The sequence below is a fragment of the Methylovirgula ligni genome, from assembly GCF_004135935.1.
In the GTDB taxonomy this organism is placed as follows: domain Bacteria; phylum Pseudomonadota; class Alphaproteobacteria; order Rhizobiales; family Beijerinckiaceae; genus Methylovirgula; species Methylovirgula ligni.
In genome coordinates this window covers 1,318,874-1,375,379 of record NZ_CP025086.1, presented here as the reverse complement: position 1 = coordinate 1,375,379, position 56,506 = coordinate 1,318,874, and the positions used below count along the sequence as shown (strand labels likewise).

General features: G+C 62.9%; 53 protein-coding genes, 1 other RNA gene and 1 riboswitch (2 of these 55 cut by a window edge). Of the genes, 21 read left to right on the top strand and 33 right to left on the bottom strand.

The annotated features are described in order from the left end of the window. The 6 genes from hflK to CWB41_RS06665 all read right to left on the bottom strand — a co-directional run. Positions 1-431, bottom strand: partial view of an FtsH protease activity modulator HflK gene (hflK, locus tag CWB41_RS06690; RefSeq protein ID WP_115835009.1) — the 5' end (the start) only. 682 nt of this gene lie to the left of the window's left edge; only the first 431 of its 1,113 coding nucleotides appear in the window; it begins with the start codon at positions 429-431; its stop codon lies beyond the left edge, outside the window. A gap of 29 nt (positions 432-460) precedes the next feature. Next, positions 461-976 (bottom strand): dihydrofolate reductase, encoded by a 516-nt coding sequence (locus tag CWB41_RS06685; RefSeq protein ID WP_115835010.1) that lies wholly within the window; start codon positions 974-976, stop codon positions 461-463. Continuing rightward, positions 973-1,479: a GNAT family N-acetyltransferase gene (locus CWB41_RS06680; RefSeq protein WP_115835011.1), complete on the bottom strand. Its 507-nt coding sequence runs from the start codon at positions 1,477-1,479 to the stop codon at positions 973-975. Before CWB41_RS06680 ends, CWB41_RS06685 begins: the two co-directional genes overlap by 4 nt. 36 nt (positions 1,480-1,515) lie before the next feature. Continuing rightward, positions 1,516-2,490, bottom strand: a complete 975-nt coding sequence (locus tag CWB41_RS06675) for a catalase family peroxidase (protein WP_115835012.1) — start codon at positions 2,488-2,490, stop codon at positions 1,516-1,518. Between the two features lie 200 nt (positions 2,491-2,690). After that, complete coding sequence (locus CWB41_RS06670; RefSeq protein ID WP_115835013.1) at positions 2,691-3,464, bottom strand: CbtA family protein; 774 nt, start codon at positions 3,462-3,464, stop codon at positions 2,691-2,693. Between the two features lie 12 nt (positions 3,465-3,476). Next, entirely contained in the window at positions 3,477-3,680 is a 204-nt protein-coding gene (locus CWB41_RS06665) for a CbtB domain-containing protein (RefSeq protein WP_115835014.1), read from the bottom strand. A 190-nt stretch (positions 3,681-3,870) separates the two neighbouring features. On the opposite strand from CWB41_RS06665, the gene CWB41_RS06660 reads away from it, so the two are divergent. Together CWB41_RS06660 and cbiB are read left to right on the top strand one after the other, a co-directional pair. Further along, on the top strand, positions 3,871-4,440 hold the full coding sequence (locus CWB41_RS06660) for a histidine phosphatase family protein (RefSeq protein WP_115835015.1): 570 nt from the start codon (positions 3,871-3,873) through the stop codon (positions 4,438-4,440). A gap of 169 nt (positions 4,441-4,609) precedes the next feature. Continuing rightward, complete coding sequence (cbiB, locus tag CWB41_RS06655; RefSeq protein ID WP_115835016.1) at positions 4,610-5,590, top strand: adenosylcobinamide-phosphate synthase CbiB; 981 nt, start codon at positions 4,610-4,612, stop codon at positions 5,588-5,590. Here cbiB and CWB41_RS06650 read toward each other — a convergent pair. Continuing rightward, positions 5,574-7,037, bottom strand: a complete 1,464-nt coding sequence (locus tag CWB41_RS06650) for a cobyric acid synthase (RefSeq protein ID WP_245411121.1) — start codon at positions 7,035-7,037, stop codon at positions 5,574-5,576. The two genes, cbiB and CWB41_RS06650, sit on opposite strands and share 17 nt — an antisense overlap. Next, complete coding sequence (gene cobO / locus CWB41_RS06645) at positions 7,037-7,672, bottom strand: cob(I)yrinic acid a,c-diamide adenosyltransferase (RefSeq protein WP_115835018.1); 636 nt, start codon at positions 7,670-7,672, stop codon at positions 7,037-7,039. Before cobO ends, CWB41_RS06650 begins: the two co-directional genes overlap by 1 nt. Before the next feature lie 56 nt (positions 7,673-7,728). Further along, positions 7,729-7,933: riboswitch (cobalamin riboswitch) on the top strand. Positions 7,934-8,030: 97 nt separating this feature from the next. Between cobO and cobW the strand changes: the two genes are divergently transcribed. From cobW to cobJ, 6 genes are read left to right on the top strand one after another with little or no spacing between them, the layout of a single operon-like run. Next, entirely contained in the window at positions 8,031-9,068 is a 1,038-nt protein-coding gene (cobW, locus tag CWB41_RS06640) for a cobalamin biosynthesis protein CobW (protein WP_115835019.1), read from the top strand. Positions 9,069-9,074: 6 nt separating this feature from the next. Next, complete coding sequence (gene cobN, locus CWB41_RS06635) at positions 9,075-12,404, top strand: cobaltochelatase subunit CobN (protein ID WP_115835020.1); 3,330 nt, start codon at positions 9,075-9,077, stop codon at positions 12,402-12,404. Further along, entirely contained in the window at positions 12,401-13,651 is a 1,251-nt protein-coding gene (gene cobG / locus CWB41_RS06630; RefSeq protein ID WP_129396426.1) for a precorrin-3B synthase, read from the top strand. Before cobN ends, cobG begins: the two co-directional genes overlap by 4 nt. Next, positions 13,648-14,274, top strand: coding sequence for a precorrin-8X methylmutase (locus CWB41_RS06625; RefSeq protein ID WP_115835022.1), 627 nt, complete (start codon positions 13,648-13,650; stop codon positions 14,272-14,274). Before cobG ends, CWB41_RS06625 begins: the two co-directional genes overlap by 4 nt. Continuing rightward, positions 14,271-14,999, top strand: coding sequence for a precorrin-2 C(20)-methyltransferase (locus CWB41_RS06620; protein ID WP_115835023.1), 729 nt, complete (start codon positions 14,271-14,273; stop codon positions 14,997-14,999). The genes CWB41_RS06625 and CWB41_RS06620 overlap by 4 nt, the downstream gene beginning before the upstream one ends. After that, positions 14,996-15,760, top strand: a complete 765-nt coding sequence (cobJ, locus tag CWB41_RS06615) for a precorrin-3B C(17)-methyltransferase (protein ID WP_115835024.1) — start codon at positions 14,996-14,998, stop codon at positions 15,758-15,760. Before CWB41_RS06620 ends, cobJ begins: the two co-directional genes overlap by 4 nt. On the opposite strand, the gene CWB41_RS06610 is transcribed toward cobJ, so the two are convergent. Continuing rightward, complete coding sequence (locus CWB41_RS06610; protein ID WP_245441074.1) at positions 15,742-16,518, bottom strand: cobalt-precorrin-6A reductase; 777 nt, start codon at positions 16,516-16,518, stop codon at positions 15,742-15,744. The genes cobJ and CWB41_RS06610 overlap by 19 nt on opposite strands. Between CWB41_RS06610 and cbiE the strand changes: the two genes are divergently transcribed. The 4 genes from cbiE to CWB41_RS06590 are packed head-to-tail and all read left to right on the top strand — an operon-like array spanning position 16,517 to position 20,200. After that, on the top strand, positions 16,517-17,731 hold the full coding sequence (cbiE, locus tag CWB41_RS06605) for a precorrin-6y C5,15-methyltransferase (decarboxylating) subunit CbiE (RefSeq protein ID WP_115835025.1): 1,215 nt from the start codon (positions 16,517-16,519) through the stop codon (positions 17,729-17,731). The two genes, CWB41_RS06610 and cbiE, sit on opposite strands and share 2 nt — an antisense overlap. Continuing rightward, the gene (locus tag CWB41_RS06600; protein ID WP_115835477.1) at positions 17,710-18,108 is read left to right on the top strand and encodes a cobalamin biosynthesis protein; all 399 of its coding nucleotides are present in this window, start codon (positions 17,710-17,712) and stop codon (positions 18,106-18,108) included. Before cbiE ends, CWB41_RS06600 begins: the two co-directional genes overlap by 22 nt. Next, positions 18,105-18,863 (top strand): precorrin-4 C(11)-methyltransferase, encoded by a 759-nt coding sequence (cobM, locus tag CWB41_RS06595; protein ID WP_115835026.1) that lies wholly within the window; start codon positions 18,105-18,107, stop codon positions 18,861-18,863. Before CWB41_RS06600 ends, cobM begins: the two co-directional genes overlap by 4 nt. Before the next feature lie 20 nt (positions 18,864-18,883). Next, positions 18,884-20,200: a cobyrinic acid a,c-diamide synthase CobB gene (locus CWB41_RS06590; RefSeq protein WP_115835027.1), complete on the top strand. Its 1,317-nt coding sequence runs from the start codon at positions 18,884-18,886 to the stop codon at positions 20,198-20,200. Here the strand turns inward: CWB41_RS06590 and cobD are convergent, their stop codons facing one another. From cobD to CWB41_RS06570, 4 genes are read right to left on the bottom strand one after another with little or no spacing between them, the layout of a single operon-like run. After that, the gene (gene cobD / locus CWB41_RS06585) at positions 20,201-21,226 is read right to left on the bottom strand and encodes a threonine-phosphate decarboxylase CobD (RefSeq protein WP_115835478.1); all 1,026 of its coding nucleotides are present in this window, start codon (positions 21,224-21,226) and stop codon (positions 20,201-20,203) included. A 40-nt stretch (positions 21,227-21,266) separates the two neighbouring features. Beyond that, a complete protein-coding gene (cobF, locus tag CWB41_RS06580) occupies positions 21,267-22,025 on the bottom strand; it encodes a precorrin-6A synthase (deacetylating) (RefSeq protein ID WP_115835028.1) in 759 nt (252 codons plus the stop codon). A gap of 30 nt (positions 22,026-22,055) precedes the next feature. Beyond that, on the bottom strand, positions 22,056-22,961 hold the full coding sequence (thyA, locus tag CWB41_RS06575; protein ID WP_115835029.1) for a thymidylate synthase: 906 nt from the start codon (positions 22,959-22,961) through the stop codon (positions 22,056-22,058). A 2-nt stretch (positions 22,962-22,963) separates the two neighbouring features. Continuing rightward, positions 22,964-23,737, bottom strand: coding sequence for a CPBP family intramembrane glutamic endopeptidase (locus CWB41_RS06570; RefSeq protein WP_165204080.1), 774 nt, complete (start codon positions 23,735-23,737; stop codon positions 22,964-22,966). Positions 23,738-23,868: 131 nt separating this feature from the next. Between CWB41_RS06570 and ssrA the strand changes: the two genes are divergently transcribed. From ssrA to CWB41_RS06550, 4 genes are all read left to right on the top strand, one after another. Next, positions 23,869-24,223, top strand: a transfer-messenger RNA (tmRNA) gene (gene ssrA, locus CWB41_RS06565). A gap of 22 nt (positions 24,224-24,245) precedes the next feature. Further along, positions 24,246-24,842 carry an SspB family protein gene (locus CWB41_RS06560; protein WP_115835031.1) on the top strand — a complete coding sequence of 199 codons (597 nt, stop codon included), beginning with the start codon at positions 24,246-24,248 and terminating at the stop codon, positions 24,840-24,842. After that, on the top strand, positions 24,839-25,030 hold the full coding sequence (locus CWB41_RS06555; protein WP_115835032.1) for a DUF4169 family protein: 192 nt from the start codon (positions 24,839-24,841) through the stop codon (positions 25,028-25,030). The genes CWB41_RS06560 and CWB41_RS06555 overlap by 4 nt, the downstream gene beginning before the upstream one ends. Further along, positions 25,023-25,256, top strand: coding sequence for a ribbon-helix-helix domain-containing protein (locus CWB41_RS06550; RefSeq protein ID WP_115835033.1), 234 nt, complete (start codon positions 25,023-25,025; stop codon positions 25,254-25,256). The genes CWB41_RS06555 and CWB41_RS06550 overlap by 8 nt, the downstream gene beginning before the upstream one ends. Here the strand turns inward: CWB41_RS06550 and CWB41_RS06545 are convergent. The 6 genes from CWB41_RS06545 to CWB41_RS06520 form a co-directional block, all read right to left on the bottom strand. Further along, the gene (locus CWB41_RS06545) at positions 25,250-28,885 is read right to left on the bottom strand and encodes an AsmA family protein (protein ID WP_165204077.1); all 3,636 of its coding nucleotides are present in this window, start codon (positions 28,883-28,885) and stop codon (positions 25,250-25,252) included. The genes CWB41_RS06550 and CWB41_RS06545 overlap by 7 nt on opposite strands. Before the next feature lie 103 nt (positions 28,886-28,988). Continuing rightward, positions 28,989-29,681 (bottom strand): SDR family oxidoreductase, encoded by a 693-nt coding sequence (locus CWB41_RS06540; protein WP_115835035.1) that lies wholly within the window; start codon positions 29,679-29,681, stop codon positions 28,989-28,991. 126 nt (positions 29,682-29,807) lie between these two features. Further along, on the bottom strand, positions 29,808-30,827 hold the full coding sequence (gene ilvC, locus CWB41_RS06535; RefSeq protein ID WP_115835036.1) for a ketol-acid reductoisomerase: 1,020 nt from the start codon (positions 30,825-30,827) through the stop codon (positions 29,808-29,810). A gap of 295 nt (positions 30,828-31,122) precedes the next feature. Further along, positions 31,123-31,674, bottom strand: coding sequence for an acetolactate synthase small subunit (gene ilvN / locus CWB41_RS06530; protein ID WP_115835479.1), 552 nt, complete (start codon positions 31,672-31,674; stop codon positions 31,123-31,125). 17 nt (positions 31,675-31,691) lie between these two features. Further along, on the bottom strand, positions 31,692-33,452 hold the full coding sequence (locus tag CWB41_RS06525; RefSeq protein WP_115835037.1) for an acetolactate synthase 3 large subunit: 1,761 nt from the start codon (positions 33,450-33,452) through the stop codon (positions 31,692-31,694). Between the two features lie 299 nt (positions 33,453-33,751). Beyond that, positions 33,752-34,465: a hypothetical protein gene (locus tag CWB41_RS06520; protein WP_115835038.1), complete on the bottom strand. Its 714-nt coding sequence runs from the start codon at positions 34,463-34,465 to the stop codon at positions 33,752-33,754. Positions 34,466-34,622: 157 nt separating this feature from the next. Here CWB41_RS06520 and CWB41_RS06515 point away from each other — a divergent pair, with 157 nt between their 5' ends. Further along, positions 34,623-35,333 carry a haloacid dehalogenase type II gene (locus CWB41_RS06515; RefSeq protein WP_245411123.1) on the top strand — a complete coding sequence of 237 codons (711 nt, stop codon included), beginning with the start codon at positions 34,623-34,625 and terminating at the stop codon, positions 35,331-35,333. A 5-nt stretch (positions 35,334-35,338) separates the two neighbouring features. Here the strand turns inward: CWB41_RS06515 and CWB41_RS06510 are convergent, their stop codons facing one another. From CWB41_RS06510 to rfbB, 7 genes are all read right to left on the bottom strand, one after another. Then, positions 35,339-36,553: an HAD-IIIA family hydrolase gene (locus tag CWB41_RS06510; protein WP_115835039.1), complete on the bottom strand. Its 1,215-nt coding sequence runs from the start codon at positions 36,551-36,553 to the stop codon at positions 35,339-35,341. 2 nt (positions 36,554-36,555) lie between these two features. Then, entirely contained in the window at positions 36,556-37,149 is a 594-nt protein-coding gene (locus CWB41_RS06505; RefSeq protein WP_115835040.1) for a D-sedoheptulose 7-phosphate isomerase, read from the bottom strand. Next, a complete protein-coding gene (locus CWB41_RS06500) occupies positions 37,131-38,210 on the bottom strand; it encodes a GHMP family kinase ATP-binding protein (protein WP_207206634.1) in 1,080 nt (359 codons plus the stop codon). The genes CWB41_RS06505 and CWB41_RS06500 overlap by 19 nt, the downstream gene beginning before the upstream one ends. A 22-nt stretch (positions 38,211-38,232) precedes the next feature. Further along, complete coding sequence (locus CWB41_RS06495; protein WP_115835041.1) at positions 38,233-43,635, bottom strand: FkbM family methyltransferase; 5,403 nt, start codon at positions 43,633-43,635, stop codon at positions 38,233-38,235. A gap of 265 nt (positions 43,636-43,900) precedes the next feature. Then, positions 43,901-44,770 (bottom strand): glucose-1-phosphate thymidylyltransferase RfbA, encoded by an 870-nt coding sequence (gene rfbA / locus CWB41_RS06490; protein ID WP_115835042.1) that lies wholly within the window; start codon positions 44,768-44,770, stop codon positions 43,901-43,903. Next, positions 44,767-45,666: a dTDP-4-dehydrorhamnose reductase gene (gene rfbD / locus CWB41_RS06485; protein ID WP_115835043.1), complete on the bottom strand. Its 900-nt coding sequence runs from the start codon at positions 45,664-45,666 to the stop codon at positions 44,767-44,769. The genes rfbA and rfbD overlap by 4 nt, the downstream gene beginning before the upstream one ends. Further along, complete coding sequence (rfbB, locus tag CWB41_RS06480; protein WP_115835044.1) at positions 45,663-46,724, bottom strand: dTDP-glucose 4,6-dehydratase; 1,062 nt, start codon at positions 46,722-46,724, stop codon at positions 45,663-45,665. The genes rfbD and rfbB overlap by 4 nt, the downstream gene beginning before the upstream one ends. Before the next feature lie 559 nt (positions 46,725-47,283). On the opposite strand from rfbB, the gene CWB41_RS06475 reads away from it, so the two are divergent. Both CWB41_RS06475 and rfbC read left to right on the top strand, forming a co-directional pair. Further along, positions 47,284-48,408 (top strand): DUF707 domain-containing protein, encoded by a 1,125-nt coding sequence (locus CWB41_RS06475; protein ID WP_129396425.1) that lies wholly within the window; start codon positions 47,284-47,286, stop codon positions 48,406-48,408. 20 nt (positions 48,409-48,428) lie between these two features. Then, positions 48,429-48,983, top strand: a complete 555-nt coding sequence (gene rfbC, locus CWB41_RS06470; RefSeq protein ID WP_115835046.1) for a dTDP-4-dehydrorhamnose 3,5-epimerase — start codon at positions 48,429-48,431, stop codon at positions 48,981-48,983. On the opposite strand, the gene miaA is transcribed toward rfbC, so the two are convergent. Further along, on the bottom strand, positions 48,980-49,891 hold the full coding sequence (gene miaA / locus CWB41_RS06465; protein WP_115835047.1) for a tRNA (adenosine(37)-N6)-dimethylallyltransferase MiaA: 912 nt from the start codon (positions 49,889-49,891) through the stop codon (positions 48,980-48,982). The two genes, rfbC and miaA, sit on opposite strands and share 4 nt — an antisense overlap. Before the next feature lie 45 nt (positions 49,892-49,936). Between miaA and CWB41_RS06460 the strand changes: the two genes are divergently transcribed. After that, positions 49,937-50,521: a glutathione S-transferase family protein gene (locus tag CWB41_RS06460; RefSeq protein ID WP_115835048.1), complete on the top strand. Its 585-nt coding sequence runs from the start codon at positions 49,937-49,939 to the stop codon at positions 50,519-50,521. Positions 50,522-50,525: 4 nt separating this feature from the next. Here the strand turns inward: CWB41_RS06460 and CWB41_RS06455 are convergent, their stop codons facing one another. The 3 genes from CWB41_RS06455 to CWB41_RS06445 are packed head-to-tail and all read right to left on the bottom strand — an operon-like array spanning position 50,526 to position 53,658. Beyond that, on the bottom strand, positions 50,526-51,503 hold the full coding sequence (locus CWB41_RS06455) for an Hsp33 family molecular chaperone (RefSeq protein ID WP_115835049.1): 978 nt from the start codon (positions 51,501-51,503) through the stop codon (positions 50,526-50,528). After that, on the bottom strand, positions 51,500-52,456 hold the full coding sequence (gene argF, locus CWB41_RS06450; protein WP_115835482.1) for an ornithine carbamoyltransferase: 957 nt from the start codon (positions 52,454-52,456) through the stop codon (positions 51,500-51,502). The genes CWB41_RS06455 and argF overlap by 4 nt, the downstream gene beginning before the upstream one ends. Continuing rightward, complete coding sequence (locus CWB41_RS06445) at positions 52,456-53,658, bottom strand: aspartate aminotransferase family protein (RefSeq protein ID WP_115835050.1); 1,203 nt, start codon at positions 53,656-53,658, stop codon at positions 52,456-52,458. The genes argF and CWB41_RS06445 overlap by 1 nt, the downstream gene beginning before the upstream one ends. Positions 53,659-54,143: 485 nt before the next feature. Here CWB41_RS06445 and CWB41_RS06440 point away from each other — a divergent pair, with 485 nt between their 5' ends. After that, complete coding sequence (locus CWB41_RS06440) at positions 54,144-54,653, top strand: GcrA family cell cycle regulator (RefSeq protein WP_115835051.1); 510 nt, start codon at positions 54,144-54,146, stop codon at positions 54,651-54,653. A gap of 89 nt (positions 54,654-54,742) precedes the next feature. Here the strand turns inward: CWB41_RS06440 and phoB are convergent, their stop codons facing one another. The 3 genes in view from phoB to pstB are tightly spaced (at most 26 nt apart) and all read right to left on the bottom strand, a layout consistent with a single transcriptional unit that may run on beyond the window. Next, positions 54,743-55,537, bottom strand: coding sequence for a phosphate regulon transcriptional regulator PhoB (phoB, locus tag CWB41_RS06435; protein ID WP_115835052.1), 795 nt, complete (start codon positions 55,535-55,537; stop codon positions 54,743-54,745). 7 nt (positions 55,538-55,544) lie between these two features. After that, positions 55,545-56,258: a phosphate signaling complex protein PhoU gene (gene phoU / locus CWB41_RS06430; RefSeq protein ID WP_115835053.1), complete on the bottom strand. Its 714-nt coding sequence runs from the start codon at positions 56,256-56,258 to the stop codon at positions 55,545-55,547. Between the two features lie 26 nt (positions 56,259-56,284). Next, positions 56,285-56,506 carry the 3' end of a phosphate ABC transporter ATP-binding protein PstB gene (gene pstB / locus CWB41_RS06425; RefSeq protein WP_115835054.1) on the bottom strand. It continues 576 nt past the right edge of the window, so 222 of the gene's 798 nt are visible here — the last part of the coding sequence; the start codon falls outside the window, past its right edge; its stop codon occupies positions 56,285-56,287.

Genomic DNA, 56,506 nt, shown 5'->3' with positions numbered 1-56,506 from the left:
CTCTCTTCCGGCAGATCGAAGGTCGCCTCCTCGCCGGTGCGGTCATCCTGACGGGTGATGAAACCAATGTTGATCGTGTTGCGATCCGTCACCGCGAGCTTTTGGACCGCGCCGATCGGATAGGGCAGATTGTAATTGAGGCCCGAGCTTGTCTTGCCCGTATAGCGGCCAAAGATCATGTTGAGGCCGACTTCGTTGGGTCCGACCGTATAAAAACCCGAAAGCAGCCACAGCAGCACGCCGAGAAGGCCAAGCGCCACGAGCGCCTGGCCGCCAATGCCGCCGCCCGGCAGCCAGCCGCGCAGCCGAGTCTGCGCCCGACGCAACCATTCCTCCAGATCCGCCTGGTTGGGCCGCGGCGGCTGACCCCACGGCCCGGGATTGTTCGGCTTCCACGAGCCGCCGTCCTTGCCGTCATTGCTCCAGGGCATAGAAATCCTTCCTCGACACGCCGTCTCTCTCAATCAGCATGGATATAGTCGACGAACGCATAGGCTGCATCGGCGCCTTCGCCCTTGGGATGATCCTGGCGGAAAATCTCCCGCCAATGTGACCAGTCGATGGCCGGAAAATAAGCATCTCCGGGCGGTGCGAGATGCACGTAAGTCACATGTAGCCGATCCAGACGGTCGATCAGCGCCGCATAGATTTCGCCGCCGCCAGCGATGACGATTTCCGGCGCGCCAAGCGCCTTGGCGCGCGATTCGCCAAGCGCCAGAGCCGCATCCACATCCCCCGCCGTGAAAACACCGGCCGGAGGCACGAAGCTTTTATCACGTGTCACGACGATCGTCTCGCGTCCCGGCAGCGCCCGGCCCAGCGAGGCGAAAGTCTTGCGCCCCATGATCAGCGGCTTGCCGAGCGTCAGCGCGCGAAAGCGCTTGAGATCGGCGGAAATATGCCACGGCAGGGCATTGCCCTGGCCGATCACGCCGTTATCGGCGATGGCGACGACTCCGACCAAAGGCAGGCTCATGTGCGTTCAACTTCAGCGGAGAACTTCGCCAGCGCGGCGCCTTCCATCCGGCAGATGGTCCATTCGGACTTAAGCTGCGCGCCTGCGCTCTGATAAAAGCGGATGGCAGTCTCGTTCCAGTTCAGCACCGACCATTCGAGCCGGCCGAGCTTTTCCGCGACACAGCGGCGCGCGATCCCGTGCAGCAAGGTGGCACCAAGGCCCTTGCCGCGAAATTCCTGCCGAACGTAGAGATCCTCGATCCAGATCCCGTGGCGGCCGGCGAAACTGGAGAATGTGTAGAACCAGAGGATGAAGCCGGCCGGTGCGCCGTCATATTCGGCGATCTCGGCAAAGACGCGGGGGTTGGCGCCGAACAAGGCCGCCTTGAGCCCTGCTGCGTCCGCCTGCACTTCATGCGACAAGTGCTCGAAAGCGGCGAGTTCGCTCACGAAGGCAAAGATCAGCCCCGCGTCGGCTGGCGTCGCGGGGCGAATGGCGATTTTTGCGTCTGGCGCCGGCATGGCGCCGTTTTGCGCATAACCGTCCGCCTAAAGCAACTATTGGCTGCGGCGGCCGAAGGAGACGGCATAGGCGCCGTCACGCACATCGACGAGCGGATCGTCCGATTCCTCGATGCCGGAGATCAGCGCGCCGGGCAGGAACAGAAGCTTCTTCTGTTCTTCGAGGCTGTTCGCATCGATCTTGTCGATGGTCAGCACGCCGAGATCGACCACCTTGCGATCCGCCGGCCAGGGCACCGTCGGGTCCTTGGTCACATCGCCGGGCGCGGCGAGCTGCGCCTCCAGATGGAAGACCACGGGATGTTTCGCGACGCGCACGGCAATCTCGTCGAAGAGATAATTCGGCTGTTTCTTCGCCGCTTCCTCATTGCTGATATGCACGAGCTTTTCCGGCGCGGCGATGTAGCGGAAGGCTTGCTTCTTGCCACTCTTGTCGACGAAGACGAAAGCATCGACGCCATTATATTGCTCGTCGGCGAGGCTGTCGGGCTGCTGGAGCGCAGCGAAAGCCGCAGGCGCGCGCGGATGCGCCTTGAAGAAGAGATCGAGCTTCGTCGGCTTCGGCGCATCGGGCGGGCTCGCCGCAACGGCGAGCAGAAGATCACGGAAGTCTTCGCCCGTTGCGACGGGAAAGAACTTCAGCGAGTTGATGACGATATCCGTTTCGCTGCCATCCTTGAGATGGAACTTGATGGAAAGCCCGTGCGGCACCGCCTTGGGCGAACCGTCGGGGACATTGGGCAACCCGCCGCTGTCGGAGAAGCGAATCGTCACCGGGATCGTATCGCCCGAGAAGATCGCGGCTTTACTCAGCTCCGCGGCTGCGGGGGTCGCCTTGAAGGTACCCTGCCCGACGATGCCCTTGGCATGATTGGCGCGGAAACCGGGATGCACGCCCCAGACTTTATTCAGGGCGTTGACGATCTCTTCGGGCAGCGACTGCGCCTCAGCGGGCGCGAGAAGACTGAAAGACGAGAGAAGACCGGCGGCAAGGAGAAGACTGCGGAACATGGGGAACGCTCTTGCTCATTGATACTGAATGCATGTCAAATGTCATGCAACAACGGCAAGGCTAATCGACGAATATGAAATCTCCTAGAAGGAAATATTTCCTTCAAAATAGACCGACATCGCTAGCATTACACTGTGATATCGGTCTTGATCGCGTCATCTCGTGCGATGCTGAAGGCAAGAACTAAAAGCTTGCCGCTTCACCACGCCGTTCTCGCATTACCGCTGATTTTATAGAGACGGCCGACCGAGGCCTTCTCCGTCAGAGCGCCGAAGAGAAGGCCGAATGTCGCCCACATGATCGCCTGCATTCCAAGCGAGTCGATCCGGAAATGCCAAAGTACGACGGCGGGGAAATCGGCCGGAACTTCGTTGATCGGCGGCAGCAGCGCACCGGCGATGATGACCGCTAACAGGTAGACGCCCGCCGCGACGAGCGCCGCTGTCCACGCGCCATATTTGGGAGCCAGACGTTTGCGCAACACGGCCGCGCCGATCATGGCGGCGACCGACAGGACCATCATCGCGAAATAGAGTCCCGTCCGAATTCCGATCGTATCCGGATTACCCACGGAGGGCGGATTCGCCGGATATTTCAGATTCGGCACAACATAAAGGCTTATGAACCCCGTGAGCGCCAACAGAGCGGAGACCGCGCGCGGGCTCAGCGAGCTGGCGCGACCGTAGGCGAAGGCAAACGCCAGGGCAAACAGACCGCCAAAAGCTGTAGCGTAAGTCATGACCCCGGTCAGCAATCCCCAGCTTGCCTGCAGGGGCCGGCTTACGAGTTCCGGCTCTTCCGGATCATGAATTCCTTTTGCCAGATCGGCCTTCATCTTCGCCTCATCCATTGCGGATTCGAAGGCGATGGCACGATCGACCTGTGGCTCGCCAAAAACTTTGGCGAAGGTGAATACGAGGAGTCCCGCGAGGAAACCGACGATCATCCCGCGGACAAGAAGAGTGCTGACCATTTTGGACCCCCGTCAGTGGCAGGGGAAGCCGAGCAGATGACGGCTGTCATGCACCCATTCATGCACGTACATGCCCTTGACGATCGACGTCGCGCCTTCCTCGGCCCCGACGAAATAGATCGCGAGAATCAAGAGAGCGCCAAAAATGAGCCAAGGCAGAATTTCGCCCATCGGGATGGGCGTAGCTGTAACGGAACCGATTGTGGTATCTGACATTGATCACTCCCTGAGGATTCTGCGTCCTCGCCGGATGGATAAAAAGCTACGGCTGGGTCTGACTTTCGAGCCCGGAGACTTCCGCTCTCGATTACAGTGGCGCGACCGCGCTGGACTTTCACCAGCTTCCACGTCCGTATCGCCATGACGATATGTTGTTCGCCGCCCGTCTGTCAAATGGATCATCGGAATGAGCCTCCGCCTTACCCTGATTGCGCATGCCGCGACCGCGGCGACTCGGGCGGCGGCTTTCCCCTTGGACGAACCGTTGACGCCGGGGGACTATGCCAAGGCGAGCGCGGCGGCGCATGTCGGGCCTGTCGATGCGGCATGGACAAGCCCTGCGCTTCGGGCCGTGCAAACAGCGCAGGCCCTGCATCTCGATGCCGCGATCGATCCGCGCCTCGCGGACATCGATCTTCGAGACTGGGCCGGCAAATCCCTCGCGGGATTGGAAGCCACGGACGCCGAAGCTCTCGCTCTGTGGATGGCGGACCCCGGCGCCGCACCGCATGGCGGGGAATCAGTCACGCGCCTGCTGGCGCGGGTCGCCGGCTGGCTTGACACTCTCCGCAGCAGCGATGGCCGCATTGTTGCCGTGACTCATGCCGCCGTGATCCGCGCCGCCGCCGTTCTCGCGCTTGATGCCAATCCAAAATCGTTTTGGCGGATCGATATTGCGCCGCTCTCATTTTCGAGATTTCACGCACAGGGCGGGCGCTGGACGCTGCGCTGCCTGAACGCAACTGCCGGATGCTAGAGTCCGCGAAGACCCGTTCAGCTTTTTGCAACCCGGAATTGGCGTCTTCGGCGGGATGAGGTTGACCGCCTTTTGAACGCGCGGCGGTATATGGTCTTTGCTAAAGGAGGATCATGTATCGCCCCCTTCTGATTGTCGCGGCGCCCGGCGCCCGTGAGCTGGAAAATCGATGAGTCTCGCGAGTGCGTTCAGCGTGACGGCAGTAGCGCTCGCACTGGAGGCGATCTTTGGCTATCCGGCTTTTTTGCTGCGTGCGGTGGGCCACCCCGTCACATGGATCGGCTGGCTGATCCACGTGACAGAAACGCGCCTCAATCGCCCTGGCTCCCCTGCGAGACTCCAGAAGCTTCTGGGCGCCGTCAGCCTCATTTTCTGGCTCACGTGCGCGGGCGCCTGCGGCGGTCTCTTCTCCTGGCTTTGCGGCGGCTCCTACGCCGGCGAGTTGATTCTCGCCGCATTGGCGTCAAGCCTGCTGGCACAACGTTCTCTCTATGAACACGTGCGCGCGGTTGCCGATGCTCTGGAGCGCGACAGTCTTGAGGCCGCGCGCGGCGCCGTCAGCCAGATCGTCGGCCGTATCACGGACGATCTCGACAAGGCGGGCGTCGCGCGGGCCGCGATCGAAAGCCTCGCCGAGAACTTTTCCGATGGCGTTGTCGCGCCAGCCTTTTGGCTGGCCGCCGGCGGTCTCACCGGTGCGATGCTCTATAAAACAATCAACACGGCCGACAGCATGATCGGCCATCGCACGCCGCGTTTCATAAATTTCGGCTGGGCATCGGCGCGGCTCGATGATCTCGTCAATCTGCCCGCCGCGCGGCTCAGCGCGCTGCTTCTGGTGCTCGCGGCGTCCTTCGATGGCGTGGCTTCGGTCCGCGAAGCCTGGAAAGCCGCCTGGCGCGACGCGCCAAAACATGTCTCACCAAACGCGGGATGGCCGGAGGCGGCCATAGCCGGTGCGCTCGGCCTCAAACTCGGGGGACCGCGAGTCTATGGTCAAGATGTCATCGACGGCGCCCTCATGGGAGACGGCCGACGCGCCGCAACCTGCAAAGACATTCGCCGCGCGCTCACACTTTTCCGCCGCGCGGCGGCCCTACAGATCTTAGCTTATGCGGCTCTGGCGCTCGTCTTTATCGGGCGAGGCTAAGCAGCCGGTCGAGATCCAGACAGCTTTCAAGATGCGCGGCAAAATTATCGAGTATCCGTTCGACCTGATCTTCATAAGCAAGGCCCGAGGCGACACCGCCTAGAGAATTGAGCCAGGCGTGGCGCTGGGCGTCATCGGCAAAGAGGCCATGCACATAAGTACCGGCGACAAGACCGTTTGCCGAGCGTGCGCCGTCTTCCCGGCCATCATCGAGTCTGTGCAGCGGCCGCGCGCAGTCCGGTCCCCACGTCCGTCCGACATGCATTTCATAGCCTTTGAACGGGACGTTATTCGGCACGGAACGACCCGCCACAGCCAGCAGCGTCTTGTCGCCGCCAAGGATCGTCTCGACATCGAGCAGACCGAGCCCCGCCGTTTCGCCCGGTTCGCCTTCGATTCCCTCGGGATCAGCGATGCGCCGGCCCAGCAATTGAAAGCCGCCGCAGAGCCCGAGCACCCTCTTCCCGCGCCGGACATGGGCTTTGATGTCGATGTCCCAGCCCTCCGTGATGAGCGCATCCATATCGCTGCGCGTCGCTTTCGAGCCCGGCAGGACGATCAGATCGGCATCGCCCGGCAACGGCGCGCCGTGCGGGATCATGATCAGGTTGACGTCAGGCTCGGCAGCAAGCGGGTCAAGATCGTCGAAATTGGCGATATGCGGCAGGACGGGCGCCACGATCTTGAGTGATCGGCTTTCGCCGCGCGAGGCAAACCGCTGGCGCGGCACCGCGTCCTCGGCGGGCAGCAAGACCGCGTCCGGGAAATAGGGAACGAGCCCCAGCGCCGGCCAGCCGGAATATTTTTCGATGGCTTCCATTCCAGCCGCGAAGAGCGCTGGGTCGCCGCGGAATTTGTTGACGATGAAGCCGCGAATCAAAGCCGCATCATCCGGATCGAGCACGAGTTTCGTGCCGGCGATCTGCGCGATCACACCGCCGCGATCAATGTCACCGATCAGCACGACCGGACAATCTGCCGCCCGCGCGAAGCCCATGTTCGCGATATCGTTGGCGCGCAAGTTGATTTCGGCGGGGCTGCCGGCACCCTCGACGAGAATCAAATCCGCTTGCGCGGCGAGAATCGCAAAACTTTCCAGCACCGCCGCGCGCAGCTTGGGTTTCCAGCTTTGAAATTCCTGCGCCTTGGCCGCGCCGAGCACGCGGCCCTGGACAATCACCTGCGCGCCGATCTCGCTTTGCGGCTTCAGCAGAACGGGATTCATGTGCACGCTCGGCGCGACGCCCGCGGCACGCGCCTGCAGGGCCTGGGCGCGGCCAATCTCGCCGCCGTCCGCCGTCACCGCGGCGTTATTGGACATGTTCTGCGGCTTGAACGGCAACACGTGAAGTCCGCGCTTGCGATAGGCGCGGGCAAGTCCGGCAACGATCAGGGATTTGCCGACATCGGAGCCGGTGCCCTGAAACATTATACGCCGGGCGCTCATCAGAACTCGATTCCGGCCTGAGCTTTGACCCCAGCTTCAAAGTGGTGCTTCACCGGAGTCATCTCGGTGACGAGATCCGCCGCTTCGATCAAGGCCGGGGGCGCGTTTCGCCCGGTGACGACGACATGCAGGCCGGGGCGCCGCTGCATCAGCGTCGCAACGACGTCGTCAATCGGCACATAATCGTAGCGCAGGGCGACGTTCAGTTCGTCGAGGATGACGAGCTTGATGCCGGGATCATCCAGCAGCGCTTTGGCCTTTGCCCAGGCGGCCTCGGCAGCGGCGACGTCGCGGGCGCGATCCTGGGTCTCCCAGGTGAAGCCCTCGCCCATCGTGTGCCACGAGACCAGATCGGCAAAGCGCGCCTCCAGCACGTCGCGCTCGCCCGTCGACCATGCGCCCTTGATGAACTGCACCACGCCAACGCGCCAGTTGTGCCCCAGCGCCCGCAAGAGAAGCCCGAAAGCCGCCGTCGATTTGCCCTTGCCGCGGCCGGTATGAACGATCAGCAAGCCTTTCTCGATCGTTTTGGACGCGACCTCCAGATCCTGCGCAGCCTTTCGCTTGCGCATCTTTTCCCTGTACCGTTCGTCCTGCCCGGGCGTCGTTTGGCCAGGTGCGTCTTGCGCAATCATACGAAATCTCCGGCGGCCGCGTTGAGAGGCGTTGTTTTGACAACGGTGGCCACCAATGGCAAGATATTGCTGACGGTCCTTCCTAGGAAGGGAAACAGGGAATGCGGTCGAAGCAATATGCTCGAAGCCGCAGCTGCCCCCGCAACTGTGAACGGCGAGCAGTCACCTAAAGCCACTGAATTGCCTGAGGCGATTTGGGAAGGCAGGTGACATATGTGTTGAGCCGTGAGCCAGGAGACCTACCGTCTTCTTTGACCGTTTGCCTCGGGCGGGGTGTCCCGGAGCAAATGCCGCGGCCCTTGCTGCGTCGCGCACGCTGCGCCGGTCCTTTCACCCCGCATAATGACCGGAGCATGGGATGGCGGCGCCTGACACGCATAAGATTCCAACAACGATCATCACCGGCTTCCTCGGCTCCGGCAAGACGACACTCATCCGCCATCTGCTCGAGCACGCGCAGGGCCGTCGTCTGGCCTTGATCATCAACGAATTCGGCGATGTCGGCGTCGACGGCGAGATTCTGCGAAGCTGCGGCGTCGCCTCGTGCCCGGAAGACAATATCATCGAGCTCGCCAATGGCTGTATCTGCTGCACGGTCGCCGACGATTTCGTGCCGGCCATCGAGGCCTTGCTGAGTCGCGGCGAAAAGCCCGACCACATCATCATCGAGACGTCGGGCCTCGCCTTGCCGAAGCCGCTGGTGAAAGCCTTCGATTGGCCGACGATCCGTTCGCGTCTCACCGTCGACGGCGTGGTCGCGGTGGTCGATGGCGCCGCGGTTCTTGCGGGGACATTTGCCGATGATCCCGATCTCGTCGCTGCGCAACGCGCCGCTGATCCGTCTCTCGATCACGACAATCCGCTGGAAGAAGTCTTCGAGGATCAGCTCCTTTGCGCCGATATGGTCGTCCTCAACAAGAGCGATCTGCTGTCGGCCGACGAGAAGATACAGGCGCGGGACCAGATTGCCGCGATCCTGCCGCCCGCCGTCAAGATTGTCGTGACGAGCGAGGGACGCATTGATCCCGAACTTCTGCTTGGTCTGGAAGCGGCCGCCGAAGACGCGATCGAAACGCGCAAGTCGCATCACGACGACGAGCCCGAGCACGATCACGACGAATTCGAAAGCTTCGTTCTCGATGTCGGGCCGCTGAGTGATCCGGACCAATTCATCCTCAGGCTGAGCTCGATTGCCGAGCAGCATGATGTGTTGCGGATGAAAGGATTTTTCGAGGTTGCCGGCAAGCCCATGCGGCTGCTGGTGCAGGGCGTCGGGCGCCGATTTCGCCAGAATTTCGACAGGCCCTGGCACAAGGACGAGCTGCGGCGCGGGCGGCTCGTGGTCATCGGCGAGGCGGGGCTCGATCGCGCGGCGATCGCCGCCGCCGTCGGCTGAGCGCCGATGCACCTTCTGCGTACGACGACGCGAACGATCGACGAGGCGCAGAGTGCTATCGATCTCGGCCAGACACCGGGCGCGGTCGTCTTTCTGTCCTTCTCCGACAGCGATCTCGGGCTGGCGGCCGCGGCGCTCGATCTGTGCGAAAGCACTGATGCGCGGCTCGCCTCGCTGGCGATGCTGCGGCATCCTTATTCGATCGATCTTTATATCGAGAAGGTCGCGGCCAATGCGCGCTTCGTGCTCGTCCGGCTACTCGGCGGCCTCGAATACTGGCGCTATGGCGCGCAGGAACTCGCAAGCGCGGCGCGGCGGCATAAGTTCGATCTCGCGCTTATTTCCGGCGACGGACAGCCCGATCCGCGGCTTGACGAATTATCGACCTTGCCTGTCGAAACGTTGCGCGCCGTCGCCCATACATTCGAGGCCGGCGGGATTGGCAATCTCGCCAATCTTTTTGCCTGGATCGACCGGAGACTCGAAGGCGAACAAAGCCCGTTGCCGGAGCCGCAAGCGACGCCGGTTTGCGGGCTCTTCGCCGCCGCGTGCCGCACCGGCGCAACCGAAGCGCCGCTTGCCTTCATCGTCTTCTATCGCGCCTATCTTCTTGCCGGGGATGTCGCGCCGATTCTGGCTGTTGCCGACGCCCTGGCGGCGCGCAGCCTGCGCGTGCTCGCAGCTTATGTGCCGAGCCTCAAGGATGAGGATGCGGCGGCCTGGCTCGCTGCGGTTCTCGCCGAGGAGAAGCCCGACATCATCCTGAATTCGACCGCCTTCGCCGCGCGGATGGACCGCACGCAAAGCCCGCTGGAGGCCGCCGACGCGCCAATCCTGCAAATGATCCATGCCAGCGCCTCGCGCGCGTCGTGGATGGAAGATATGCGCGGGCTCGGCGCGGCCGATCTGGCGATGAATGTCGTCCTGCCGGAACTCGACGGCCGCATCATCGCCCGCACGATTTCCTTCAAGGAAGAGACCCAACGCAGCGAAAAGCTGCAATTCACGCGCGTCACGCACCAGCCCGACATAGAACGGATCGATTTCGTCGCCGACCTGGCTCTGGCCTGGGCACGGCTGCGGCGGATGCCGCGCGGAGAGAGGCGGCTTGCCTGTATCCTCTCCGATTACCCGGTCAAAGCCGGTCGCGCCGCCTATGCCGTCGGCCTCGATACGCCGGCGAGCCTTGCGGAAATCGCGATGCGTCTCAAGGCGGCGGGATACGATATCGAGACGATCGAAGACAGCGATGCCTTCATCCGCGCTCTCGCCGAAGCACCGCCGCAGGAAGCCTTATCGCTCGAAGATTATCAGGACGCATTCGCGGTTTTGCCCGAGACCTTGCGCGCCACGATCATCGCGGCCTGGGGCCCGCCGGAAATGGATTCGCATGTCAGTCAGGGGGCCTTTCGATTTCGCGCCCTGCGTCGCGGCAAGATGATCGTCGCAATCCAGCCGGATCGTGGCGGCGTAGCGCATCGGAAGGCGGATTATCATGACGCGCGTTTGCCACCGTCGCATTTCTATGTCGCTTTTTACCTGTGGCTCCGCCACGCGGAACATATCGACGCGATGATCCAGCTCGGTACGCATGGCACGCTTGAATGGCTGCCGGGCAAGGCGACGGCGCTCTCCGAAGCCTGTGCGCCGGAGGCATTGCTTGGGCCGACGCCGCTGATCTATCCGTTTATCGTCAATAATCCCGGTGAGGCTGCGCAGGCCAAGCGGCGCGCCGGGGCGGTGATCGTCGGCCATCTGACGCCGCCCCTCGGCCGGGCCGGGCGCGTCGGCGATCTTGCCGAGTTCGAGGCTTTGTTCGACGAATACGCTTCGGCGCAACAGATGGACCCGAAACGCGCCGCGCTGCTTGCCGAGACGATCCTCGCACGTGCGACGGAGACCGGGCTGGCGGCCGAAGGCGGCGTTGCTCTGGATGCACCGCAGGAGGAAGTCCTCGCCAGGCTCGATGCCTGGCTCTGTGACATCAAGGATATGCGGATCGCCGAAGGCCTGCACACATTCGGCCGTCCGCCAACGTCAGGCGAGCGCGTGCTGGCGGAGACGCAGGCCGACGCGGCGGCACTGAAACGGCTCGACGCCTGCGCCGAACGAGAAATCGCCGGCCTCATCGCCGCGCTCGACGGACGCTTTGTCGAACCGGGACCGTCCGGCGCGCCCGCACGGGGCCGGCTCGATGTCCTGCCGACGGGGCGCAATCTCGTCACCATTGATCCGCGCATGGTGCCGACGCGGACGGCCTTCGAGATCGGCAAGCGGGCGGCGTCGGCCGTCATCGCGCGCCACATCCAGGATCACGGCGATTGGCCGCGCCAGCTGGTAATCGATTTATGGGGTTCGGCCTCCATGCGCACAGGCGGCGAAGAGCTTGCGCAGGTTTTTGCCTATCTTGGCGCCGTGCCCGTCTGGAACGAGGCCTCCGGGCGGGTCACGGGCTTCACCATCTTGCCGCCGGCGGCGCTCGACCGGCCACGCGTCGACGTGACCTTGCGCCTTTCCGGGCTTTTCCGCGACGTATTCCCGGCGCAGATTGCCTTGATGGAGCAATTGATCGCGGCGGTCGCTGCCGAAGACGAAGCCATAGAAGACAATCCGCTCGCCGCCGCCCGCGCCGCAGGCCAAGACACGCTGCGCATCTTCGGGCCCGCTTCCGGCACCTATGGCGTCTCGCTTGGGCGGATGCTGGCGGAAGATGCCACGGTATCTGAAAACGATCTTGCTGCCGCCTATCTCGCGGAGAGCGGCCATGCCCTGGGGCGCGATGAATACGCGGCCACGGACCTGTTCCGCATACGCGTCGCCGGCGCAGACGCTTTCGTTCACGTCCAGGATTTGCCGGGCCAGGACGCGCTCGATTCGAGTACGTTCTTCGAGCACGAGGGCGGCTTCGCCGCGGCGACAAAATATCTCGGCGGCAAAGCAAGTCTCTATCATCTCGATACCACGCGGCCGGATGTACCCATCGCACGCGCACTCAGCGAAGAAATCGCGCGGGCAATCCGTGGCCGCGTCGCCAACCCGAAATGGCTCGCGGGCCAGATGCGGCATGGCTATAGAGGCGCAGCCGAAATCGCCGAGGCGGTCGATAATCTCTACGGTTTCGCGGTGACGAGCGGCACCGTGACGCCGCGCCAATTCGAACTCGTTTTCGATGCCACGCTCGGCGATGACGACGTCTTCGCGTTCTTGATGCGTGCCAATCCGGAAGCCGGGCGGGCCGTTGCGCAGCGATTCGACCAAGCGATGCGGCGCGGGCTTTGGGCCTGCCGGCGCAATTCGGTCGCCATGCGCCTCGCGAGCATATTGGAGAGCGCATGAGGGCGGCGCTGCGTAAGGGCTGGTGCCCCAGCGTGCTGCGGCCGATGGCCAGCGGCGACGGGCTTATCGTGCGCGTGAACCTGAACAATGGCCGCCTTTCGCCGGTGCTGGCGCGCGCGCTGGCCCGATGCGCGCACCGCTTTGGCAACGGTCTATTCGATCTGTCCGCGCGCGCGAATTTGCAGTTGCGCGGCATCGGCGATGCGACGCTGTCGCCTCTCCAGAGCGAGCTGTGCGACCTGGGGCTTTCCGAGACGGAGGAAGCGCCATCCACCGCCCGCAATATATCAGCCAGCCCGCTCGCTGGAATCGATCCGCAAGCGATCCTCGATATCGGCCCTTGCGTCGAGTTGCTGCGGGATCGGCTGACGCGCGAAACGATATTGCATGCGCTGCCCGCAAAGTTCGGCTTCATCGTCGATGACGGCGGCGCGCTCTCGCTTGCGAGCGAGAAGACTGACGTCAGTTTCCTTGCCCGGCGGCGCGGCGGCGTTCCCCACTTTTTGATCTCCCTCGCGGGCCGCGCAGCAGGCGAATGCGCGATTGATGACCTCGCAGACGCCGGTCTTCGCATCGCCCTCGCCTTCTTGGAATTGCGAGATGCCCCCACGGAACGAATGGCCGGGCTCGTACGCCGCATCGGCGTCGCCGCGATTGCAGGAGAAGCTGGTCTGGCCCCGACGACAGAAACGCCTGTCCATGATCGCCCGCCGACCGCGATCGGCGCTTATCGTGTCGGGGGGCACCATGTTCTCGGACTTGGCGTTCCCTTCGGGCGTCTCGATGCGGCGATGCTTGAAAGGCTCGCCGATATTGCGGAAGCGAGTAGCGGCGAATTGCGTCTGACACCCTGGCGCGCAATTCTTGTCGTCGCCGTCACGCCGCCCGACGCCGCCAGCCTTGCGGACATCGCGCTGATCTTCTCCGAAGACGATCCTTTGCGCGCCGTCGCTGCGTGTCCGGGCGCGCCGGATTGCGCCAATGCTACCACATCGACACATGAGGACGCGCGCCGGCTTGCGCCGTTTGCCCGTCGCTTGCGCGCGCGAGGCATTTTCGTGCATGTCTCCGGCTGCGCCAAGGGCTGCGCCCATCCGCGGAAGGCGCCCGTCACTTTCATCGGACGTGACGGGTGCTACGATCTGGTGCTGGACGGGACAACTGCCGATAAGCCCATTGCCGCGGGCCTTAGCGGCGCGCAATTGAATCTTGCTTTGCAGCAGCTTGTCGCGAAGATTGACGCATGACTTATTCCTATATTCGCGACGGCGCCGAAATCTATCGGCGCTCCTTCGCCATTATCCGGGCCGAAGCCAACCTCGGCCGTTTCAGCCCCGAGCAAGAACCCGTCGCGGTGCGCGTCATCCATGCCAGCGGACAGGTAGATGCGGCGGCCGACCTCCTGTTCTCGCCGGATTTCGTCGGCGCCGCGCGCCGCGCGCTCGAATCCGGCGCTCCAATTCTCTGTGATGCGAAAATGATCGCCGGCGGTATCACCCGCGCCCGGCTCCCGGCTAATAACGAAGTGATCTGCACCCTCGCCGATCCTGCTGTGCCCGGTCTGGCCGCCGAGATCGGCAATACGCGCTCCGCCGCGGCGCTCGGTCTTTGGAAAGAGCACATCGCCGGCGCTGTCGTCGCCATCGGCAACGCGCCGACGGCCTTGTTCCACCTGCTCGAACTTTTTGACGCGGGCTGGCCTTTGCCGGCGGCGATCATCGGCATGCCGGTCGGTTTTGTTGGCGCCGCCGAGTCGAAGGAGGCTTTGATTGCTTTCGGCCGCATACCGTTTCTTGTTGCGCGCGGGCGCCGTGGCGGCAGCGCCATGACCGTCGCCGCGATCAATGCGCTCGCGAGCACCAAAGAATGAGCGCCGGCAGGCTCATCGGCGTCGGACTGGGACCGGGCGACCCGGAGCTTTTGACCGTGAAGGCGGTGAAGGCGATCAAATCGGCGCCGGTCGTCGCCTTCTTCGCGAAAGCAGGCCATCGCGGCAATGCGCGCGAAATCGCCGATTGCTGGCTCACACGTGAACAGAAGGAAGTGCCGCTCTATTACCCGATGACAACCGAGACGCGCTTCGACACTCCCGTCTATGTCGAAACGCTACGTGTCTTCTACGAGGAATCCTGTGCGGTGCTTGCAGCGCATCTCGAAGCCGGGCGCGATATCGCTTTGCTTGCGGAGGGCGATCCGCTTTTTTACGGCTCCTTCATGCACATCTACGTCCGGCTGCGCGAAAAATTCGAGAGCACTATCATCCCTGGCGTGCCGGGCATGGCCGGCTGCTGGGGCGCCGCGGAGACGCCGATGACCTGGGGCGACGACGTTCTCGTCGTTTTGCCGGCGACGCTTTCGGAGGATGACATCGTTGCGCGCCTCGCCCATTGCGACGCCGCGGTCATCATGAAGCTCGGCGCCAATCTGCCGAAGGCGCGCAAGGCAGTCACCCGTGCGGGCCGAGTGGCGCAGGCTCTGTACGTCGAGCGCGGGACCATGAGCGGCGAGAAAATCCTGAAGCTCGCCGAGAAAACCGACGATGCCGCGCCATATTTCTCAATGATCCTGATTCCGGGTCACGGCAGGCGGCCATGAGCGCGGGTAGCCTCGCCATCGTCGGTCTTGGTCCAGGTCCGCATGAGTTGATGACCTTCGAGGCCGACGCCGCCATCCGCAGCGCGAGCGATCTTGTCGGCTATGGTCCTTACCTTGACCGGTTGCCGGCGTTGCCCGAGCAAAAGCGACACGCAAGCGACAACCGCGTCGAGATCGATCGCGCGCGCCAGGCGCTCGATCTTGCGCTCGGCGGCGCGCGCGTCGCGGTCGTATCGGGCGGCGACCCCGGCGTCTTCGCCATGGCCGCTGCGGTCTTCGAAGCGGTCGAAAGGGGCGACCCGCGCTGGCGCGATCTCGATATCGAGATTCATCCCGGCGTATCGGCGATGCTGGCCGTCGCCGCGCGTCTCGGCGCGCCGTTGGGGCATGATTTCGCGGTTATTTCCCTGTCCGATAATCTGAAGCCCTGGGACGCGATTGCGCGGCGGCTGACCGCCGCGGCGCAGGCTGATTTCGTCATGGCGCTCTATAATCCCGCCTCCAAGGCGCGGCCGCATCTGATCCACGATGTCTTCAAATTGCTGCGTGGCCTGAAAGCGCCCGAGACGATCGTGGCTTTCGCCCGCGCCGTGAATCGGCCGGACGAGAGGATCGAATTGACGACGCTTGGAGCGGCCGACCCATCCGTCGCCGATATGAGCACGCTGGTCCTCATCGGCTCCAGCGCGACACGCAGGGTGACGCGCGGCAATGGCGGTTTCTGGGTCTATTCGCCGCGCAGCTACGGCGATATGCGATGAGAATGGCGTTCCAGAAATTGCAGAACGGCGTCGAGCGTTTCGAATGTCAGAGTATCGACGCCGTACGGGCGGCCGATCATGAACACTTCGATGCCGAGCGCCCGCGCGGCGTCGAGCTTGGCGCGCGTCGCCTCGCCGCCGCTGTTCTTGGTAACGAGAATTTCGATTCCCGCCTCGCGCATGAGCTTGACTTCGTCTTCCAGGCCGAAGGGTCCGCGCGCGAGCAGAAGCTTGTAATGCGGCAACGCGGGCGGCGGTTCCGGCGGGTCGATGGTGCGGATGAGATAATCGTGCTGCGGCGCGGCCACGAAGGCGCCGAGTTGCAAACGGCCGATCGTCAGGAACACCCGGCGCGGCGTCGCGCCAATGGACCGCGCGGCGCTTGCGGCGTCCGGAAATTCGCGCCAGCGATCGCCGGCACCGGGCGTCCAGGCGCGGCGGGTGAAAACCGCCAGCGGCGTCCCCGTTTCGCGCGCTGCAGCGGCGGCGTGAGCCGAGATCTGTTCGGCAAAGGGATGCGTGGCGTCGATCAGAACATCGATTTTTTCAGTACGCAAATAATTGGTAAGGCCGGCAACTCCGCCGAAGCCGCCAATCCGGTGGGAAATCTCCGGCAACAGCGGATTTTGCGTACGGCCCGCAAGCGACAGAATCGCGTCGTACCGTGCATCGCCGGCAAGGCGCGCCGCCAAAGCGCTCGCTTGCGTCGTGCCGCCCAAAATCAGAACACGCAGCATGGCTTTGACGGATGGCTCCATGAATAGTCCGTCGCCAAGGCGCTGGCTGACGATTATCGGCATCGGCGAAGATGGACTCGATGGTCTTTCTCCTGCCGCGAGACAGCTTCTATCGCAAGCGAATTTCATCGTCGGCGGCGCGCGTCATCTTGCGTTGCTCGGCCCAACGCAGGTCGAAACACTCGCATGGCCGTCCCCATTCGAGCGCGGCATCGCGGAAATTGTCGCGCGGCGCGGCAGGCCGGTCTGTGTGCTCGCATCGGGCGATCCATTTTATTATGGGGCTGGAGCGGTATTGGCCGAAAGCGTCAGCCCGGATGAGATGATTTGCCTGCCGGCGCCATCGTCCCTCAGCCTCGCCGCGGCGCGATTGGGCTGGCCCTTGCAAGACTGCGACGTTGTTTCTCTGCATGGGCGCACGTTCGAGAGGATCATTCCCCATTTGCGGCCGAAGGCGCGTCTTCTCGTTCTGTCCTGGGATTCGACCACGCCGGAGAAGCTCGCGCGTCTCCTCGTCGCCCGCGGGCTGGGCGCCTCGCGGCTCGTCGTGCTGGAGGCATTGGGCGGCCCGAATGAACGCGTTGGCGAGAGCACGGCCGAGACTTTCAAGCCGCGCGATATAGCGGACCTCAATCTCGTTGCGATTGAGATCGTGGCACCGCACGGCGCGACGTTTATCCCGTTGACGCCCGGCCTGCCGGATAGCTGGTTTGAATCCGACGGTCAGTTGACAAAGCGCGAAATCCGCGCCGTAACGTTGTCGTCTTTGGCACCATGGCCCGGCGCATGCCTTTGGGATATCGGCGCAGGATCGGGCTCGATCGCGATCGAATGGATGCTGGCGCATCCGCGCAATCGCGCCATTGCCGTCGAAGTGCGCGAGGATCGTGCCGCCCGCATCGCTCGCAACGCAGCGGCGCTCGGCGTGCCCGATCTGAAAATCGTGAGCGGAGATGCGCTTGCCGTCATGCAGAACCTTCTAGTCCCGGAAGCCATTTTTGTCGGTGGCGGCGGCGGCGAAGTGATCGACGCCGCCTGGTCGCACCTTCCAATTGGCCGCCGCTTCGTCGTCAACGCGGTGACGATCGAAACGCAATCGCTGCTCGCTGAACGGCACGCACAACATGGCGGCGATCTCGTTTCTCTCAGCATCGCGCATACGGACCCGGTCGGCAATTATCGTAGTTGGCACCCGGCAAGGCCGGTCGTGCAATGGGCAGTGACGAAATCATGATCGCTGTCGGCATCGGCTGCCGCCGCGGCGCCTCCGCGGACTCGATCGTCGAGATTGTGCGGCAGGCCTTGGCGCGTACCGATCACAAGAGTGAGGCGATCGAATTGTTCACCATCGACGACAAGCGTGACGAGGCCGGGCTTCTCGCCGCTGCCGCGGAACTTCGTCTGCCGCTCACATTCCTGTCGCGCGCGGCTCTGCAAGGCGTCGAGGATCGCATCGTGATGGCGTCGCGGCAGGCCAAAGCGGCATTCGATGTCGCATCGGTTTCGGAGGCAGCTTCGCTCGCCGGCGCGGGTCGCGACGCCGTGCTGGTCGTCGCGCGTATCGCCCGGCAAGATGTCACATGCGCAGTCGCGCGTGGGGATGGAAAATGACAGTCCATTTTGTCGGCGCCGGACCCGGCGCGCCCGATCTCATCACCGTTCGCGGGCGAGATATCATCGCGCGATGCAACGTTTGTCTTTATGCGGGTTCGCTCGTGCCGCGTGAGCTTCTCACCTATTGTCCACCGGGCGCGCGCATTATCGACACTGCGCCCTTGTCGCTCGAGGCGATCGTGGCGGAGTTCAAACGTGCAACTGATGCAGGTGAGGATGTCGTACGGCTTCATTCGGGCGATCTCAGCATCTGGAGTGCGATGGGCGAGCAAGTGCGGGAATTGGAGGCTCTGGGCATCCCCTATACGGTGACGCCCGGCGTGCCGAGCTTTGCCGCGGCGGCGGCGCTTTTGCGGCGCGAATTGACCTTGCCCGAAGTCGCGCAATCTCTGGTGCTGACGCGCACCGGCGGACGCGCTTCGTCCATGCCGCCGAAGGAAACCTTGGCCAATTTCGCGGCGACCGGAACGACCCTGGCAATTCATCTCTCGATCCATGCGCTCGAACGCGTCGTCGAGGAGCTTTTGCCGCATTATGGCGAAGCCTGTCCTGTGGCGATCGTCTATCGTGCGAGCTGGCCGGACGAGCAGATCATCGAGGGCGAGCTTGCAACGATCTGCAAGACCGCCGGTGAGGCGCGCCCGGAACGCACGGCGCTGATCTTCGTCGGCCCTGCCCTCGCAGCGAAGAATTTCCGCAACAGCGCGCTTTATGACATCGACTATCAGCGGCGTTTCCGGGGTGCTCGCTAAATGACGAGCCTGAGCTTGCCATGAGTGCGCGCGGATTCGTCATCGCGGCACCGCGATCCGGCAGCGGCAAGACAACGCTGACGCTTGGCCTGATGCGCGCGCTGCACCGGCGCGGCCTGGGGGTCTGCGGCCTGAAATGCGGCCCGGATTATATCGATCCCGCCTTCCATGCCGTCGCAACCGGCCGGCAGAGCTTCAACCTCGATTCCTGGGCGATGCCGCCGGATTTGATGCGCGTATTGGCGACGCAGGCGGCCGACGGAGCAGACCTTGCGATTTGCGAAGGCTTGATGGGCCTGTTTGACGGTGTGCCGGCCGCCGCGGGGCGCAGCGGTTCGACGGCGGATATTGCCGCGGCTTTTGGATGGCCGGTGCTCCTCGTGCTCGATGTGAGTGGCCAATCACAATCCGCCGGGGCGTTGGCTTTGGGCTGCGCCTCCTTCGATCCGCGCGTTCAAATCAGCGGTGTCGTTCTCAATCAGGTCGGCAGCGAGCGGCATCGCAATCTTGCGGCGCGCGCCGTGGAGGAGGCCGGATTGCACGTGCTCGGCGCATTGCCGCGCGCAGTGGAAATCGCTCTGCCGGAGCGCCATCTCGGGCTCGTCCAGGCGAGCGAAACCGTTGGTCTCGACGCGGCGCTCGAGAAGCTCGCCGATTTTGTCGAGGCGCATGTCGATCTCGACAAGATTCTCGCGATGGCCCAGCCATTCGCGACGGCGCGTCAAACTGATGGCATCACTTTCCCACCGCCCGGGCAGCGCATTGCCGTTGCACGCGATGCGGCCTTTTCGTTCATTTATCCGCATGTCGTTGCCGCTTGGCGGGCGGCGGGCGCGGAAATTTCGTTTTTCTCGCCGCTCGATGACGAGGCGCCGCCGGAAACCTGCGATGTCTGCTGGCTCCCCGGCGGCTACCCGGAGCTTCACGCCCGGCGTCTTGCACATGCAGCGAATTTTTTGTCCGGCGTTCGGCGCTTCGCCGCGACGCGGCCGGTGCATGGCGAATGCGGCGGCTATATGGTTTTAGGCCGTGCGCTCATCGACGCCGCCGGCGTAGAGCACGAAATGCTTGGCTTACTCGACCTCGCCACGTCTTTTGCCACACGGCGGCTGACGCTTGGCTATCGCGAGGCGCGCCTCGTTGAAGACAATGTTCTCGGCCCGGCCGGCACGGTGTTGCGCGGCCATGAATTTCATTATGCAACGATCTCCGGACCCGGCACCGATGCGCCGCTCGCCGAAGTCACGGACGCTTATGGTTCGGTTCCCAAGCCGAGCGGGAGCCGTCGCGGAAATGTCTCGGGAAGCTTCTTTCATCTGATCGCACCGGCGCCGTGATTAGGGCGAAGCGTGAAGCGCTTCCGCCAGACGCGCCCAATCCGTCTCGACGCCGGGGAGGCCAAAACGCAACCAGTCGCGCCGTTCGGGAAACGGTCTTGTTAAAATGCCAAAGCGGCCGAGCTTCTGAAACCAATGCGAAGCGCGCTCATGCCGCGCCAGGCGAAACAGGGGCGTGCCGCCGACGATACTGAAGCCGGCATCGATCAGCATCACGTCCAAATGCGCCGCCTGACGTTCCAGCCGTTCTACAGATTGCTCGAGCCAGGCCGTGTCGGCGAGCGCCGTCGCGCCAATTTCGATGGCCGGTCCCGACACGGCCCACGGGCCAAGCGCCGTGCGTAGCTTTTCGGTCAAATCCAGTCCGCCCACCGCAAAGCCGAGACGGAGCCCGGCGAGGCCGTAGGCTTTCCCGAATGAGCGGAGAACCAAAGCGCCGCGTCCGGGCAGAATCGGAACAAGGCTGGCGGCCGGGCGCAGCACATCCATGAAGGCTTCGTCGACGATCAACAGGCCGCCGCGACGTCCCAAGCGCGTCGCGATATCTGCGAGCGTCTGCGGGTCGACGACGCGCCCGTCCGGATTATTCGGGTTAACGACAATGGCGACGTCGATGCCGGTCTCGGTGAGGCTTTTGACGTCGTCGGTGACGATCACGTCCGCGCCGGCGGCGCGCCAGAGAGCCGGATATTCCTGATAGCCAAATCCCAAAATCGCGACACGCCGGGCCGAAAAAAGCTTCGGCAGATACTGAATCAGAGCCTGCGTTCCCGCGGCGGCGACAATGTGCTGCGCGTCCTTTGCGCCATAGGCTCCGGCAGCGGCGGACAGAAGCCGCGTCAGAGCAACAGCGTCGGGTAGCCGGGTCAAGACATCCGGTGAAATCACTGTGCCCGGATAAGGGTTCGGATTGATGCCGGTGGAGAGATCGAGCCAGGGCGTCGGCGCGTCCGGAAATTGCAAGCGCGCGGCGGCAAGAGCGCCGCCATGATAGACGGCGGGATCGACGAATTGGTCATCTATCAAGGCTGACGCCGCGGATTGCTTCACAAGAAATCTCGCATTTCTATTTTTCGATCTTACGGATCAAATAGCTGTCCATGATCCAGCCGTTGCGCTGGCGATGCTCGGCGCGTATCGCCGCGATTTCGTCCGCGACTTCGGAGAGGCGGCCGGAGACCAGAACTTCGCTATCTGTCCCGAGATAGGCACCCCAATAGATCTGAAAATCGCCCGCCAGCTTTTTGAAGGCCTGCTCACCGTCGAGCATGACGACCACGCTGTCCGCGTCCTCGAGATAGCCCCCGGCAAGCTTGCGGCCCGTGGTGATGAGAATCGACTCGCCGATGCGATTCAGCGGCACCCGGTGTCGTGCCGCCAAAGCCTGAATGGCGCTGATGCCCGGGATGACGTCGTATTCGAATGCGAATTCCGCCTTCGCATGAATATTTTCGATAATCCGCAATGTGCTGTCGTAGATCGACGGATCGCCCCAGACAAGGAAGCCGGCGCATTCGTCTTCGCCAAGCTCCTCGCGCAGGAGTCTCGCGTAATTCACCTCGATATCGGCATGCCATTCGGCGACATTGGCTTTGTAGTCGGAGAAATTCTCGGCCCGTTGCGGGACCGCCATTTCGACGAAGCGATAGACCTTCTCCTTGATAAATCGTGCGCAGACCCCGGTGCGCAAGTCCCGCAGCGCGGCCTTCTCGGCACCCTTGTCGGGAATGAAGAAAACATCGACCTTATTCAGCGCGTCGATCGCCTGGATCGTCAGATAATCCGGGTTGCCGGCGCCGATGCCGATGATAAGAACTCTACGCATTAACCGAGATTAGCCGATCCGCCGCTGTGTTCAAACGGCAACTTCCGCCTTGATGGCAGCGTGGGGATTATAGCCGTCAACCTCGAAATCCTCGATGCGATAGCCGTCGATGCTCTCAGGCTTTCGCAGAAGCCGCAATTTGGGCCATTGCCGGGGCTCACGCTGCAATTGGATGCGCGCTTGCTCCACATGGTTGAGATAGAGATGAACGTCGCCGCCAAACCATATGAACTCGTGTGGCGTCAGACCCGTCTGCTGCGCGATCATAAACAAGAGCGCCGCGCCAGCCGTCCAATTGAACGGGCAACCCAGAAGCAGGTCCCCGGAACGCTGAAACAAAAGGCAGCTTATCTTGCCATCCTGTGTACAAAAGAACTGATAGACCATGTGACAGGGCGGCAGCGACATCTGATCCAGTTCGCCGACGTTCCAGGCGTGGAACAGAAGACGGCGGCTCGTCGGATTCGATTTGATGGAGTTGATCAGCGTGGCGATTTGATCGTGCTCTTTTCCATCCGGCCCCAACCAGCGCCGCCATTGCTTGCCATAGACCGGGCCGAGGTCGCCCCAGCGAGACGCGAATGCGTCATCCTCCATAATTCTTCGCTCAAATTCACCCTGCGAAATCGGATCGCCTGACTGCTTGCGATAGCGATCGAGCGGCCAATCGGTCCAGATAGAGACATGATTCTTGAGAAGTGGCTGGATGTTCGTTTCTCCGGTGAGGAACCAGAGCATTTCCTTCACCGCGGTCTTCCAGTAGACGCGCTTGGTGGTGAGGATCGGAACCGTCCCGTCGGCCAGGTTAAAGCGAGTCATCGCACCGAAGATCGACAACGTCCCGACGCCGGTCCGGTCGATCCGCTTGTCGCCATGCTCCAGCACGTTCGAGAGTAGATCGAGATATTGATATTCGGGATGTCGGGGATAGGGCATGATTAGCTCCCGGAAAAGCCGGCGCTGAAAAAGGCGATGAGATTATTGACGGCATGAAACAGCATCGAGGTTCTGGTGCTGCCGGTGCGCTCGCGCAGCGCGGCGAGAACGAGACCGAGCGGAAACACCGCCAGCGCATAAAGATGCGTCGATTCGTAATGCGCGAGCCCGAATAAAAGCGCCGAGATGACTATCGCCGGCCACATCCCCAGGCGAAATCTCAAGCTCGTGTAGATCCAGCCGCGGAAATAAGTTTCCTCCACAAGCGGCGCGCCGACGACCGCGAGGATGAGCAGCAGGCCGGCGCTCAGATGATCGCGCGGGATGAGCAGCCAGCTATTCGATTTCGGATAGAAATAGCCGAGCGCCGCGCTGGAGGCGAAACCATAGATGAGCCCGAAGGCGGCGATGCCCCACAGCACCTGGTCGCGCCACGGCCACGCCGGCGGCTGCCACGCTACGAGGCTGCGCCAATCCGCGCCGCCGCGCCAGCGTGCGATGAGGAGTAGCGCCACCAGCGCCACGGCATAGACGAACAGACCAAGCCCAAGCCGGGCGGCATTGAATTCGTCGCCGGTTTGCAGCGCCGCAAGGACGCCGCCGAGGCCAGCGCGGGCGCCCTCCCAGCCATGCAGCACCGCCGCGACCAGAAAGGCGGCCCCGCCCGTTGCCGCCATGAGGATGGCTGTCAGGACGATTGCCGCGACAAGGCTGAGGCAGAGGCCGATCAGGCCATAAGGCGCGTGCGGCTGGCCTGCCCCCCGTCCGGCGTCCATTTTGGTGTCCATCGGCCCCAGCGTGTGTGTTGTAAAGCCCTCCCGGGCATTGCATTCCCGGCGCGTGCGCGAAAGTCGCGATGGCGCCGCATCCCCAGTTTGTGCGGCCGTCCACACGGCACCCGCAACCAGGACTTTCTAATTTACCTGCCTTTGCCTATATTTGGGCCGCTGCCTCGCGCAGCTATGGCGATAAACGGCATCGCAATAAGCTCTTCGGACCCGGGGGCGGTACCCGGCGCCTCCACCAAAGTCCACCGCGAGCGGCGGATTTCGGCGGGGGCGAAATAGGTTCGACGGGGAGTGTAAAGGGTGTTCTTTTGCTCGGCATGGTTCCACCGTCATCGGGCTAAACCTATAGTTGCCAACGACAACTATGCTCCGGTGGCTGTTGCCGCGTAATGCGGTAATGGTACCGATTAAAAGCCCTTGGGGTTAGCACCTTAAGGCGGGGTTCGGAGGCACCTGGCAACAGAAGCCTCCACTTTCCCGGGGCAGGGACATTGGAATGGCGACTGATCTCATCCGTTACGATCTGCTGGTGCAGGACGCCCTGCGCTCCGTTTTGCGCAAGGTGCTGGTCGAGACGGCGCGCGACGGGCTGCCCGGCAACCACCATTTCGTCATCGCCTTCCGCACCGATGCACCGGGCGTGCGGCTCTCGCCCAGGCTGCGCAAGGAATTCCCGAACGAAATGACCATCGTGCTCCAGCATCAGTTCTGGAACCTCACGGTCACCGAACAGGGCTTTGAAGTCGGGCTTTCATTTCACGGCAATCCGGAAATCCTGTCGATTCCCTTCGACGCCGTCACCGGCTTCTTCGACCCTTCGGTGGAATTCGGCCTGAAATTCGAGAGCGTGTCCGACGCGCCAGAGTCCGAGCCCGCTGCAGCCCCACCCGCGACGGCGTCACAGCCCCGCGCCGTACCCCCCGAGAAAACCAAGCCGCGGGGCAGTGGCAGCGAACCTGCGGAGATCAGCCCCAAGCCGGCACCGGCCGCGAAGGCCGCCCTGAGCAAGGCTGCGGCAAAGCCGGACGCGGATGAGGTCAAGCCGGAGGAACCGACGAAAGTCGTCTCCATCGATGCCTTCCGCAAGAAATGAGCGAAATCGTCAATCTGCGCCAGGCGCGCAAGGCCAAGGCCCGCGCCGCGGCGGCGGACAAGGCGGCGGAGAATCGCCTGCGTTTCGGCGCAAGCAAGGCTGAGCGCACGGTCGAGACCGGCAATCGCGAGATCGCGCGCCGCCGTCTTGATGGCCATCGCCGCACGCCGGATTCAGGCGATGCCTGAACCGGGCGGCAGCGCCATCGCCAAACATTCGCTCACGATCGCCGGCCACCGCACCAGTATTTCGCTCGAAAGCGCCTTCTGGGACGCCTTGCGCGACATCGCCCACACGCGCCGTCTCTCGCTGGCGGCATTGATCGGCGAGATCGATGCCGGGCGCGGCACGGCGAATCTGTCATCGGCTATCCGCGTCTATGTCCTGACGCAGCTTCGCGCTTTGGCTCAATAACGGCCCGCCGCGCTGGGATCAGCCGGTGCCGGTTGTGATTGCGGAGGCGGTGGCGAGGCCTGCTGCGGCACGGGGCTGATCGGCAGCGGCTTTTGCGTCGGCTCTTCCGTTTTATTCGGCGCTTCGCTCTTTTCTTGCGTCTTTTCCTGCGCCTTCTGCTGCTCGATCGTCAGCAATTGGCGCAAGCGATCGAGGCTCCCCTGCCGTTCCCGCGCCCGCGCCGCCGCGCGTTCGACATCCGCGCTCGCCTGCTGGCGATCCGCCTCGTGCCGCCGCAGGGACTGCAGCCGGTTCAATGCGACGGCATGTTCGTGCACATCGAATTCCTGTGCCTCGATCCGCGCCGTCTCGCGCGCAATCGCTCGCGCCGCAAGCGCGTTGACAAAGCTCGTCGCATCGAGATTGCGCACCGGCGCCCTAACCGGGCCCGTCCATTCGACACCCACTTGCGGCGGCGCACCGTTCCAGTTCAGCGGCAACGCGATGAGCGTCAGAACGCTGCTTTGATCGAGCCGCAATGTCTTCAGATCGAGCGAGGCCTGCGTATCCTGCGTCACGCCGTTGGTGCCGGCCGCCGGCGTCGCGCCTTTGCCGGTGAGCCGCAACACGCCCGCCGCAAGGCCGGCATCAAAATTCGCGGTCGCAACCTCAAGTGCGTGCTGGTCGAGCGCATCCGAGAGAGCGCGATCGATCTCCGTCTCGTCGAGGCTGAGCCGGTCCTCCTCGACATCGCTGAAGACGCGGGCGAGCGCGCCCGGATCGCTGCGCAGAAGCAGAAGCTCGGTGGCGGTGAACGAACCGGCGCCGGCAAGGCCGGCAATGAGCGTGTCGGCGCTCTGGCCCGTTCCCGCAAGATCGAATTTGCCCGAGACGAGGCCCTTCGCTGTCGGCAGATCGAGCGCATAATGATCAAGGCTCACATGCCCCTCGGCCGCGGCAATGGCACCGCTTCGCCGCAGCGTGAGATCGCCGAGAAGACGGCCACCGCCGAGTTTGGCGGAGAAATGATTGAGACCGAGCTGGCCCTCCGCAAGCGCGAGATCGAAATCCGCGTCGCGCGCGATGCCCACGCCCGCAAGGCCAAGAGCGCCGATATGCACGGCGACGAGCGCCGGCGGCAGTTTGATCGGTGTGGCGAAAGGCGCGGAGGACCAGACTTGTCCGGCCTTGACGGGACGCGGCGGCCCAAGCGCCAACTGCAGCACGCTGCCGAGCGACAACGCATCCGTCTGCAATGTGCCGGTGACGCCGCGATCGCCGCCATAGCTGAGCGAGCCCGCAATCTTGTTTCCGGCGCAGGAACCGCTGATCGCCCGCAACGCCAGACCATCGCCATCGGCCTGCACGGCGGCGCTTACATCGAGCGGCAGAATGATCGCAAGAGCCGGATCGGCAAGCCCCAGGGCGCGCAGCAACGCGGAAAGATCGGCACTCGCGATCTTCAGCGTGCCGGCCGCGCGCGGCGCCTTGACCGCCTCGGCAACATCACCGGTGAAATCGAGGTTTGCGCCGGCGACTGAAGCGGAGAAGCGGGTGTCGAGATGGTCGGGCGGTCCCTGCGCATTGGCGCTGATGACTGCTTCACCCAGCCGCTTGCCCGGCGCGGTCGCAAAGCCGAACTGGCGCAGCAAGGCGCGCCCGTCCGGCGCCTCGGCGTGCAGCGAAAGAACGATGTTCTTGCCCTGCTCCGGTTTGCCGCTGGCGAGAAACCGCGTCTCCCCCGCCGTGCCGGAGAGGCTCAGACCCGTCAAGCTCACCGCGTCTTTATCGACGCCGCCTTCAACGGCGAGGTCAAGATGAGCGGGCGAGAATTCCGCGCTATGCGCAGCGATGAAATTGGTCTCCGGGCTTGGCGCGAGGCGCGCGGCGAGCGCCGCGATTTCATCGACGCGGCTGGCGTCGAGCTGAAGCGCCAGATCGCCGCCTTGCGGGTTCCAGCGCCCGTTCGCCGTGACGTTCGCGCCATCGAAACCGCTGACATGCAGGCTTTTCAGCAAGGTCGCGCCCCCGGTCTTTGCGAGATCGAATTGAATCTGCCCGGTCTCGATCGCGCCCGCGCGAGAGCCCGCGAGCTTGACCGACTGCGCGTCGAAACGCAGGCCAAGATCCATGTCGCGCATCTGCTGCGCCACGGCCGATAGGTCTGGCAGGCTCGGCAGTTCCAGCCTTTGCGCCGAGAGATCAGCGAAGAGGCGTGCCGGCGTGGCGTCAATTTTCTTGGTATAGGCGAGCGTGCCGGTCAGCACCGAGCCGTTGACGTGCAAGGTGAGATCGCTGCCGACAGCGCCGACCTGCGAAACATTCGCCGCCCCATCGACGCCGAGGGATTGGAGCGGCCAATCGGGCAATGCAAGCTTCGGCAGATTCGCCGCAAGCCAGGCGTTGAGGCGCGGAAAATCATCAGTTCCGCCGGAAACATGGCCCTTGAAGGCGGGCGCGGCGCCGGTCTCGACCTGTCCATCGACGGCGATATGCGCGCCGACAAGATCGCCGGCCGAGAATTTGACCGCATCGCGCGATGGGCCCGACGCAGCGATTGCGCCCGTAACATCGCCGATCGCCTCGCCTCCCAGGATCAATGTGCCGGTGGAGAAATCGAGCCCGAGCGGCAGACCGAGAAGCAAAAGTTGCGGCGCCGCCGCGAGATCGGCGAAGGCGGAGAAAAGCCGCTGCGACGGCGCGGGCGCATCCTTGGCCGTGAGCAGCCTATCGAGGTCGAGCTGTTGCGCATGCAGTTTCAGGTGCGCAGCGGCGGACGCGCCGAGATCGAAGGTGGCGCTACCGTCGAGGTTCGCGGCGAGATCGTTGCCGATCTGAATTCCGAGACCCGAAAGCGCGGCCTGCCGTAACGCGGCGCTCAGCGTGCCGCTTGCCTGCCACGGCAGATCGAACGGACCGGTGCCGGTCAGATGCAAAGTGCCGTTGGCGCTCGGGAGCGCGAATTCGGCAGCATGTTGATCGAAGACGAGACTGCCGTCGAAATCGGCGCCCGGATGGCGCGGGTTTTCATCGAGGGTCGCTTTCACCGGCAGGCTCGCGCCCTGCCGCGTGCCGGTCGAGAAGCGGAAGACATTCGTCGCGCCAGCCATGTCGAAATGTCCGTCGCCGCGGAACGGGCCGGTCAGCGCATCGGCCTCGGCCGAGAGGGCGATGTTATCGAAACGATAGGCCCGGTTCACCGCGGGATCATCGATGGTAAGACTGCCGCCCGTCACCGAAATGCGCTCGAAGCGCATCTGGCCGGTGAAGCCATGCGTCGGCCGCCACAAGGGCAAAGCCTCGCTCTCCAGGCGCAGGCGCACTTGCGGATCGACAAACCGCGCCTCGACGAAATCGACCTCGCCCCGCATCAGCGCGGTGAAGGCGATCTCGAGATGCAGTTCGGCCGCCTTGACGTCGGTCCCCCGCGCCGGCACGGCCAGTTCGACATCCTCGAGCTGAAGATAGGGGGTCGGCAGGATCTTGAGATCGATGCCGCCGCGAATTTTGACCTCGGCGCCGGTGAGGTTCGAAAGCTGCGCCTCGACCAGATGACGCTCGGCATTCCAATCAATGAAATAAGGCACCGCCAGAGCGGCAGTTAAAACGATGATCAGAATGATGGCGAGAATGGTGAGGATTTCGCGCAAGTTCTTTCGCCTGGGCGCGCAGAGGGCCGCGCCAGCAGTCCCTAGAACCCCGCTGGCGCCCAGACAATAGAACTTTTGATGGCGTGTGCGTGACGCCTACCCCTCAAAGATAGGGGCCCGGCTCGCTCGAAAGCGCGGATTTGACCCGGCGGGAGGTTTCATCGGCCAGAACCTCCTCGCGCCCGCTCGCCACCGCCTCGAGGATCGCGGCGGCAACCTGTTCCGGCGAGACTTTCGGCGCATCCACCCCGGCTGCCATGTCCGTGTTGATCAGCCCGGCGTGGGCGCCGATCACGAGGGTCTTTTGTCCCTTTAACTCGTGCCGCAGGGCATTGGTCAGCGCCCAGGCGGCCGATTTCGAGGCGCAATAGGCGCCAAGCGACGGAAAGGTGATCCAGCTCAAGACCGAGAGCATGTTGACCAGCGCCCCGCCGCCATTCTTCGCGAGGATCGGCGCGAAGGCGTTGGCGATCCGCAACGGCCCGAAATAATTGGTCTCCATGACCGCGCGGGCGGCTTCGAGCGAGGCATCGTCGGCCAGCGTCCCAAAGGGTGCGACTCCGGCGTTGTTGATGACAAGATTCACATCGCCGAGTGCCGCTGCGGCGGCCGCGACATCGGCCGCGCTCGTCACATCGAGCTTGACCGGCGTGACCCCTGGATAGGTGATTTTCGCAGGATCGCGCGCCCCGGCGTAGACTTTCCGCGCCCCCTTGGCGCGCAATTGCTCGACCAAAACCTTTCCAAGACCGCGGTTGGCACCCGTGACCAGCGCGACTGACCCTTCGATATTCATCGGCTCTCTCCTCTAAAAATGCGCATATGCACCTATATGGACCGATGTATGGAAAATTTCGAATGGATCAAGCCGGGCCGGCGGAAAAAAGCCCGGCGCCGTATGAGACGCCGGGCACGATCTGGTTTAATTCTTTTCCTTGTCGACCAGCTTGTTGGCGCCGATCCAGGGCATCATGGCGCGCAGCTTGGCGCCGACCTGCTCGATCGGATGCGCCTGCGCCTTGGCACGGCTCGCCTTGAACGAAGTCTGGTTGACCTTGTTTTCCAGCATCCATTCGCGCGTGAATTTGCCGGTCTGGATGTCGTCGAGGATTTTCTTCATCTCGGCCTTGGTCGCCGGCGTTACGACGCGCGGACCGCTGACATATTCGCCATATTCGGCGGTGTTCGAGATCGAATAATTCATGTTGGCGATGCCGCCCTCATAGATGAGGTCGACAATCAGCTTCACCTCGTGCAGGCACTCGAAATAAGCCATTTCCGGCGCATAGCCCGCCTCGACCAGCGTCTCGAAGCCGTTGCGGATCAGTTCGACGAGGCCGCCGCAAAGCACCGCCTGCTCGCCGAAAAGGTCCGTCTCGCATTCCTCGCGGAAGGTCGTTTCAATGATGCCGGCGCGGCCGCCACCGATGGCCGACGCATAGGAAAGCGCGAGATCATGGGCATTGCCCGTCGCGTCCTGCGCCACAGCAATAAGACAGGGAACGCCGCCGCCGCGCTTGTATTCCGAGCGCACCGTGTGGCCGGGGCCCTTTGGCGCCACCATCAGCACGTCGAGATCCTTGCGCGGCTCGATGAGATTGAAATGGATCGAAAGCCCATGCGCGAACAGCAGCGCGGCGCCTTGCTTCAGATTGGCGGCGAGCTGTTCGCGATAGATATCGCTCTGCAATTCGTCCGGCGTCAGCACCATGACGACATCGGCGATCTTCGCGGCCTCGGCAACGGACAGAACCTTGAGTCCCTCGCCGGCGGCCTTCTTCGCGGTGCTTGAGCCCTCGCGCAGCGCGACGATGACATCCTTGACGCCGGAATCGCGCAGGTTGAGGGCATGAGCATGGCCCTGGCTGCCATAGCCGATGACGGCGACCTTCTTGCCCTTGATGAGATTGAGGTCGGCATCACGATCGTAATATACGCGCATGTTATTCGGTTTCCTTTTTAGAAGACCATCGGTCTCAGTTTAATTTCAAAGTGACTTGCTCGTGCGCGACTTTGCGCAATTCGGAGCGTCCCCCATCGCCACTGAGGGATCGCATCTCGCAACGAACAACCGCGCCAGGCGGAAACTCCCACTTTTCGTCATCCGGCATAGGACCAAGCACGAAATAGCAGGCATTCTCCAATGGTTGCGCTTGAACGGGACGCCATACATCCACGCCTTCATCGATAAGAGGCATAAATATCGTGATAGGCACGACAGACATAGATAGCGCGCCTCAGGTCGGGGCCTTGCCGCGCGTCATGGCGGCAATACCGGTGCGGGCGACTTCGACAAGGCCGAGTGGCCGCATCAATTCGACGAATTCGTCGATCTTCGAGGCCGCGCCGGTAAGCTCAAAAACAAAGGATTCGGTTGTCGTGTCGATGACGCGGGCGTGGAAAATCTCGCCGAGCCGCAGCGCCTCCTGCCGCGGCGTGCCGGTGCCGACGACCTTGATCATCGCCAATTCCCGCTCGATCGCATTGCCGCGCAGCGTCAAGTCCTTGACGACATGGACCGGCACGAGCCGCTCCAATTGATGGCCGATCTGCTCGATCGCCGCCGCCGGCCCGGAGGTGACGACCGTGATGCGCGATAAGTGCTCGGCATGCGCGATCTCGGCGACCGTCAGGCTCTCGATATTGTAGCCGCGCCCGGAAAACAGGCCCACGACCCGCGCCAGCACGCCCGGCTCGTTGTCGACGACAACGGAGAGCGTATGCGTCTCGATATTTTCCTTGCCGAGCGCCGAGGAATAGGGCGAGAGCGGCGCGATGGGGGCGTTCATGTCAGCCATTCCCGATCTCAGACGAGGACTTTGCCGGCCGAATCGATCACATCTCCGATCGCTTCGTCGGTATCCGGCAGGATCATCTCATTATGCGCCTTGCCCGATGGGATCATCGGCAGGCAATTCTCGGTCTTGTCGATGAGGCAATCGAAAACGACCATGTTCGGCGTCTCGATCATCTCGGCGATGGCCGCATCGAGATCGGCCGGGTCGGAGCAGCGGATGCCGTGGCCGCCGAAGGATTCGACCAGCTTGACGAAATCGGGGAGCGCCTCGGAATAGCTCTCCGAATAGCGGCCGCCATGCAGCAGCTCCTGCCATTGTCGCACCATGCCGAGATATTCGTTGTTGAGGATGAAGACCTTCACCGGCAGGCGATATTGCGCCGCTGTCGAAAGCTCCTGGATGTTCATCAGGATCGAGCCTTCGCCGGCGATATCGACGACGAGCGCATGGGGATGGGCCATCTGCGCGCCGATCGCGGCCGGCAGGCCATAGCCCATCGTCCCGAGGCCGCCGCTGGTCATCCAGCGGTTCGGCTCGTCAAAATGAAAGTGCTGTGCGGCCCACATCTGATGCTGGCCGACCTCGGTCGTGATGTAAGTGTCGCGTCCTTTGGTCGCCGCATAGAGCCGCTCGATCGCATATTGCGGCTTGATGATTTTGTCGGAGTTCCGATAGGCGAGCGACTTGCGCGCCCGCCATGTGTCGATTTGCGCCCACCAGCCGCTCAGCGCTTCGGCATCCACCTTCTCGCCGCGCGCCTTCCAGCGCGCAAGCAGAGCCGCGATGACGTGGGCGCAATCGCCGATGATGCCGAGATCGACCTTGACGTTCTTGTTGATCGAGGACGGATCGATATCGATGTGAATTTTCTTCGAGCCCGGCGAGAACTGGTCGAGCCGGCCGGTGATCCGATCGTCGAAGCGGGAGCCGACAGCGATGATGAGATCGCAATCGTGCATCGCATTGTTGGCCTCGAAGGTGCCGTGCATGCCGAGCATGCCGAGCCACTTCGGGTCATGCGCCGGGAAGGCACCAAGACCCATCAAGGTCGAGGTGACGGGATAGCCGGTCACGGCGACGAGGTCGCGCAACAGCCGCGAGGCCTCCGGCCCGGAATTGATGACGCCGCCGCCGGTATAGAAGATCGGCCTTTTGGCGGCCGCCATCAGGCTCACCGCCTCTTCGATCTTCTCCGGGTCACCCTCGAGCCGGGGATGATAGGTCTTATGCTCGACGTTCTTGGGACCGAAATATTCGCCGCGGGCGAATTGCACATCCTTCGGAATGTCGATGACGACAGGGCCCGGCCGGCCGTGCTGGGCGACATAGAAGGCCTCGTGCAGGACGCGCGGCAGATCCTCGATCGAGCGGACGAGATAATTGTGCTTGGTGCAATGGCGGGTGATGCCCACCGTATCGCATTCCTGGAAGGCGTCGGAGCCGATCAAATGCGTCGGCACCTGGCCGGTGATACAGATGAGCGGGATCGAATCCATCAGGGCATCGGTGAGGCCGGTGATAGAATTGGTCGCGCCGGGGCCGGAGGTGACGAGCATGACGCCGACCCGGCCGCTGGAGCGGGCATAGCCCTCGGCCGCATGGGCCGCGCCCTGCTCATGGCGGACCAGCACGTGGCGCAGGCCCGTCTGCTGATAGAGCACGTCGTAGATCGGCAGGACGGCGCCGCCGGGATAGCCGAACAGCGTATCGACGCCCTGGTCCTTCAGGGCCTCGACCACCATTTCCGCGCCGGTCATTATGCGTGTCATGTCGTCCTCCGCGGGCTTTCTGCGGGATTTAGGAAATTTGGGCAATAAAAAAGGCCCCAGGGGGCCTCGGGCAGCGCCAGATGCGAGAACCGGGGGTCTATCCCCGTCCCGTCTCTGACGCCAAGCTTACGATAAGGTCCGTCCGCACGTCTGACTCTCCAATTCGTCCGGTGACATTTAGACGAAGGCAGGCGAATTGGCAACCGGCCTATTCAGGGCGGTAGACCCGCATTTTTTAAGTAGCGCGGGCTTTCCATCCGGGCGATGCGCTCGATGTCTTCCCCCCACCGGCTTTGCCTTCAGCCGTGATGCTCCGAGGACTCAGCCTCGTCCGTCCCGAAGACGGATCCCGGTTGAACCCCGGCCCCGGAACCACCGCCGGCGCCGCCCAGCATGTTGCCATCTTTCATTCCGCCGCCTTGCTTGCCATCGTCGCCGTCGCGCTCGCCCTTGCCGCGGCCACCCGAAGCGGATGGACGCGCAGGGCCTTGCGCCGGAATCGCGAGGTCGGCTGGGATCGGATCGATATCGAGAGCCTTGCGAATGAAATTGCGAAGAGAGACGACAAGCTCATGCGTATGGACGGGATGACCGGCCACCAAATCGTTCGCGGCGCGCAGGGCGAGGCGGACCTGCTCTTCAGTGCCGAGCAAGATGATATCCGACAAGGCCGCCTCAACCGAATCGCGAATGCGCCGCCGCCTATCCGAACCATCGGCGACCGTTGCATCCAAGGTTCCAGGAGCCGCTTTACCCGCGTCCGGCGGCTGACGCGACTCTCGCAAATGCCTCGGATCGACGGCCAGATCGCCGGTAAACGATCCGCCAAGCACCTTATAAGCGGCAATCAGCGCGCGCAGGCGTTCATTGATCTGGCGGTTCAGTCTTTCGCGGCGTTGCTGGATCGACAGCATGAGGAGCAAGCGGACACCAACGCCTATAAGTGTCAGAAGCGCCAGGCCGATCAGTGTCACAAGCAAGCTATGCCATGAACTGAAATCGAGATTTCTCATCACCGGCTCCTCACCACGATGTCGAACATTGATAAGCCACGGACCCGGAATTGCACAAACACGTCGATCGCCGCGTCAACAACGGCGCGGAATCATCGCTTGTTCCTATTGCCTTTGTAATCCAAGACAAACCGCAAATCAGCCAAGGGGGAATGCGTTGCCCTTATCGACTTTGAAGGCCCTGTTTTTCGACGTCTTCGGCACCCTGGTCGATTTCCGCACCGGCGTGGCGCAAGAGGCCGAACGTCTGCTGTCGCCGCTTGGTGCGCGGCTCGACTGGGGCGCGTTCGCCGACGCCTGGCGTGCCGAATATCAGCCCGGCATGGAGGTGATCCGTGCCGGGCACGAAGGCTACGTCCGGCTCGATATCGTCCACCGGCGCAACCTCGATCGCATCCTGCCCCGTTTCGGCCTCGCGGACGTCGATGAGGCTGCGAGGGGCGAATTAAACCTTGCCTGGCATCGGTTGGACGCCTGGCCGGAGGTGCCAGCGGCGCTCGCCCGGCTGCGCAGGCGCTTTCGGATCGCGCCGCTCTCGAACGGCAATATCGCGCTGCAAGCCGATCTTGCCCGACGCAACGACTTCCACTGGGACGCGATCCTCGGCGCCGACCTCTCCCGCGATTATAAGCCGAAGCCGCGGCTTTATCTCGACGCCGTCGAAGCCTTAGGCCTCGCGCCGGGGGACTGCCTGATGGTCGCCTGCCACAGCAGCGACCTCGCGACCGCGGCGAGCCACGGCCTGCGCACCGCCCATATCGCACGGCCGAACGAGCATGGCCCCGGCAAGGGCGAAGGCGCGCCATCCGTCCCCGTCGATTTCGCCGCGGCCGACCTCGCGGCGCTGGCCGACGCCCTCGGCGTTTAGCCGGCTCAAGCCTTGCGCGAAATCAGCGCCCGAACGTGCGGCAACAGCCCTTCCGGTCCGATCCTGAGACTCGCGATACCGGCCGCCTGCCCGGCGGCAACATCGATGTCCTTGTCGCCCGCCATGAAACTGCCGGCGAGGTCGACCGGCCAATGGGTAATCAGGTCGCGCAACATGCCGGGGCCGGGCTTTCGCCAGGTGTGCTCGCCGCGATAGGCTTCGACCGTCGCCTCCGGGTGAAAGGCGCAATAACGGAAATCGTCGATATGCGCGCCGCGATTCCGCAACTCGCCCTGTATCCAGGCGTGGAGCGATTCGACGTCCTCCTCGCGATAGAAACCGTGCGCGACACCCGCCTGATTGGTCACGACGAAGACATAGAAGCCTGCGTCATTGAGCAGGCGGATGGCCTCGACCGCCCCCGGCAGCCAATGAAAATCGGCGATGCGATGCACATAGTGTCGATCCTCGTTGAGCGTGCCATCGCGATCGAGAAAGGCTGCCGGCCGTTCTCGCCAGTTCGGCAGCAGAGTCTGCGCGCGGGAAAAATCTTCCGGAACACCGATATCGATAAAGCCTCCCGACGCGCGAAACGCACGCAATTGCCCGGCCTCGGCCAGCGCGGGCAACACATCCCGCTCCAGGCTGCATTGCGGCCGCAGCGCCGCGACGATCTCGCGCGAGACGAGATAAACGCCCGAGTTGACATCGCCCGGCCCCGCCTGCTCCGGCCGGTCGCGGAAGCGACGCACCGCCCCATCGTCGGTCTCGACGACGCCGTAACGGCTGGCGTCCGCCAAAGGCCGCAGGCCGAGCGTGGCGACAGCGCGGTCCGAACCCTCGACCGTCATGAGCGAAAGCCAATTGAAGTTGAACCAGGAATCGCCGTTCAGCAGATAGAAATGTTCATCGAGCAACTCCCGCGCCTGCCAAAGCGCGCCGCCCGTCCCCGCCGGCTTTTCCTCGACAAGCAGATCGATCTGAAGCCGCAGCCGCTCCGCGATATCGCTCCCGGCGAGATAATACGCGACCTGATCGGCCCGATAGCCGGCGAGAAGCAGCACCCTTTTGAAGCCGAAGCGTGCCGCCTCGAGCAGGAGATATTCGAGGAAAGGCCGACCCGCGACCGCGAGCAAGGGCTTCGGCATATTCGCCGTAAGCGCGCCGAGCCGCGTGCCGAGGCCGCCGACGAGAATGACGCATTGCTCCGGCGCGCGCATTCCTAGCCTTTCGGGCACAGAGCGGATTCAACCAGACCACAGATGATATGCGCCGCCGTGATATGCAATTGCTGGATCATCGGCGTGCGGCGCGAGGGCGCGTTGAGCAGCAAATCACTATAGCCCGCCATCGGGCCGCCGTCGGCGCCGGTGAAGCCGATCGTTCGCAGCCCCTTCTCCCGCGCGACCGCGAGCGCCGCGAGAATATTCCTGGAATGCCCGGAGGTCGATATGCCGACGAAAACATCCGCAGGCCGGCCGAGCCCGGCGACCTGACGGGCGAAGACCTGCTCATAGCCATAATCGTTGCCGATAGCGGTGAGCACCGACGTATCCGTCGTCAAGGCGAGCCCCGCGAGCGGCGCGCGATCGTAATTGAGACGCGAGACGAACTCCCCAGCGATATGCTGCGCGTCCGCGGCGCTGCCGCCATTGCCGGCGAACAGAACCTTGCCGCCTTCATGCAAGGACAAAATGATCGCCGATGCGATCGCCTCGATCTGGCGCGCGAAAGCTTCCGATTGCGCGGCGGCGGTCAGCACCTCCAGCGATTCCGCCAGTTCCGCCGCGATGAAGTCTAGGGATTGACGCGCCACGTCTCGGCTCCGACGTCGACGAAATGAACCGGGTGCGCGTCGGCGCCCGTGGCACGCATGGCTGAGACAAGCCGGTAGCGATTTTCCGGATCGGTGACGAACATCATGAAGCCGCCGCCGCCCGCGCCGGAGACCTTGCCCGCCCAGGCGCCGTTTTCCATGGCAACGTCATAGAGCTGGCGAATCAACGCGGTGGTTATGCCGTCGGCGGTCCTCTGTTTCGCGGTCCACGACCGGTTCAGAATCGCCGCCAGGCCGCGAAGATCGCCGCGCAGCAGCGCGCTCTTCATCTCCACCGCATCGGCCTTCAATTGATGCAGCCCCTCGATCGTCGCCGCATGGTGCGTCTCAATCCCCTTGAGCTGCGCGCCAATGATCTCATCGGAGCGGCGCGACTGGCCGGTGAAGCAGACGACCAGCGCCGCTTCCAGCTCGTTGAGCGCCGAGCGCGACACGCGCAGCGGATTCACGATGACACGGTCCTGCGACAGAAACTCGATGAAGTTCATGCCGCCGAACGCCGCCGCGTATTGGTCCTGCTTGCCGCCGGCCAGGCCGAGATCAACGCGCTCGATCCGATAGGCGAGATGGGCGACGTCATAAGGCCCGAGCGGCAGCGCGAAAGCCGCGCGGAAAGCCTCGACCAAAGCGACGACAAGCGCGGAGGACGAGCCGAGGCCCGATCCCGGCGGCGCGTCCACTGTCGTCGAAACTTCGATCGAGGGCGCTACGCCACCGAGAAAGTCCCGGACGATCCGATTGTAGACCGCGCGATGCAGCGGCAAGGCGCCCTGCATCGGAAGATCGGCCTCTGCCGCAAGCTCTTCCTCGACGCCGACATCGCTGGCCCGGAACCGGACACGCCCCGCTTCGAGCGGCCGCATATGCGCATAGGCGTAACGGTCGATCGTCACGTTCAGCACCGCGCCGCCATAAGCCTCGCAATAGCTCGGCAAGTCCGTGCCGCCGCCCGCAAGGCCGAGACGCAGAGGCGCGCGCGAGCGCATCGGCCGCACTGCGCCGTCCTCGGCAAGGATGCTCGGAATTTTTTCTAGACGCATGTGTCTTTGCCGTACTGAGTGCTCATGGCTGTGATTTTTCCAATGCGGCTCTCGCGTCCTCGCGCAGGCGGTCCATAAGATGCTCGACATCTCCGGGGACGGCGATGAGGTAATGGGGAACCAGGCGATCCGTATACGGCCTTACGAAATCGTCCCGCGTAAAGGGCCGGCCGAGCAAATCGTAAAGATGATATTCGAGCTGTTCGAACAGACCGAAAAACTCATCTTCGCTGTATCCCGCGACGGCAGCGGCATCGGCTCGCCCGCACTCCAATGCGATGACCGGCTTCTGGCGGAGCAGTAATTCCGTCGCACCGAGCAAGGCGTGATAGTCACCGCTTTCGAGATCGAGCTTGATGAAGCGGATGGGTTTTTCAGCCAATGTATCCAGGCGAAAGCGCGGAACTTCGATGACTTCGACGGCTTTGTCAGCACCGACGAACCGGCGCGCAATACTTGAAAGCCAGGGCTCGTCGCTCATCAAATGAAACGATGTTTCGCCCTCGACGTCGGCAAGAGCCTCGACGCGCACTTTGACCTGCGGCATCTCGGCGGCGGCTGAAGCTATGCAATCTGCGAGCGGGCGGATCGGCTCGAACGCAAAAACTTCTCCTGTTTCTCCAACGAGGCGAGCCATAGGGAGCGTATGCATGCCGACATGCGCTCCGCCATCCACGGCGCTGTCCCCAGCCTTGAGAACGTGCGAATAGCACGCCTCGATCAGGGTCTCGAACACGCCGTCTCTGTCCTGCAAATCGAATAGGCGGCCCGCCTCGTCGTCCGATAACGGCCTCTGGCTGTCCCGGTCGCTCAGCTTCTCGACCGGCTGGCTGGATACATCGGCCGTCTTCACATGCAGCGCGGCGAGAAAGGCCTCGCGCGCTTTCGCCTCGTTGAAGCGGGTATCGATGACACGTCGCCCGGCTTCGGCCAGCGAGAGCAGCAGCGCATCGTCCTTGTAAAGGCGCACGACATGCGCCGCGATCTCCGCCGGTGTCGTTCCGACGAGGACCTCGACGCCAGGTTTGAGACCAATTCCCTCGCTGCCAATCGGCGTCGTGACGACGGGCACGCCCTGTTCGAGGCTGGAAACGATCTTGCCCTTGACACCGGCGCCATAACGCAGCGGGCTGACCGACATGCGGGCCCGAGCGTAATAGGGCTCGAGTTGCGGCACGAAGCCGATGACCTCCACGCGATCCCGCGCGAGCTGTTGAACCTCCGGCGGCGGCCTGCTGCCGATCAACATGACGCGTGCTTCGGGAACCTGCGCCCAGACGAGCGGCATGACCTCCTCGACCAATACTTTCGCCGCATCGACATTCGGCACATGCCCATAGCCGCCGACAAAAATGATCTCCTTACGGAGCGGCAGCGGCGCCGCCTCCGCGGGCGGCTTGGCGGCACTCTTGTAAAAATACGGCGGAAGCACGCGCACTTCCGCGCCCGGCGCGAGTGCGGCGATAATCTCCGCCTCCTCAGCGCTCGGCGTCGTGACGCAATCGACCGATTTGAAGATCTTGATCTCGATCGGCTTCAGCCTTTTGCTCTCCGACAGAGCCCAGGCATCGCCTTCGATCTCGTAACGCCGCTGCTCCCGCAGATAATGCAGATCATGCGTATAATACAGCAGCCGCGCGTGCGTCTTCTTGCGGATATGTTTGATGTAATGCGGCGCGACGTCCGGGCGTGCGACCCAGACGAAATCGATGAACCGCCCGGCGCGATCGAGCCAGGCCGAAAAACTCACCTCGCCATAGATGACTTCGACGCCGGCCTGTTGCAACTCCCGCGTATAGGGCTGCGTCGCTTCCAGCGCATGCGGCCAGTAAATGACCTTGAAGCCGCTCCCGGCGAGGAGGCGCATATATTGCGTCGTCGTCAGTGCGCCGGCGTGCTTGTCATATTCCGGCACCACGTCGTCGATGATGAGGATGGTTCCATGTTCGGCGGGGTGCGCGCGGGCGCGGAATATGTCGGACTCTCCCTCGGCCTGCGTCAGTAGCCGCTGCGCCCATTTCTCGACAAAGCGGCCATGATTGATCGCGGATTGCCGATCGCGAACCTCGATGCCGTAAGAGGCGCTTCCCAGATGGTAGACCTCGCTCGCCGGCTGATAGAGGACGCGATAGCCCTTGTCTTGCAAGGCGAAGGCGAGGTCGAACTCCTCGTAAAACGCCGGGGCGTAACGCGGATCAAAGCCGCCAACCTCCTCGAACGCCGTGCGGCGGACGAGCATGGAGGCGCCGATGACGCAATCAACCTCGCGGACGAAATTCAATTCCGGCAGGCCGGCGTCCAATCCGCGCCCGTAGGGATAGCCCCAGCCGTTGCGGAAGATCGTGCCGCCGGCCTCCTGCACGGAGCCGTCGTAGTTGAGCAGCTTGCCGCCGATCATGCCGCTCCGCGGCACCCGATCAGCAAGATCGACGAGCGACTTGAGCCAGCCCCGGGTGACGATCGTATCGTTGTTGAGGAAGAGGATGAATTCCTCATCCGTGATCTCGGCCGCACGATTGCAGGTGCGCAGGAAGCCGAGATTCTCGGCGTTGGCGACGATCTCGACGCCGGGATGATCCGTCAGCAACGGGCCGACCGGGCGCTCCGGGCAATCATCGACGACGACAAGCCTGTACGCGACATCGCTGCCGCTCAGCCGGCTGATCGAGGTCAGACAGCGATAGGTATCGAAATAGCTCTTATAGGCCGGAACGACGATCGCGACGCGCGCGGTATCCTTATGAGACGGCAGCGGAAATGGCGCCCGGATGTCGGGATCATCGCCGAGCGCCCGTGAGCCAAGACGCCCCTCGCTCAATCCGCGCCGCACATAATGCGCATAAGGGTCGAGGCCCGTCGCGACGACATCCGGATATTTCGTCAGATACCAGTCGGCCTCGAAGAGCGGATGAACGGCGAACTTTCGTGCCTGCCCGCAGCGAACATAATGCACCAAAGCGTTGCCGCCATAGACATCCACGTCCGGATGCTCGAAGGCATATCCCCTGGCGTCGAAAACGGCGTTGGGCGCATGGCCCGCGCGCGCTCCCTGGGTAACATAATGGAGCAAGGAATTGATGCCGTCCGTCCGCCCCCGCGAATAGGTCCGGCGATAAAAGGCGTCGTCGAAAAGCGGATGCGGGTCGGCGTCCTCGCCATTCGGGGCGCTGAGGAAATGCAGCAGCGGGTTTTCGATCGTCCCTGCGTCCGGGAGTTGGTCAAGATAATATTTCGCGTCGAAGAGTGGATGGGGATTTCGCCGCTCCCGCGCGCCATAGGCGACATAATGGATGAGCGGATTCATGCCGCTCGCGGCGACATCGGCATTGGTGTCGAGGTAATAACCCGTATCAAACAGGGGGTGCGGGTTGCGCCGCTCGCGGCCGCCCTCAAGGATATAGTGCAAGAACGGATCGACGCCGGCCGCGGCGACATCCGGATTGGCGCCAAGATAATAGTCAACATCGAAGAGCGGGTGCGCGCGAAGCCGCGCGCGGCTGCCCTGCGTGACATAGTGCAGAAACGGATCGAGGCCGCTCGCGGCAACCTGCGGGTTTGTTCTCAGATAATAGTCGGCGTCGAAGAGGCCGAACGGAATGCGATTGGCCGCACGACCATGACGAATGAAATCGACCAGCGGATTGATCTCGCGCCGGCCCTGCAAATATCTGTGGCGATAATAGCCGCAATCGAAAAGCGGATGGGGATTCGCGCATTCCCATTTTGATTGGCTCAGGAAATGCAGCAGGGCGTTTTCGATCTTCTCCGGCGCGCTCAATTGCGAGAGATAATATTCCGTATTGAAAAAGAAATGCGGATCGCGCCCTTCCCGCGCACCGCGGAGCACATAATGCTCCACAGGATCGCCGGATATGTCGGGATTATGCGCGAGATAATAGGCAGGGTCGAAAATTCCCGAGTCCCGGACCGCCTCGATCTGCCGGCGAACACGATAACGCTGCCATGGACGCCGCAATTTCCCTGCAGTCTCGCGCCAAGCCGATCGGCGTTTGGCTTGCGCGGCGAGCAGCGCATCGAGGCTTTGTTGCAATTCCGCGGCTTGTTTCCGGGCGCTCTCCAAACCCTGTTCAAGTGCCGCGACATAACGACCGCGCTGGCTCGAGGCCTCCTCGAACTGCCGCCGCTCGCGATCGCGCTCCGCCAAGAGTTGGCGGAGCTCTTCCATAAGCGTTTCGACACCGCGCCTGTGTTCGCGCAGACCCTCATCAAAACGCTGACACGCCGAGGCGTAAATCTGCTCGATCTGCAGCGAGCTTCCTTTCAACTCGGAGACGCGGCGCTCCCGCTCGCGCAGACCTTCGTCGAACCGTTGCCGCTCGAAGGCACGGATCTGCTCGATCTGCAGCGCGCCACCTTCCAGTTCAACAATGCGGCGTTCACGTTCATTCAATTTCGCCAGGAGGATTTCTCGCTGCCCGTCCTCATCCTTCTGATCGACACGCATTTCATCGGAAAGATCGGCGACAGCTTCGGCTGACTCGGCGGCAATGGCCTTGAACCGCGGCAGTTGCGCTTCGAAAACCGCGATCCGCGCCGCGATGTCGGCAGCCAAAGCGGAATCGACCGCGGGGCCGAGTTCGTATTGCAAGAGTTTGAGAATTGCGTCGGGACGCAACAGATAGGGCGCCCTGCTGAAACAATCCCAGAGGCCGGGCAAAGATATGACCGGCGCGATATTGAGCTGATACTGCGTGAGCCCTGCCGCAAGATCGGACGCGAAGGCCGCCGATATACCGACGGAAGCGGCAAAATCCTCCCATTTCGCGGGCAGATCGATCGCGGCGCCACTGTCCCAAAACGCGAAGGGCCGTTTATAGGCCGCGGCGACGATGGCGCCGTGCAAAGAGGCGGAGAGTACGAAGTCCGCAGACGCGATCGCGTCGATAAAGGCCTCGATATCGCTCTCATGTGAGCCGATATTCGGCCGCAAGACCAGATCCGCCCCGCTCTGGGCAAGCAGGAAATCGTCCGGGCGCCGATCATGAAAATGCGGAACGCAGACGGACTTGCCGGTGAATTTCCTGCGTTGCCTCGGCTGATAGAGCGCCGGCAGAAACAGAGCCGGATCGCCGATCGGAATCTCGGCCCCGAGCGCCAATTCGCTGACCGATAAAGGCCCACGGACCGAGAGAATCTCGACCCTTTTTTGCTTCTCGGGACTGAGGCCGCCGCGTTCCCGGATACCGCCGCCCCAAACGATGAGCGGTTCACGTGTATCGGGCGCGGGACGTCCCCTTGGATAATCTTCAGGGACGAAGTCGTCGTGCAGGCAGCTTCCTATGATCCGGACCCGGACCGCGCGCCTGAGAGTGCGAAGGAAAAGTCGCTCGGACAAGTATAGCGACAGAGCGTCGCCAAAATTTTGCTCGGCCTCACCCTTAAGCCAAAAAACAAGTTCATCCATTTGGACAAAAATAAATGAGAAATGGCAGGTCTAGAAAGACCTCCGAGCTATATTTTTAGTAGCGATACAGATTCATGCTGTCCAGTTGACGTAGGGTTCATCAACAGGGATCGGCCTGGCGAAGTTCTAGATCGATCATGCGGATAACTTCCTCTGCGGAAGGATGATCACAAATCCGTGTATATGTGTGCATGCACTCATTTTGGGCTCAGCCTGCGGAAGCGCAGGGCCGCTGCCGCCTGAAACGAAGCGGGCAGAAAACGGCTCAATTTTCCTTTGCAACCCTGGCGAGATATTTCCCGTACCCCGATTTGCCGTAACGCGCGGCGATGTCCAGCAATTGCGCACGGGTAATCAGCCCTTGATTAAAGGCGATCTCCTCCGGGCAGCACATTTTCAAGCCCTGCCTGCGCTCAAGAATTTCGACGAAATTTCCGGCCTCTATCAGGCTGTCGTGCGTGCCCGTATCGAGCCAGGCAAAGCCCCGGCCCATGATCTCGACGTTCAGCTTGCCGCGCTCCAGATAGGCGCGGTTGACATCGGTGATTTCCAATTCTCCGCGCCCTGAAGGCTTGACCGCCGCGGCAATCTCCAGGACGTCGTTGTCGTAGAAATAGAGCCCAGTGACCGCGAGATCGGATTGCGGTGCGGTGGGTTTTTCGACGATCGAGACGGGGCGCTTCTGCGCGTCGAGTTCCACTACGCCGTAGCGCTGCGGATCCGCGACGACATAACCGAAGATGGTGGCGCCTTCGGTTCGCTTGGCTGCCTGCTTGAGAAGCTCCGTCAGGCCGTGGCCGTAAAATATGTTGTCGCCGAGCACGAGCGCGACATTGTCGTCCCCGACGAAGCGGCGCCCGATAATGAAAGCTTCAGCGAGGCCGCGCGGCGCATCCTGGACGGCATAGCTCAGCTTGATGCCGAACTGGCTTCCGTCGCCAAGCAATTTCCGAAACGCGTGCTGATCCTGCAACGTGGTGATGATCAGGATGTCTCGAATGTCCGCCATGATCAAAACCGACAGCGGATAATAGATCATCGGCTTGTCGTAGACAGGCAGCAATTGCTTCGACAGCGCGATCGTCAGCGGGTAAAGGCGCGTGCCGGTGCCGCCCGCCAGAATAATCCCCTTCAAACGCACGTCTCCACGGGTTGCAGCAACGCCTGAACCGTCTCGGCGACGCGCGGGCGCCAGGGGATGGCCCGATAGCCGAAAGCAGCGGCGAACCGGCCGCTGTCGAGTTGCGAATTGGGCGGCCGGCGTGCCGGGGTCGGATAATCCTCGTTGGAGATCGCCGTCACCGGGGGCCGCATTCCCGTCCACCGCGCCTGCGCCGCGACAATGGCCTCGGCAAAGCCGTGCCAGCTCGTCGCATCGGGCCCTGCGAAATGATAAGTGCCCCACTCCACGGCGTTTCCGTCCTGGACAGCCCTGTCGATCGCAAAAATCGCCGCGGCAAGATCCTGCGTTGCCGTCGGACACCCCGTCTGGTCGGCAACGACGCGCAATTCCGGCCGCTCCCCGGCGAGCCGCAAAATCGTCTTCAGGAAATTATGGCCGAAACGGCCGTAGACCCAAGCCGTGCGCAAAATGACATGGCGCGGCGCGGCGGCGCGCACGGCCGCCTCGCCCTCAGCCTTGGTCCGCCCATAAACGCCGAGGGACGCGACCGGATCGCTTTCGACATAAGGACCGCGCTTGCTGCCATCGAAGACATAATCGGTCGAAAGATGGACAAGCGGAACATTGGCGGCGGCAGCGGCGCTCGCGACGTTGGCTGCGCCGAAGACATTCACAAGCCGTGCTGTCTCCGCCTCGCTCTCGGCCTTGTCGACCGCCGTATAGGCGGCCGCGTTCACAATGAGCCGCGGGCGCGTCTCGGCAATATGCCGCGCGACCGCGGAAATGTCGCATATATCGGCCTGTGGACGCGCGAGCCCGATAACATCGCGGCCTTGCGCCGCAGCCTGCGCCAAAATCTCCTGCCCGAGTTGGCCTCCGGCCCCGAAAATCAGGATGGAGTCGCTCATGCGACGTGACCCAAACGCTCGCCGCGATAAACGCTGGTGCGGAGGCGCCGCCACCAGGCTTCGTTGTCCAGATACCAGCGCACTGTCTTGCGCAGGCCGGTCTCAAAACTTTCCCGCGGCGTGAAGCCGAGTTCGCGTTTGATCTTGCCGGCATCGATGGCGTAGCGCTTGTCGTGGCCTGGGCGGTCGGCGACGAACCGGATCAGCTCCCGACGCGGGCCGATCGCGGCATCCGGCGCCATCTCATCGACCAGATCGCAGACGGCCTCGACCACTTGCAGATTGGTGCGCTCGCTCGACCCGCCAATATTGTAGGTTTCGCCGACGCGCCCTTGCTCCGCAACCAAGACCAGGGCGCGCGCGTGATCTTCCACGTAAAGCCAGTCGCGAATGTTGTCGCCCTGGCCATAGATCGGCAGCGGCTTGCCCTCAAGCCCGTTGAGGATGATGAGCGGAATCAATTTCTCGGGGAAATGATAAGGGCCATAATTATTCGAACAATTCGACGCCACCGCAGGAAGCCCATAAGTGTGGTTCCATGCGCGCACCAAATGATCGGACGCGGCCTTTGATGCCGAATAGGGCGAGTTCGGCTGATAGGGGCTCGTCTCGGAGAAAAGCCCCTCGTCATGGAGCGAACCGAAAACCTCGTCGGTCGAAACATGATGAAAGCGGAACCCCGCCCTGCCGTCCGGCGGCAAGCTTTGCCAATAATCATGGGCCACATCGAGAAGATGAAACGTGCCCACGACATTCGTCTGGATAAAGGCCGCCGGCCCGTCGATGGAGCGATCGACGTGGCTCTCGGCCGCGAGATGCATCACGACTTCGGGCTGGAACTCGGCGAAGAGCGCGCGTACGGCGGCGACGTCGCAAATATCGAGCCGGGCAAAATGAAAACGCGCGCTCCGGGCGATGGGCTCAAGATTTTCGAGATTGCCCGCGTAGGTCAATTTATCGAGCACGCAAACTTGATGGCCGAGATCCCCGACGAGGTGCCGCACGACGGCAGAACCGATGAACCCCGCGCCGCCCGTCACCAAAAAACGCTTCATGATCAGAACCCAGTCTGGTTATCTGACACGGATCGGAATCGCGGGCGGTTCCGGCCAATCTCTTGGACTTCTTTTGTAATGATCACGCAAATGCTTGTGGATGGCAAAATATCACGCTTAGGATTTGTCGAACACAGGGCGAGGATTCGACCTCCTCGGGCAATGTTGTAGTATAGATACAGAGGCTAGGACTTGCGCACGGGCGGGAACCTCGGTGGGGACGGCACGTTTTGCAGAAATCGACGAAGCGGCCGTCGCAATTCGGGGGTGGTGATTTCGGCGTATGAACCTACGCGTGGGGCACATGGATTTTTCTGCCGCTGCACGGAAGATCAGCCGATTTCTGCGCGACTATAGCCTGCTTGCGTGCAGCGGGCTGTTTATGCATTCCGCCTACAACAGGCACTATTTCAAAAATCATTATCTCAAGTCAGAATATTTCGCATTCTTGTCTTTGCCGCATTATCTGTTGTGCGGCGAGCGGCGTGGCTGGCGCCCGAACCCATTCTTCGATCCGGTTTTCTTTGAAAAGCGCGCGAAGACGCGGCGGTTCGCCGACTATTTGCGCGATCCGGCGCTGTGGACGCAGTCGACCTCCGACTATTTCGACGCCGACTGGTACGCCAAGGAGCGCATAACGCAACCGTCGGTTGAAGAAAGCCCCCTCAAGCACTTCTGGCGTGTCGGCTTCGAAGGGGGATTCTCCCCTTCGCCACGCTTCGAGACGAGATTTTTCAAAGCCGCAATTGCCCGCGACCGAAGACACTACGAGAAGCGCTGCGCTTTCGAGTATCTTTGCGACGCCGATGCAAATCCGCCGCTGAACGCGGCCGAACTCGAAGCGAGCCAACGCAAGTTCCGCGCTTCGATCGATCTGCAAACGCTCAAAATTGCGCCTTCGGCCATCAAAAAATTCCTGGTCTTCGTGCAGGCCGGAAAGGACTTTGTCCCGAAATTCGCCGCGCCGGACGCTCCCTTCGATATCCTGATCAATTTCTACGACGGCATCGGCAATATCGATGCTGTTCAATATGCGTTTGCCCAGAGAGGCACCAAGACGACGGCCATCAAAACGCTTATGGACTCCGTCCCGGAGCTTTTCGACCGTTACGACGCGACGCTCTTCCTCGATGACGATGTTGAGATTTCGCAGCGGGATATCGGTGCGCTTTTTCAGGCCAGATCTGAATACCAGCTTGATTTGCTTCAGGCGTCCCTCTCCGCCGGGTCAAGCTGCTATTATCCGTTTCTCAAGCAGCCCAGTGTCGGCGCCGGCCTGCACTATGCTTCCGGCGTCGAGATCATGATGCCGCTGATTTCACGCCGCGCTTTGCGGGACTGCGGCTGGGTCTTCGGCGAATCGATCAGCGGTTGGGGGGTCGATATGCTCCTAAGCGCCGAGGTCCGTCGCCTTTACGGAAATTCAATCGGGGTACTTGGCGATGCCGTCGCCGTTCACAGGCGGCCGACCCTGACGGATAAAAATCCACTTTATAAATTCCTCTCCGCGCAGGGCATAAGCGCGACCGCCGAGGCGGGCCGGATTGCCCTGAAATATCACCTCGATGACAATGGAACCTGGATCGGGCCGTCCGATCCCGCTCTTGCGTCGCGCCCCATCGGGCACGTGGACAGAGCCGCGTCACATTGCGAGAACGCAAGTCATGTATCAGGTCATGTATACTGATCGCGTTAAGCGAGTTTTGAATGGAAACGACGACTTTCCCCATTTCCGGTCCATTGCTGTTGCGACCGAAAAGAATCGAAGATTCGCGCGGCTTCTTTTCGGAAACATATAACGAAAGACTTTTCCGCGAGGCGCTCGGCGACGTCCGTTTTGTTCAGGACAATCAATCGCTATCGACGCAGGCCGGGACGATCCGCGGGCTGCATTTCCAATCGCCGCCGGCTGAGCAGGGCAAGCTCGTGCGCGTTTTGCGCGGCGCGGTATTCGACGTCGCGGTCGATATTCGGCGCGGGTCCCCGACCTACGGCAAATTCGTCTCGGCGACCCTGAGCGCGGAAAATTGGACGCAGCTCTGGGTTCCGGCCGGCTTCGCGCATGGCTTCTGTACGCTCGAACCCGATAGCGAAGTGCTCTACAAGGTGACGTCTTATTATTCCCGCGGGCATGACCTTGGCCTTGCCTGGGACGATCCCGAACTGGATATTCCCTGGCCCGTGGCACCAGGTCGCGCCGTCCTCTCCGACAAGGACCATGCTCATCCCATGCTCAGGGATCTGCCGGCTTATTTTTCCTAGAACAACACGGCCAGCGCCGTCTCGGCCTCCTCCGGGCTCACCCATTGGAATTGCGGCAATTGATGCCGCGCGAAAGTGAATTGCCGCTTGGCATAGGCGCGCGTGTCGCGCTTGGCAGATTCAGTTGCGGTGGCGAGATCACTCTCGTCCGCCAGATAACGCAGAAGCTGCGGCACGCCGAGCGCACGCATCACCGGCAGGGCGGCGTCAAGCCCGCGCTCTTTCAGCGCCGCGACTTCATCCAGCGCGCCGCTCTCCAGCATCGCCTCGAAGCGGCGATCGATCGCGGCGCGCAACGCCGCGCGCTCCGGCGCCAGGAAAATCGCCCGGCAACTTTCCATATCGAGCAACGGCTTGCCTTTTTCGGCCTGGAAAAAGGCGAGGCTCTGCCCGGTCGCCGCATGGACCTCGAGCGCGCGCAGAATACGCTGCGGATCGCTCGGCTTGAGCCGCGCCGCCATTAAAGGGTCGCGCGCCGCCAGCTCGGCATGGAGCGCGGCGACCGGCATCATTTCGGCGCGGGCACGCCATTCCGCCCGTACCGCTTCCGGCACGCGCGGCATGTCCGAGATCCCCTGCGTCAGCGCCTTGAAATAAAGCCCCGTCCCCCCGACGAAGATCGGCAGTCGCCCCTCCGCGCGCGCTTGCGCCAGGGGGGCCGCCACTTCTTCGACATAACGCCCGACGGAATAGTTGATCGCGCCGTCGACATGGCCGAACAAAAGATGCGGCGCCCGCGCCGCGTCCGCCGCGCTCGGCCGCGCGGTCAGAATGCGCAGGTCGCGATAGACCTGCATCGAATCGGCGTTGATGAGCACACCGCCGAGACGCTCGGCGAGACGCAGCGCGAGATGCGACTTGCCGCTCGCCGTCGGGCCTGCAATGAGAAGCGCCGATATTCTGGCCATGACCGCTTATGACTCAGGTCGAACGCCAATCCAAAGGAGATCGCCTTGCTCGTTCTGTATTTCTCGCCGGGATCGAGTTCGCTGGCCGTGCATATCGCGTTGCATGAGGCCGGCGCCGCGTTCGAGGCGCAGCCGGTTCTCGTCGCCACGCAGGAAACCCGCAAGTCCGAGTTTCTGGCCGTCAACGCCGAGGGCAAGGTGCCGAGCCTGCTGATCGACGGCCGGCTTCTGACTGAGGTTCTGGCGATTCTTTTCTATGTCGGCCGGACATATCCGCAGGCGAAACTGCTACCCGAGGATATCGAAGGCGAGGCACAGGCGCTCTCCTGGATGTCATTCCTTGCTTCGACCGTGCATGGCGCACGCGCCGACGCCGCGCAGGCGCGGGACGCCTTTTCCCTCGCGGCGCACAGGCTCGGGGCGCGCGAATGGGCGCTTGGCGATTATTCGGTCGTCGATATCTTCCTCTTCCGGCTGTTCTGGCGCTTCGCGGCGCGGTTTGATTTCGCGCCCGGCGAATTCCCGAGCCTCGAAGCGCATCGCGCACGGATGCTGGCGCGCCCGGCGGTGATCAAGACATTCGCCGCCGAGGCCCCGACCGCGGAGAAGGCCGGGTTGAGCCTGCCTTAACCGATCAGGCGTCCGATTCCTTGAAATCGGCCGGGTCGAATTCGCGATATGTCGAGCAGAATTCGCAGGTGACGCCGATCTTGCCGTTATCGCCGACCATGTCGTCGCGTTCCTGCTGCGTAAAATTGCGCAGCATGGTAGCGATGCGCTCGTCCGAGCAGCGGCACGCGGCGCGCAGGCTTTGCGGCGCAAAGACCGTGACGCCGCGTTCATGGAACAGCCGATACAGCAGTCGCTCGCTCGAAAGGCTGGGATCGACCAGTTCGTGATCTTCAACCGTCGCGGCCAGCGCCTTGGCCTCGGCCCAGGCGTCGTCTTCGAGAATTTCCGGCACGATGGCGCCTTCCGGCACATCCCCCGGCGCGAGATCGGCCCGGCGCTGACGCTCGATCGAGGCCGGCAAAAATTGCAGCAGGAGTCCGCCCGCGCGCCAGTTCGTCGCCGCGCCCGTCAGGCTCTCGGCCACAGCGAGGCGAACGAAGGTCGGAATCTGCTCCGATTGGCGGAAATATTGATGCGCGGCTTCTTCAAGCCCTTGCCCTTCGAGCGCGACCACGCCCTGATAGCGCGCGACGTCACTGCCTTGCTCGATCGTCAGCGCCAGATGGCCCCGGCCGAGAAGCTCGGCGCCCGGCATCGCCGCGACGAGTTTCGCCTCATCGAACCGCGCGAAGGCGCGCAGCCGGTCCGGCGCATCGAAATCAACCACGATCATGTCGACGATGCCGTCGCTGCGCGTTTGCAATTGCAGCCGGCCTTCCGACTTCAGCGCCGCGCCGAGCAGTGCGGTGAGCGCCGCCGCCTCGCCGACAAGCCGCGCGATGGCGGGCGGATAGGCATGACGGGTGAGGATCTCGTCAATCGCCGGCCCGAGCCGCACAAGGCGGCCGCGCACGTCGAGCGCCTCGATCGCGAAGGGCAACGCAATATCGTCGTAGGCTTGATCGGAGACCGCACGTAACGAGGGTTCCGACTTGCTCATCCCGCTACCGCCACCGCGTCGAAGCACCAGGCGAGGATGCCCTTCTGCGCGTGCAGCCGGTTTTCGGCCTCGTCGAAGACGACCGATTGCGGCCCGTCGATCACCTCATCAGTGACCTCCTCGCCACGATGCGCCGGCAGACAGTGCATGAAGATCGCGTCTTTGGCCGCCGCGTTCATCAGCTTTGCATTGACCTGATAGGGCGCGAGCAGATTGTGGCGGAAGTTCTCGTCCTTGTCGCCCATCGATACCCAGCAATCCGAGATCACCGCGTCGGCGCCGCGCACGGCCTCGAAAGGATCGCGCGTGATATTGAGCCGCGCATTATTGGCCTTGGCCCAGGACTTGAGTTCCAGCGACACATCGAGTTCCGCGGGGCTCGCGACATTGATCGTGAAATCGAAGCGCTGCGCCGCGTGGACCCAGCTCGTGAGCACGTTGTTGGCGTCGCCCGTCCAGGCGACCGTGCGGTCCTTGATCGGGCCGCGATGCTCCTCGAAGGTCAGGACATCGGCCATCACCTGGCAGGGATGCGACTTCTTGGTAAGGCCGTTGACGACCGGTATCTCGGCGTTGAACGCCAGTTCGGCAAGCTCGTTATGATCGAGCACGCGGATGACAATGGCATCGACGAAGCGCGACAGAACCCGCGCCGTATCGGCGATGGTTTCGCCGCGGCCGAGCTGCATTTCCTTGCCGGTGAGCATGATCGTCTCGCCGCCGAGTTCGCGCATCGCGACGTCGAAGGAGACGCGCGTGCGGGTCGAGGGCTTGTCGAAAATCATGGCCATGACTTTGCCCGTCAAGGGCCGCTCGGCCGCGAGCTGACCCTTGCGGCGGCGGCTCTTGATCGCTCCGGCGAGCGAGAGAATCCGCCGCAACTCCTCGGCCGAGACCTCCGAAAGATCGAGAAAATGCTTCGGCGCCGACGCAGGGCGCAAGGCCGTGCTCATCACGCGGCTCCGCGCTGCGCGCGTTTGGCCTGCGCAGAAATCTTTTCCGCGACGGCGTTGAGACGGGTCAACGCGAGAGCGATCTCCACCTCGTTCACGGTGAGCGGCGGCAGCAGACGCACGACATTGTCGCTCGCCGGCACGGTGATCAGCTTCTCCTCCAGCGCCGTATTGACGAAAGCGCCGACGGCGCCGACGACCCGCAGGCCATACATGAGACCCGTGCCGCGCACTTCCTCGATCACATCGGGATAGCGCCGCTGCAATTCGGCGAGGCCCTGGCCGAGGGAGGCGCCGATTTTCACCACATGAGCGAGGAAGCCTTCGCCAAGCACGACATCGAGCAGCGCATTGCCGACCGCTGTCGCCAGCGGATTGCCGCCATAGGTCGTGCCATGCGTGCCCGGCGTCATGCAGGCGCCGACCTTACGCGTCGTCAGGAAAGCCCCGAGTGGGAAACCGCCGCCGATGCCCTTGGCGAGGCCCATAATGTCCGGCGTGATGCGCGAATGCTGGTAAGCGAACAGCTTGCCGGTGCGGCCCATGCCGCTCTGCACTTCGTCGAAGATCAGCAGCAGCCCATGCGCGTCGCAAAGAGCCCGCAAGGCTTCGAGGAAGTCCGGCGTCGCGACACGGATGCCGCCCTCGCCCTGCACCGGCTCGATCAGGATGGCCGCCGTCTCACGCGTTATCGCCGTCTTGACGGCGGCAAGATCGCCAAACGGAACGGAATCGAAGCCCTCGAGCGGCGGCCCGAAGCCTTCGAGATATTTGGGATTGCCGCCCGCCGCAACGGACGCGAGCGTCCGCCCGTGGAAGGCGCCCTGGAAGGTGACGATCCTGTAGCGCTCGGGATGGCCGCTGACGAATTGGTAGCGGCGCGCGGTCTTGATCGCGCCTTCCATCGCCTCGGTGCCGGAATTAGTGAAGAAGACCAGATCGGCGAAGCTCTCCGCGACGAGGCGCGCCCCAAGCTTTTCAGCCTGCGGAATCTCGAAAAGGTTGGAAACGTGCCAGAGCTTCTCGCCCTGCTCCTTCAGCGCCTTGACGAGATGGGGATGGCAATGGCCGACGGAGACGACGGCAATGCCGGCGCCGAAATCGAGATATTTGTCGCCATTCGTCGCGTAGAGCCAGGCGCCTTCACCCCGCTCGAAGGCAAGGTTGAAACGCGCATAGGTAGGGAGAAGCGACGACGTCACGGCTAAAGCTCCAGCGATTTTACGGCGGCGGCTGTCCTGTCGCTCCGCGGCACCGCACTCGATCGGGCGATCCACCAAAGAAAAGTGCCGCCCCGGAGGAGCGGCAACAGGAAAAAACCATTTTAAGGGGCTCGACGCCGCCGGTCAAATTTTTGCCGCCCGGCGGCCTAGTCCCCCGAGGGTATCGGGCCGATTCATAGTCCCCCGAGTCACAATGACGCGGGTGCGGTCCCGGCGATGTGGATTGTTGAAAACGCCCTTGGGAAGGTCATTGCGACTCTTGCGCGGGATTCAACGCCTAGTGTAGCCTCTCAGGCGTCGACTACGACATCTCGTGCGGCGGGCCATCATAATGCGTAACCTTTTGTACGACGCCGGTTTTCCGGCGCTGCGGCGATTCCGGATTCTGCCTGCTGTACCGCGTTTGTCGGGTCTCGTTAGCCGCGTACAGGCTAATTTTTCCGATCCAAATCGAGGAGGACTGAATGTCCTGGACCGATGAACGGGTGGAGCTTCTGCGCAAACTCTGGCTGGAAGGGCTCAGCGCCAGCCAAATCGCTCGTGAACTTGCCAATGGCATTAGCCGCAACGCGGTGATCGGCAAGGTTCACCGGCTCGGAATGTCCGGGCGCGTCAAGACGGCGGTTCCGGCCATCGCCCGGGCTCGGCCGAAAGTCGCGCGACCGGCGGCGCATCAGCGCTCAAGCATGCCCCTTGTGCGCGGCAATACCGCCCTCGCCATGCGACCCCAACCAAACACGGCCATCCAGCCGGCACCCCAGGAAGATGTTGTGATCCCGATGTCCGAAATGGTCACGATCATGGATTTGAAGGAATCTATGTGCCGCTGGCCGATGGGCGACCCCGCCACGGGCGAATTCCGGTTCTGCGGCGCCAAGAAGGGCGCCAGCCAGAGCGGCCCCTATTGCAGCTATCACAGCCGCATCGCCTATCAGCCCGTGCAGGACCGCCGCCGGCGCGTCCAGTCGGCCTAACTCATCATTGCGAGGCGCGTCAGCGACAAAGCAATCCAGAAAACGACGATAGTTCTGGATTGCTTCGCTTTGGTCGCAATGAGACGGGATCAGTCGTTCTTGCCGAACGTCTCGTCGAAGGAATAGCCCGCGCCGCGGATCGTGCGGATGGGGTCCCGTTCCCCGCCTTGCGACAGCGCCTTGCGCAAGCGCCCGACATGAACATCAACGGTGCGCTCGTCGATCTCCGCCGAGAAGCCCCAGATCGAGTCGAGCAATTGCGCGCGCGAAAAGACGCGGCCAGGCTTGCCCATGAGATATTCGAGCAGCCGGAACTCGGTCGGCCCGAGATGGACATTGCGATCGCCGCGGCTGACCCGCCAATTTTCGCGGTCGAGCGCAAGATCACCAGCCGTGAGCAGCGCCGCGACACGATCCGGCCGCGCCCGCCGCAGCAGCGCCCGCACCCGCGCCATCAATTCCGGCACCGAGAAGGGCTTGACGATATAATCGTCGGCGCCGATCGAGAGCCCGCGCACCCGCTCGCTTTCGTCACCGCGCGCCGTCAGCATGATGACGGGCAGGCTGCGCGTCGCATCGCGCGCGCGCATACGCCGACAGATTTCAAGGCCCGAAACACCCGGCAGCATCCAGTCAAGGATGACGAGGTCCGGCGGCGATTCGACAAGCCGCAATTCCGCCTCGTCGCCGCGCTCGACGCGCTCGACAATGAAGCCTTCCGCCTCAAGATTGTAACTGAGCAGCAGGCTCAGCGCGGCTTCGTCCTCGACGACGAGGATGCGCGGCGGTGCGACGGCGGCGGAATTCGGCCGTGGCGACACACCGCGCGGCTCGGAGGCGGCGGCGGGGCGCGGGTCGGGAACAGAGATGATCTGATTGTTCATCTATGGCTCACTTGGGCAGGGGCAGATAATCGGCCGCCGGCGACGGCCCTTTTGGCCGGTCCATCGGCAAGGTCTCGCCAGTGACGAGATAGACGACCGTTTCTGCGATGTTGGTGGAATGATCGCCAATCCGCTCGATATTTTTCGAGCAGAACAAAAGATGCGCACAGAACGAAATGTTACGCGGGTCTTCCATCATGAAGGTCAAAAGATCGCGGAAGACCGAATCTTCCAGCGCGTCGAGCTCCACGTCATGCGTCCAGACCATGCGTGCGCGCTCGACATCGCGCAGCGCATAGGCATCGAGCGCGTCCTTCAGCAGCATCGCCGCCGCCTCGTGCATCGATTTGAGTCCGACGACGGCGCGCGGCAGCCGTGTTTCGCCGGAAAGCTTCAACGCCCGCTTGGCGATGTTCTTGGCGAGATCGCCGACACGCTCGAGATCGCCGGAGATGCGGATCGCAGCGATGATCTCGCGCAGATCCGCCGCAAGCGGCTGGCGCTTGGCGATGGTCAGGATCGCCTGCTCCTCGACATCGCGTTGCAGAATATCGAGACGCTGATCCATGGCGACGGTGGTCCGTGCCAGACTGGTATCGAGAGTCGCGAGAGCGTCCATTGCATTGCTGAGCATCTGCTCGGCAATGCCGCCCATCTCCGCAATTTTGCGGCCGAGAGCCTCAAGCTCGTTGTCGTAAGCTTTGACGGTATGGTCGGTCATGGCATCTGGTCCTGGAATCGCTGGCCTCAGCCGAAACGGCCGGTGACGTAGTTCTGGGTCCGCTGGTTTTCGGGCGCCGTAAAGATCTGCGTGGTGGTTCCGAACTCGACCAGTTCGCCGAGGTACATGAACGCGGTATATTCCGAGACGCGCACCGCCTGCTGCATGTTATGCGTGACGATGGCGATCGTATACTTGTCCTTCAGCTCATCGATCAGTTCTTCCACTTTCGCGGTGGATATGGGATC

Excerpts from the sequence above, each read along its gene's own strand:
- CWB41_RS06685 (WP_115835010.1), bottom strand. The coding sequence starts at position 976 with ATGAGCCTGCCTTTGGTCGGAGTCGTCGCCATCGCCGATAACGGCGTG.
- CWB41_RS06680 (WP_115835011.1), bottom strand. The coding sequence starts at position 1,479 with ATGCCGGCGCCAGACGCAAAAATCGCCATTCGCCCCGCGACGCCAGCC.
- CWB41_RS06675 (WP_115835012.1), bottom strand. The coding sequence starts at position 2,490 with ATGTTCCGCAGTCTTCTCCTTGCCGCCGGTCTTCTCTCGTCTTTCAGT.
- CWB41_RS06670 (WP_115835013.1), bottom strand. The coding sequence starts at position 3,464 with ATGGTCAGCACTCTTCTTGTCCGCGGGATGATCGTCGGTTTCCTCGCG.
- CWB41_RS06665 (WP_115835014.1), bottom strand. The coding sequence starts at position 3,680 with ATGTCAGATACCACAATCGGTTCCGTTACAGCTACGCCCATCCCGATG.
- CWB41_RS06660 (WP_115835015.1), top strand. The coding sequence starts at position 3,871 with ATGAGCCTCCGCCTTACCCTGATTGCGCATGCCGCGACCGCGGCGACT.
- cbiB (WP_115835016.1), top strand. The coding sequence starts at position 4,610 with ATGAGTCTCGCGAGTGCGTTCAGCGTGACGGCAGTAGCGCTCGCACTG.
- CWB41_RS06650 (WP_245411121.1), bottom strand. The coding sequence starts at position 7,037 with ATGAGCGCCCGGCGTATAATGTTTCAGGGCACCGGCTCCGATGTCGGC.
- cobO (WP_115835018.1), bottom strand. The coding sequence starts at position 7,672 with ATGATTGCGCAAGACGCACCTGGCCAAACGACGCCCGGGCAGGACGAA.
- cobW (WP_115835019.1), top strand. The coding sequence starts at position 8,031 with ATGGCGGCGCCTGACACGCATAAGATTCCAACAACGATCATCACCGGC.
- cobN (WP_115835020.1), top strand. The coding sequence starts at position 9,075 with ATGCACCTTCTGCGTACGACGACGCGAACGATCGACGAGGCGCAGAGT.
- cobG (WP_129396426.1), top strand. The coding sequence starts at position 12,401 with ATGAGGGCGGCGCTGCGTAAGGGCTGGTGCCCCAGCGTGCTGCGGCCG.
- CWB41_RS06625 (WP_115835022.1), top strand. The coding sequence starts at position 13,648 with ATGACTTATTCCTATATTCGCGACGGCGCCGAAATCTATCGGCGCTCC.
- CWB41_RS06620 (WP_115835023.1), top strand. The coding sequence starts at position 14,271 with ATGAGCGCCGGCAGGCTCATCGGCGTCGGACTGGGACCGGGCGACCCG.
- cobJ (WP_115835024.1), top strand. The coding sequence starts at position 14,996 with ATGAGCGCGGGTAGCCTCGCCATCGTCGGTCTTGGTCCAGGTCCGCAT.
- cbiE (WP_115835025.1), top strand. The coding sequence starts at position 16,517 with ATGAATAGTCCGTCGCCAAGGCGCTGGCTGACGATTATCGGCATCGGC.
- CWB41_RS06610 (WP_245441074.1), bottom strand. The coding sequence starts at position 16,518 with ATGGAGCCATCCGTCAAAGCCATGCTGCGTGTTCTGATTTTGGGCGGC.
- CWB41_RS06600 (WP_115835477.1), top strand. The coding sequence starts at position 17,710 with ATGGGCAGTGACGAAATCATGATCGCTGTCGGCATCGGCTGCCGCCGC.
- cobM (WP_115835026.1), top strand. The coding sequence starts at position 18,105 with ATGACAGTCCATTTTGTCGGCGCCGGACCCGGCGCGCCCGATCTCATC.
- CWB41_RS06590 (WP_115835027.1), top strand. The coding sequence starts at position 18,884 with ATGAGTGCGCGCGGATTCGTCATCGCGGCACCGCGATCCGGCAGCGGC.
- cobF (WP_115835028.1), bottom strand. The coding sequence starts at position 22,025 with ATGCGTAGAGTTCTTATCATCGGCATCGGCGCCGGCAACCCGGATTAT.
- thyA (WP_115835029.1), bottom strand. The coding sequence starts at position 22,961 with ATGCCCTATCCCCGACATCCCGAATATCAATATCTCGATCTACTCTCG.
- CWB41_RS06570 (WP_165204080.1), bottom strand. The coding sequence starts at position 23,737 with ATGGACGCCGGACGGGGGGCAGGCCAGCCGCACGCGCCTTATGGCCTG.
- CWB41_RS06560 (WP_115835031.1), top strand. The coding sequence starts at position 24,246 with ATGGCGACTGATCTCATCCGTTACGATCTGCTGGTGCAGGACGCCCTG.
- CWB41_RS06555 (WP_115835032.1), top strand. The coding sequence starts at position 24,839 with ATGAGCGAAATCGTCAATCTGCGCCAGGCGCGCAAGGCCAAGGCCCGC.
- CWB41_RS06550 (WP_115835033.1), top strand. The coding sequence starts at position 25,023 with ATGCCTGAACCGGGCGGCAGCGCCATCGCCAAACATTCGCTCACGATC.
- CWB41_RS06540 (WP_115835035.1), bottom strand. The coding sequence starts at position 29,681 with ATGAATATCGAAGGGTCAGTCGCGCTGGTCACGGGTGCCAACCGCGGT.
- ilvC (WP_115835036.1), bottom strand. The coding sequence starts at position 30,827 with ATGCGCGTATATTACGATCGTGATGCCGACCTCAATCTCATCAAGGGC.
- ilvN (WP_115835479.1), bottom strand. The coding sequence starts at position 31,674 with ATGAACGCCCCCATCGCGCCGCTCTCGCCCTATTCCTCGGCGCTCGGC.
- CWB41_RS06525 (WP_115835037.1), bottom strand. The coding sequence starts at position 33,452 with ATGACACGCATAATGACCGGCGCGGAAATGGTGGTCGAGGCCCTGAAG.
- CWB41_RS06520 (WP_115835038.1), bottom strand. The coding sequence starts at position 34,465 with ATGAGAAATCTCGATTTCAGTTCATGGCATAGCTTGCTTGTGACACTG.
- CWB41_RS06510 (WP_115835039.1), bottom strand. The coding sequence starts at position 36,553 with ATGCGCGCGCCGGAGCAATGCGTCATTCTCGTCGGCGGCCTCGGCACG.
- CWB41_RS06500 (WP_207206634.1), bottom strand. The coding sequence starts at position 38,210 with ATGCGTCTAGAAAAAATTCCGAGCATCCTTGCCGAGGACGGCGCAGTG.
- CWB41_RS06495 (WP_115835041.1), bottom strand. The coding sequence starts at position 43,635 with ATGGATGAACTTGTTTTTTGGCTTAAGGGTGAGGCCGAGCAAAATTTT.
- rfbD (WP_115835043.1), bottom strand. The coding sequence starts at position 45,666 with ATGAGCGACTCCATCCTGATTTTCGGGGCCGGAGGCCAACTCGGGCAG.
- rfbC (WP_115835046.1), top strand. The coding sequence starts at position 48,429 with ATGGAAACGACGACTTTCCCCATTTCCGGTCCATTGCTGTTGCGACCG.
- miaA (WP_115835047.1), bottom strand. The coding sequence starts at position 49,891 with ATGGCCAGAATATCGGCGCTTCTCATTGCAGGCCCGACGGCGAGCGGC.
- CWB41_RS06455 (WP_115835049.1), bottom strand. The coding sequence starts at position 51,503 with ATGAGCAAGTCGGAACCCTCGTTACGTGCGGTCTCCGATCAAGCCTAC.
- argF (WP_115835482.1), bottom strand. The coding sequence starts at position 52,456 with ATGAGCACGGCCTTGCGCCCTGCGTCGGCGCCGAAGCATTTTCTCGAT.
- CWB41_RS06440 (WP_115835051.1), top strand. The coding sequence starts at position 54,144 with ATGTCCTGGACCGATGAACGGGTGGAGCTTCTGCGCAAACTCTGGCTG.
- phoB (WP_115835052.1), bottom strand. The coding sequence starts at position 55,537 with ATGAACAATCAGATCATCTCTGTTCCCGACCCGCGCCCCGCCGCCGCC.
- phoU (WP_115835053.1), bottom strand. The coding sequence starts at position 56,258 with ATGACCGACCATACCGTCAAAGCTTACGACAACGAGCTTGAGGCTCTC.